At 61.2% G+C, this 57,671-nt stretch carries 46 protein-coding genes and 1 pseudogene (2 of these 47 only partly in view); 20 read left to right on the top strand and 27 right to left on the bottom strand.

Annotated features, from left to right (window positions below; all coding sequences use genetic code 11):
- Both uca and atzF read left to right on the top strand, forming a co-directional pair.
- Positions 1-1,580, top strand: partial view of an urea carboxylase gene (gene uca, locus HXS66_RS14110; protein WP_176503888.1) — the 3' portion only. It extends 2,242 nt beyond the left edge of the window; the window shows 1,580 of its 3,822 coding nt (coding positions 2,243-3,822); the start codon falls outside the window, past its left edge; it ends in the stop codon at positions 1,578-1,580.
- Positions 1,580-3,412, top strand: coding sequence for an allophanate hydrolase (atzF, locus tag HXS66_RS14105; protein WP_255303273.1), 1,833 nt, complete (start codon positions 1,580-1,582; stop codon positions 3,410-3,412). The genes uca and atzF overlap by 1 nt, the downstream gene beginning before the upstream one ends.
- A 221-nt stretch (positions 3,413-3,633) precedes the next feature.
- Here the strand turns inward: atzF and HXS66_RS14100 are convergent, their stop codons facing one another.
- Together HXS66_RS14100 and HXS66_RS14095 are read right to left on the bottom strand one after the other, a co-directional pair.
- Positions 3,634-4,317 (bottom strand): type 1 glutamine amidotransferase domain-containing protein, encoded by a 684-nt coding sequence (locus HXS66_RS14100; protein WP_077371308.1) that lies wholly within the window; start codon positions 4,315-4,317, stop codon positions 3,634-3,636.
- A gap of 238 nt (positions 4,318-4,555) precedes the next feature.
- Positions 4,556-5,260: an SDR family oxidoreductase gene (locus HXS66_RS14095; RefSeq protein WP_240704314.1), complete on the bottom strand. Its 705-nt coding sequence runs from the start codon at positions 5,258-5,260 to the stop codon at positions 4,556-4,558.
- 179 nt (positions 5,261-5,439) lie between these two features.
- On the opposite strand from HXS66_RS14095, the gene HXS66_RS14090 reads away from it, so the two are divergent.
- Together HXS66_RS14090 and HXS66_RS14085 are read left to right on the top strand one after the other, a co-directional pair.
- Positions 5,440-6,360, top strand: coding sequence for a LysR substrate-binding domain-containing protein (locus HXS66_RS14090; RefSeq protein WP_176503887.1), 921 nt, complete (start codon positions 5,440-5,442; stop codon positions 6,358-6,360).
- Positions 6,361-6,420: 60 nt separating this feature from the next.
- Positions 6,421-7,274 (top strand): annotated as a pseudogene (locus tag HXS66_RS14085) (IS5 family transposase).
- A 10-nt stretch (positions 7,275-7,284) separates the two neighbouring features.
- Here the strand turns inward: HXS66_RS14085 and HXS66_RS14080 are convergent.
- Positions 7,285-8,286: a hypothetical protein gene (locus tag HXS66_RS14080; RefSeq protein WP_176503886.1), complete on the bottom strand. Its 1,002-nt coding sequence runs from the start codon at positions 8,284-8,286 to the stop codon at positions 7,285-7,287.
- 382 nt (positions 8,287-8,668) lie between these two features.
- Positions 8,669-10,861: an OsmC domain/YcaO domain-containing protein gene (locus tag HXS66_RS14075; RefSeq protein ID WP_084208482.1), complete on the bottom strand. Its 2,193-nt coding sequence runs from the start codon at positions 10,859-10,861 to the stop codon at positions 8,669-8,671.
- A gap of 345 nt (positions 10,862-11,206) precedes the next feature.
- Between HXS66_RS14075 and HXS66_RS14070 the strand changes: the two genes are divergently transcribed.
- The 4 genes from HXS66_RS14070 to HXS66_RS14055 all read left to right on the top strand — a co-directional run bounded on the left by HXS66_RS14070 (position 11,207) and on the right by HXS66_RS14055 (position 15,212).
- Positions 11,207-11,446, top strand: a complete 240-nt coding sequence (locus HXS66_RS14070; RefSeq protein ID WP_077371300.1) for a hypothetical protein — start codon at positions 11,207-11,209, stop codon at positions 11,444-11,446.
- 10 nt (positions 11,447-11,456) lie between these two features.
- Entirely contained in the window at positions 11,457-12,983 is a 1,527-nt protein-coding gene (locus HXS66_RS14065; protein WP_176503885.1) for a sodium:solute symporter family protein, read from the top strand.
- Between the two features lie 92 nt (positions 12,984-13,075).
- Entirely contained in the window at positions 13,076-14,494 is a 1,419-nt protein-coding gene (locus HXS66_RS14060) for an amidase (protein WP_176503884.1), read from the top strand.
- Positions 14,495-14,627: 133 nt separating this feature from the next.
- Positions 14,628-15,212: an NAD(P)H-dependent oxidoreductase gene (locus HXS66_RS14055; protein ID WP_176503883.1), complete on the top strand. Its 585-nt coding sequence runs from the start codon at positions 14,628-14,630 to the stop codon at positions 15,210-15,212.
- A 143-nt stretch (positions 15,213-15,355) separates the two neighbouring features.
- Here the strand turns inward: HXS66_RS14055 and HXS66_RS14050 are convergent, their stop codons facing one another.
- The 3 genes from HXS66_RS14050 to HXS66_RS14040 form a co-directional block, all read right to left on the bottom strand.
- Positions 15,356-16,132, bottom strand: coding sequence for a response regulator transcription factor (locus tag HXS66_RS14050; RefSeq protein WP_255303272.1), 777 nt, complete (start codon positions 16,130-16,132; stop codon positions 15,356-15,358).
- 248 nt (positions 16,133-16,380) lie between these two features.
- Complete coding sequence (locus HXS66_RS14045) at positions 16,381-17,871, bottom strand: aldehyde dehydrogenase (protein ID WP_176503881.1); 1,491 nt, start codon at positions 17,869-17,871, stop codon at positions 16,381-16,383.
- Positions 17,872-17,927: 56 nt separating this feature from the next.
- Positions 17,928-19,178 (bottom strand): M20 family metallo-hydrolase, encoded by a 1,251-nt coding sequence (locus HXS66_RS14040; protein ID WP_308478420.1) that lies wholly within the window; start codon positions 19,176-19,178, stop codon positions 17,928-17,930.
- A 222-nt stretch (positions 19,179-19,400) separates the two neighbouring features.
- On the opposite strand from HXS66_RS14040, the gene HXS66_RS14035 reads away from it, so the two are divergent.
- From HXS66_RS14035 to aguA, 3 genes are all read left to right on the top strand, one after another.
- Entirely contained in the window at positions 19,401-20,849 is a 1,449-nt protein-coding gene (locus tag HXS66_RS14035; RefSeq protein WP_176503879.1) for an aminotransferase, read from the top strand.
- Between the two features lie 233 nt (positions 20,850-21,082).
- Positions 21,083-22,342 (top strand): Na+/H+ antiporter NhaC family protein, encoded by a 1,260-nt coding sequence (locus HXS66_RS14030; protein WP_255303271.1) that lies wholly within the window; start codon positions 21,083-21,085, stop codon positions 22,340-22,342.
- 10 nt (positions 22,343-22,352) lie between these two features.
- Complete coding sequence (aguA, locus tag HXS66_RS14025; RefSeq protein ID WP_176503877.1) at positions 22,353-23,480, top strand: agmatine deiminase; 1,128 nt, start codon at positions 22,353-22,355, stop codon at positions 23,478-23,480.
- A 131-nt stretch (positions 23,481-23,611) separates the two neighbouring features.
- Here the strand turns inward: aguA and HXS66_RS14020 are convergent, their stop codons facing one another.
- The 4 genes from HXS66_RS14020 to HXS66_RS14005 form a co-directional block, all read right to left on the bottom strand.
- Positions 23,612-25,690, bottom strand: a complete 2,079-nt coding sequence (locus HXS66_RS14020) for a TonB-dependent receptor domain-containing protein (protein ID WP_176503876.1) — start codon at positions 25,688-25,690, stop codon at positions 23,612-23,614.
- A gap of 74 nt (positions 25,691-25,764) precedes the next feature.
- Positions 25,765-27,282, bottom strand: coding sequence for a PepSY domain-containing protein (locus HXS66_RS14015; RefSeq protein WP_176503875.1), 1,518 nt, complete (start codon positions 27,280-27,282; stop codon positions 25,765-25,767).
- A gap of 111 nt (positions 27,283-27,393) precedes the next feature.
- Entirely contained in the window at positions 27,394-27,867 is a 474-nt protein-coding gene (locus tag HXS66_RS14010; protein WP_176503874.1) for a hypothetical protein, read from the bottom strand.
- A complete protein-coding gene (locus HXS66_RS14005) occupies positions 27,864-28,547 on the bottom strand; it encodes an SCO family protein (RefSeq protein ID WP_176503873.1) in 684 nt (227 codons plus the stop codon). The genes HXS66_RS14010 and HXS66_RS14005 overlap by 4 nt, the downstream gene beginning before the upstream one ends.
- Before the next feature lie 255 nt (positions 28,548-28,802).
- Here HXS66_RS14005 and HXS66_RS14000 point away from each other — a divergent pair, with 255 nt between their 5' ends.
- The gene (locus HXS66_RS14000; RefSeq protein ID WP_077371280.1) at positions 28,803-29,225 is read left to right on the top strand and encodes a VOC family protein; all 423 of its coding nucleotides are present in this window, start codon (positions 28,803-28,805) and stop codon (positions 29,223-29,225) included.
- Between the two features lie 66 nt (positions 29,226-29,291).
- Here the strand turns inward: HXS66_RS14000 and HXS66_RS13995 are convergent, their stop codons facing one another.
- The 9 genes from HXS66_RS13995 to HXS66_RS13955 all read right to left on the bottom strand — a co-directional run bounded on the left by HXS66_RS13995 (position 29,292) and on the right by HXS66_RS13955 (position 38,824).
- A complete protein-coding gene (locus tag HXS66_RS13995; protein ID WP_176503872.1) occupies positions 29,292-30,458 on the bottom strand; it encodes a hypothetical protein in 1,167 nt (388 codons plus the stop codon).
- A gap of 50 nt (positions 30,459-30,508) precedes the next feature.
- Positions 30,509-31,390: a type II secretion system F family protein gene (locus tag HXS66_RS13990; RefSeq protein WP_176503871.1), complete on the bottom strand. Its 882-nt coding sequence runs from the start codon at positions 31,388-31,390 to the stop codon at positions 30,509-30,511.
- Positions 31,387-32,250 carry a type II secretion system F family protein gene (locus tag HXS66_RS13985; protein WP_176503870.1) on the bottom strand — a complete coding sequence of 288 codons (864 nt, stop codon included), beginning with the start codon at positions 32,248-32,250 and terminating at the stop codon, positions 31,387-31,389. Before HXS66_RS13985 ends, HXS66_RS13990 begins: the two co-directional genes overlap by 4 nt.
- A gap of 1 nt (position 32,251) precedes the next feature.
- Entirely contained in the window at positions 32,252-33,688 is a 1,437-nt protein-coding gene (locus HXS66_RS13980) for a CpaF family protein (RefSeq protein ID WP_176503869.1), read from the bottom strand.
- The gene (locus HXS66_RS13975; RefSeq protein WP_084208468.1) at positions 33,685-34,452 is read right to left on the bottom strand and encodes a M48 family metallopeptidase; all 768 of its coding nucleotides are present in this window, start codon (positions 34,450-34,452) and stop codon (positions 33,685-33,687) included. The genes HXS66_RS13980 and HXS66_RS13975 overlap by 4 nt, the downstream gene beginning before the upstream one ends.
- Before the next feature lie 10 nt (positions 34,453-34,462).
- Complete coding sequence (locus HXS66_RS13970; RefSeq protein ID WP_176503868.1) at positions 34,463-36,442, bottom strand: pilus assembly protein N-terminal domain-containing protein; 1,980 nt, start codon at positions 36,440-36,442, stop codon at positions 34,463-34,465.
- 133 nt (positions 36,443-36,575) lie between these two features.
- Positions 36,576-37,322: an SAF domain-containing protein gene (locus HXS66_RS13965; protein ID WP_176494095.1), complete on the bottom strand. Its 747-nt coding sequence runs from the start codon at positions 37,320-37,322 to the stop codon at positions 36,576-36,578.
- Between the two features lie 80 nt (positions 37,323-37,402).
- On the bottom strand, positions 37,403-37,783 hold the full coding sequence (locus tag HXS66_RS13960; RefSeq protein WP_084208465.1) for a hypothetical protein: 381 nt from the start codon (positions 37,781-37,783) through the stop codon (positions 37,403-37,405).
- A 270-nt stretch (positions 37,784-38,053) separates the two neighbouring features.
- A complete protein-coding gene (locus HXS66_RS13955; protein WP_176503867.1) occupies positions 38,054-38,824 on the bottom strand; it encodes an extensin family protein in 771 nt (256 codons plus the stop codon).
- A 232-nt stretch (positions 38,825-39,056) separates the two neighbouring features.
- Here HXS66_RS13955 and HXS66_RS13950 point away from each other — a divergent pair, with 232 nt between their 5' ends.
- Positions 39,057-40,067, top strand: coding sequence for an LLM class flavin-dependent oxidoreductase (locus HXS66_RS13950; RefSeq protein ID WP_176503866.1), 1,011 nt, complete (start codon positions 39,057-39,059; stop codon positions 40,065-40,067).
- Between the two features lie 102 nt (positions 40,068-40,169).
- On the opposite strand, the gene HXS66_RS13945 is transcribed toward HXS66_RS13950, so the two are convergent.
- Positions 40,170-41,801, bottom strand: a complete 1,632-nt coding sequence (locus tag HXS66_RS13945) for a BCCT family transporter (protein ID WP_176503865.1) — start codon at positions 41,799-41,801, stop codon at positions 40,170-40,172.
- Positions 41,802-42,190: 389 nt separating this feature from the next.
- On the opposite strand from HXS66_RS13945, the gene HXS66_RS13940 reads away from it, so the two are divergent.
- Positions 42,191-42,622 (top strand): hypothetical protein, encoded by a 432-nt coding sequence (locus HXS66_RS13940; protein ID WP_254696508.1) that lies wholly within the window; start codon positions 42,191-42,193, stop codon positions 42,620-42,622.
- Positions 42,623-42,891: 269 nt separating this feature from the next.
- On the opposite strand, the gene HXS66_RS13935 is transcribed toward HXS66_RS13940, so the two are convergent.
- Together HXS66_RS13935 and HXS66_RS13930 are read right to left on the bottom strand one after the other, a co-directional pair.
- Positions 42,892-43,944, bottom strand: coding sequence for a capsular polysaccharide synthesis protein (locus tag HXS66_RS13935; protein WP_176503864.1), 1,053 nt, complete (start codon positions 43,942-43,944; stop codon positions 42,892-42,894).
- Positions 43,945-44,174: 230 nt separating this feature from the next.
- Positions 44,175-44,903 (bottom strand): HAD family phosphatase, encoded by a 729-nt coding sequence (locus HXS66_RS13930; RefSeq protein WP_176494099.1) that lies wholly within the window; start codon positions 44,901-44,903, stop codon positions 44,175-44,177.
- Positions 44,904-45,164: 261 nt separating this feature from the next.
- Here HXS66_RS13930 and HXS66_RS13925 point away from each other — a divergent pair, with 261 nt between their 5' ends.
- Entirely contained in the window at positions 45,165-45,956 is a 792-nt protein-coding gene (locus HXS66_RS13925) for an OBAP family protein (RefSeq protein ID WP_176503863.1), read from the top strand.
- Between the two features lie 197 nt (positions 45,957-46,153).
- On the opposite strand, the gene HXS66_RS13920 is transcribed toward HXS66_RS13925, so the two are convergent.
- Positions 46,154-46,348, bottom strand: a complete 195-nt coding sequence (locus HXS66_RS13920) for a DUF3008 family protein (RefSeq protein WP_077371330.1) — start codon at positions 46,346-46,348, stop codon at positions 46,154-46,156.
- Between the two features lie 275 nt (positions 46,349-46,623).
- Here HXS66_RS13920 and HXS66_RS13915 point away from each other — a divergent pair, with 275 nt between their 5' ends.
- Positions 46,624-48,072, top strand: coding sequence for an amidase (locus tag HXS66_RS13915; protein WP_176503862.1), 1,449 nt, complete (start codon positions 46,624-46,626; stop codon positions 48,070-48,072).
- Positions 48,073-48,275: 203 nt separating this feature from the next.
- Here HXS66_RS13915 and HXS66_RS13910 read toward each other — a convergent pair whose 3' ends face one another.
- Positions 48,276-50,108 carry a dipeptidase gene (locus tag HXS66_RS13910; RefSeq protein ID WP_255303268.1) on the bottom strand — a complete coding sequence of 611 codons (1,833 nt, stop codon included), beginning with the start codon at positions 50,106-50,108 and terminating at the stop codon, positions 48,276-48,278.
- Between the two features lie 267 nt (positions 50,109-50,375).
- A complete protein-coding gene (locus tag HXS66_RS13905; protein WP_084208457.1) occupies positions 50,376-51,266 on the bottom strand; it encodes a LysR family transcriptional regulator in 891 nt (296 codons plus the stop codon).
- Between the two features lie 134 nt (positions 51,267-51,400).
- On the opposite strand from HXS66_RS13905, the gene HXS66_RS13900 reads away from it, so the two are divergent.
- From HXS66_RS13900 to HXS66_RS13890, 3 genes are all read left to right on the top strand, one after another.
- Positions 51,401-52,516 (top strand): 4-oxalomesaconate tautomerase, encoded by a 1,116-nt coding sequence (locus HXS66_RS13900; protein ID WP_218015190.1) that lies wholly within the window; start codon positions 51,401-51,403, stop codon positions 52,514-52,516.
- A gap of 206 nt (positions 52,517-52,722) precedes the next feature.
- A complete protein-coding gene (locus HXS66_RS13895; RefSeq protein ID WP_077371246.1) occupies positions 52,723-53,856 on the top strand; it encodes a tripartite tricarboxylate transporter substrate binding protein in 1,134 nt (377 codons plus the stop codon).
- Positions 53,857-53,935: 79 nt separating this feature from the next.
- On the top strand, positions 53,936-55,915 hold the full coding sequence (locus HXS66_RS13890; protein ID WP_084208455.1) for a tripartite tricarboxylate transporter permease: 1,980 nt from the start codon (positions 53,936-53,938) through the stop codon (positions 55,913-55,915).
- Between the two features lie 132 nt (positions 55,916-56,047).
- Here HXS66_RS13890 and HXS66_RS13885 read toward each other — a convergent pair whose 3' ends face one another.
- Positions 56,048-57,166 (bottom strand): helix-turn-helix transcriptional regulator, encoded by a 1,119-nt coding sequence (locus tag HXS66_RS13885; RefSeq protein ID WP_176503861.1) that lies wholly within the window; start codon positions 57,164-57,166, stop codon positions 56,048-56,050.
- Positions 57,167-57,623: 457 nt separating this feature from the next.
- On the opposite strand from HXS66_RS13885, the gene HXS66_RS13880 reads away from it, so the two are divergent.
- On the top strand, positions 57,624-57,671 hold the beginning of the coding sequence (locus HXS66_RS13880) for a CNNM domain-containing protein (protein WP_176503860.1). Its footprint extends 1,065 nt past the window's final position; only the first 48 of its 1,113 coding nucleotides appear in the window; its start codon is at positions 57,624-57,626; its stop codon lies beyond the right edge, outside the window.

Genomic DNA, 57,671 nt, shown 5'->3' with positions numbered 1-57,671 from the left:
CGGACGGCCCGTCACTGGGCGGTTTCGTGTGTCCGGCCACCGTGGTGCGCGCGGAACGCTGGAAGCTGGGCCAGCTGGCCGCCGGCGATCGCATCCGTTTCGTCGCACTGACTCTGGATGAGGCCCGCGCCATTGAGGTGCAGCAGGACGCCGTACTCGCAGCCCTCGCCAGTGGCAAGCTCGACGCACTGAAGTCACCTCTGGCGGCGACCAGCAACACACTGAGCGCCATCGCTGAGCAACGTCCGCGTCCGGACGACTCCCCAGTACTCAAGCGCCTGAGCGCCGAGCAAGGCGGCGAGCAGATCGTCTATCGCCGCGCCGGGGATGACTTCCTGCTGATCGAATTCGGCCAGATGGAGCTGGATATCGCGCTGCGCTTCCGCGCCCACGCCTGGATGCTGTGGCTCAAGGAGCATCCGCTGCCCGGCCTGATGGAGATGACACCGGGCATCCGCTCGCTGCAGCTGCATTACGATCCGCGCAAGCTTGCCCTCGCCACACTGATGACGCACCTCGAACAGGCGGAAGTCGCGCTCAAGGATGTCGAGGACATCGAGATCGAGGCGCGCACCGTGCACCTGCCGCTGTCCTGGGATGACCCGGCGTGTCAGCAGGCCATCGACAAGTACCAACGCTCGGTGCGCCCGGACGCCCCCTGGTGCCCGAGCAATCTGGAATTCATTCGCCGCATCAATGGCCTCGCCGATGAGGCGGCGGTGCGCGAGACGGTGCTCAACGCCCGCTATCTGGTGATGGGCCTCGGCGATGTCTATCTCGGCGCGCCGGTGGCCACGCCGCTGGACCCGCGCCAGCGCCTGGTGACCACCAAGTACAACCCGGCACGCACCTGGACCGCCGAGAACTCGGTGGGTATCGGCGGCGCCTATCTGTGCGTCTATGGCATGGAAGGTCCGGGCGGCTATCAGTTCGTCGGCCGCACGCTGCAGATGTGGAATCGCTATCGCCGCACCGAACACTTCACCAGCCCGTGGCTGCTGCGCGTGTTCGATCAACTGCGCTTCCATCCGGTCAGCCATGAGGCGCTCGAGCAGATCCGTCGTGATCATCCTCAGGGACGCTACGACCTCAAGATCGAGAAGACCCGCTTCCGCCTCGCCGATTATCAGGCGCAGATCGCCGAGCATCAGGCCGAGACTGATGCCTTCCGTGAACGCCGTCAGGCCGCCTTCCAGCAGGAAATCGACGACTGGCATGCACGCGGCCAGTTCACCTTCGAGGATCAGGTCAACGAAGTGCAGGAAGCCGACAGCCTGAGCGATGACGAGCTGGGTATCGAGACGCCGGTCACCGGCAGCCTGTGGAAGCTGGAGGTCGCCGAGGGCGATCTCGTCGAGGCCGGCCAGGTGGTGGCGCTGGTCGAGTCGATGAAGATGGAAGTCGAGATTCGCACCCACACCGCAGGCCGTGTCGTTCGCCTACCGATCAAGGAAGGCAGCGGCGTCGCCCCCGGCCAGCCGCTGATCGTGCTGTCGACCGCCGTGGAAGCCACTGATCCAGCTGATGCCAGCGCACCAGACAACGCCCAATCGACCCTGTCCTCCGAGGAGACGCTGTGATGATGACCCATACCCCGCACAACCTGAGCATCACGGCGCTGAGCAAGGCCTATCAGGCCGGAGAGCTGACGCCACGCCAGCTGGTGAATGAACTGCTGGCAGCGCAGCCCGAACAAGACGCCGCCTGGATCACCCGCCTGAGCGCAGATCAGCTGGAACCCTATCTGGCGCGTCTGGACGACGTGGCGCCCGAGTCACTGCCGCTCTACGGCATCCCCTTCGCGATCAAGGACAACATCGATCTCGCCGGCGTGACCACTACCGCCGGTTGCCCGGAATTCGCCTACACGCCAGACGATGACGCCTTCGTGGTCAAGCAGCTGATCGCGGCCGGTGCCATCCCGATGGGCAAGACCAATCTGGATCAGTTCGCCACCGGTCTGGTCGGGGAGCGTGCACTGCCGGTGTATGGCACACCCGCCAATGCCTTCGACCCCGCCTATGTGCCGGGGGGCTCCAGCAGTGGCTCTGCCGTCGTCACTGCCCAGGGTCAGGTCAGCTTCGCGCTGGGCACGGACACGGCGGGCTCCGGGCGTGTGCCGGCCTGTTTCAACAATCTGGTGGGCGTGAAGCCGACCCTCGGCCTGCTCAGCGCGGGCGGTGTGGTGCCGGCCTGCGCCACCCTGGATACCATCTCGATCTTCGCACTCGGCTGCGATGACGCCGCGCGGGTGTTGTCCGTCACCGCACAGTTCGATGCCGACAACCGCTGGGCGCGCGAGCACGACTTCGCCGTGCATGGCCAGACCTACGGCCTCCTGCCGGATCTCGCCGGCCTGCGCATCGGCGTGCCGCCGCGTACCCAGTGGCATACCGACGCCGATTACAGCGGCTACATGGAAGCGGCGATGCGTCAGTGCAAGGCATCGGGGGCCGAGCTGATCGAGCTGGATTGCAGCCCGCTGCTGGCCGCCGCGCGCCTGCTGTATGAAGGCCCGTGGGTGGCGGAGCGCTATCACGCGGTGCGCGAGCTGATCGAGCGCAATCCCGAGGCACTGCATCCGGTGACGCGCGAGATCACCCTTGGCGGTGCCACGCCGCTGGCCGTGGATGCCTTCGATGCCCGCTATCAACTGGCCGAATATCGCCGTCAGGCCGATGCCCTGCTCGCGCAGGTGGACGTGATGCTGGCCCCGACCACGCCACGCCTGCCGACCAAGGCGGAGCTGGCCGAGGCGCCGATCGCGGTCAATTCGGAGCTGGGTACCTGGACCAACTTCATGAACCTGCTGGATCTGAGCGCACTGGCCGTACCGGTCGGCTTCAACAGCCAAGGCCTGCCCGGCGGTGTGACGCTGTTCGCGCCCGCCTTCGAAGACCTGCAACTGCTGAGCATCGCGCGGCTGCTCGAGAAGGAGTTCTCGCTGCCGCTGGGGGCCAGTGCCGTTGCCCGTCCTCAGGCTCGCCTCGCCGACAGCGATCTGCCGATGGCGAAGTATGGCCGGCTCGAGATCGCGGTCTGCGGTGCGCATCTCACTGGCATGCCGCTCAATCACCAGCTCACCCAGCGCGATGCCCGCCTGGTCGCCCGTACTCACAGCGCCCCCCGCTACCGCCTCTATCAACTGGATGACGCCACACCCGCCAAACCGGCCATGCTGCGCGCGCCAGAGGGCGGCACCAGCATCGCGCTGGAAGTCTGGTCACTGCCCATCGCCAGTGTCGGCAGCTTCCTCGCCGGCATCCCCTTCCCGCTGGGACTGGGCCAGATCGAACTCGAAGACGGCCGCTGGGTCTCAGGCTTCATCTGCTCGGTCTCCGCTGACAGTGGCGTGCCGATGACGGACATCAGCGAGTACGGCGGCTGGAAGGCGTGGGTGGAGCGCGGGTGATCCGCACTCGCTGACAACCTCTCGTCGAAGCTGGATGCCAGACACGCAAAAGCCGCTACCGGATGACCGGTAGCGGCTTTTTTCATGCACTCGTCAGATCAGGCAGCGCCCGAATCATGAAGCACCTGTTGCTCGAGGTGTCTGTCTCTCGAAGTGCTTGTGTCTCGCAGAACTTGTGTCTCGCAGTGCTTGTGTCTCGAAGTGCTTGTCGCTCAGGGCACTTATTGCTCGAGACTCTTGAGCAGCAGTTCCGCGACACCTTCAGACGACATCGGGTTCTGACCGGTGATGATCAGCCCATCCTGGATGGCGTAGGAGGTGAAGTCGTCCTTCTTCTCATAGATGCCGCCCTTCTGCTGCAGCGCCTCTTCCACCAGGAACGGCACGACGTCAGTGAGGCCGACACCGTCTTCTTCGCCGTTGGTGAAACCGGTGACATGCACGCCATCCACGAAGGGAGTGCCATCCGGCTTGCGGGCATTCAGCAGCACGGCCGGGGCGTGGCAGACAGAGCTGACCGGCTTGCCCGCCGCGTGGAACTGCTCGATCAGACGGATGGAATCGGCGTCGTTGGTCAGATCCCACAGCGGGCCGTGGCCACCCGGGTAGAAGATGGCATCGAAGTCCTCGACCTTCATGTCTGCCAGCACGGCGGTGGTGGCGAGGTCCTGCTGAGCGGCAGTGTCCTTGTCGAAGCGGCGAGTGGCATCCGTCTGGAAGTCCTCGCCCTGGCTTGCCGGGTCCAGCGGCGGCTGACCGCCCTTGGGCGACGCGAGTGTCACCTCGACACCGGCATCCTTCAGCAGGTAGTAGGGAGCCGCCAGCTCTTCCAGCCAGAAGCCTGTCTTCTTGCCCGTGTCACCCAGCGTATCGTGGGATGTCACTACCACCAGAACCTTGCTCATGATGCTCTCCTTTACGTGCGGGATAGCCCGCAACGGTCACTTCACGAATTTTGTCGGCGAGGTGATGCTCGCCCTGTGATGATCGGCACGTGATGCTCGCCCTGTGTGGAATCAAGCTTACGGCTCACGTCACCATCGTCATAATCGATAGTCCAGATAGCCACTATCGCTCATACAAATAGCTGTCCTGCGAAAGCGTGCTCAGCGAAGGCGGAAGCCGGCTTTCGAGCGAACCGGCTCACCAGGTCGGCACCAGGTGCACTTCGCGGATATTGGCACGCGGTGAGGCACTGATGGCGTAGAGCACGGCATCCGCCACATCCTGCGGGTCCAGCTTGTCCGGCTTGGGCTCATCGAAGAAGGCGGTGTTGACCATGCCCGGCGTGATGGTGGTGCAGCGGCCTTGCCATTCGGCCATTTCCATCGCCAGATTCTGGCCGAAACCGTAGGCGAACCACTTGCTGGCGCTGTAGATGGAGCCCGCATGATTGGCGCGCCCGGCCACGGAACTGGTGAGGATGAAGTGGCCCTTGCGCTCTCTCAGATGCGGCAGGGTCGCGTGGGCGGTCCACAGCAGCGCATTGATGTTGATGTCGACGACTCGCTTCCACTCCTCGGGATCGCCGTTCTCGGTGCCAGCCTGGCTGACGCCGGTACCGGCATTGGCGAACGCCACATCCAGATGGCCATGATGGGCGACGGCCTGTTCGACGACCTTGGCGAGCTGATCGTAGTCCGTCGCATCCGCGGCGATCGCCAGCACCTTGTCGCTGCCAAGTTCCTCGACAAGCGCATCGAGGCGCTCCTTGCGGCGGGCGGTCACGACGACCTTGTGCCCGGCCTTCACCAGAGTGCGTGCGGTGGCCTCACCGATACCGCTGGAGGCGCCGGTGATCAGAATGATCTTTTGCCCTTCGGCTTGCATCTGCTTCACATCACTCATGGATCGCTCCTGTGGGTCGCATTGATCTCTCGCCGTGTCCTTGAGACCACCCTACCGCCTGAGCCTCCCATCGTGATAATCGATAGTCCGGATAGCTGCTATCATCCAGACAAATAGTGCTCACTCGCCCGAGTGCAGCCGAGACACTCCGCGACACTCCGCCTGCTCTGGTAGTCATCATGAAGCTCAATTACGACCTCAACCTCCTGCGCACCTTTCATGCGCTGTATCTCGAGCAGAACGTCACGCGCGCCGGCGAGCGTCTGCACCTGAGTCAGCCCTCGGTGAGCGCGGCGCTGTCGAAACTGCGCGAACTGTTCAATGACCCACTGTTCATTCGCGACCGCCAGCGCATGCGCCCCACCGAGAAGGCCGACCACCTGTTCCCGACCATCGAGGCGGCGCTGACCGATCTCGACGGCCTGATCAACAGCGAGCGACACTTCGACCACACCACCGAGAGCCGTCACTTCGAGATCGCCGCCAACGACTACTTCGAGGTGCTGATCCTGCCGCAACTGGCGACGATCCTGCGTGAGCAGGCCCCCGGCATCACGCTGCAGGTACGCAGACTGTCACAGGACATGAGCGAGGCTGGCGTGATGAGCGGCACGACGGATCTCGCCTTCGGGCGTCAGGTCGACCCGCCCGAGAATCTGGTGGTGCGTGAGGTGATCACCGAAGGCATCGACTGCCTGGTGGGCAATGGCCATCCCTTGCTGGAGCGGCTGGATGGCGAGGGCCGCATGACCAAGGCGGATTTCGAGCACCACGCCCATGTGCTGGTTCAACCGCATGCCCGCCTGAAAAGCGGCATCTTCAAGCAGCTTGAGGGTCAGGGGCTGAAGCGCGAGGTGGCGCTGGCCGTCACCTACTTCATGGCCGTGCCTTCCCTGCTGGAACGCTCGCCGTTGATCGCGAGCCTGCCCACCGGACTGTGCCAGCATTTCTGTCGTCAGTTCGCCGTCACCCTCGTGCCGCCGCCCGTGGCCTTCGCCTCCTTCCCCTTCCATCTGAGCTGGCATCGCCGCTATCAGAAGGACCCGGCGCACCGCTGGATCAGGGAGCAGATCATCGCCTGTTGTGCTAGTAAAGATTAGGTTTTGTACGAAAAGTCATTTTTGCTAATGTGACCCATGCACATCCAGCATAGGTGCGCTATGACAGGACGCTTCGGAATCTCGGATAGCCAATGGCAGTTGATCGAAGACATTGCCTCACCGGCTCAATCGATGGGCAGGCCCAGGAAAGACGACAGACAGATGCTGAACGGCATCTTTTGGGCCCTCTGCTCTGGCGCCAAGTGGCGCGACCTTCCCGAACGTTATGGCTCTTGGAGTACTGTCTACGCCAAGTTCCGACAATGGCGTGATGACGGTCCCTTTGTGGCGGTCTTGTCGCGGCTTCAACTTCGGTTTCGTGAAGATGGCCTGATGGATTTCGAGATCTGGATGATCGACTCAACCGCCGTTCGTGCAACACGCGCCTCCGGTGGCGGAGGCAAAAAGGGGGATCTGAAGAACCCTTAGACCATGCGTTGGGCCGGAGTCGTGGCGGCATCACGACCAAAATCCATTAAATCTGCGATCGCCTTGGCTGGCCTATCGTCTTCACGCTGTCGGCGGGGCAAGAGTCGGATACGCGGTACTTCATGCCCACCCTGGAAAAGGTTCATCTACCAGGGAGTCTTGGTCGGCCACGAAAACGTTGCCGCTACATCGTGGCAGACAAGGGCTATGACAGTGACGAGTTGCGCCGTTACTGCGACCGTGCACGAATCAAGCCGGTCATCGCTAAACGAAAGATGAAGCGGAAACCCCGGTCAGGTCCCCCACGCGGTTTCGATAAACCCATGTACCGTCAGCGAAATATCGTGGAGCGCTCTTTCAGTTGGCTGAAAGAGTTCCGGCGTATTGCGACGCGATATGAGAAGTTGGCCCGTAGCTTTTATGCGATGGTATGCGTAGCTTGCATACGCCACTGTCTACGAGCCGACTTTTCGTACAGAACCTAAGATATAAAGTTTAGGTTTTATCTAACGGGAAATCTATAACATTACACCCATCGGATTGAGCTGCTATAACCCTATATCTTTGCAACCATTTATCAGATCCAATAATACCAAACGGTATCCACTTTATAGAGTCTATATATGCCTCAACCTCATAACTAGTAGCACCTGCTTCAATCAATTTTTCTAAGCTCTTCATAAAACTAACAAGGGTAGAAGAATTCATTTTGCAAAGAATCGCAGCTGGAATCTTTTCTAAGATATTCAGATCCACAATTTCGGATACAGATCTATCTTCAGTTAAATAATGTTCGGTTTGCCTTAAGAACTTAATACGATCTTCTATCATAACCCTCGGCGACTTGGACAACATTGAAAATAAAACTTCTTTTAGCTTCATGCACTTATTACTTACATCTATAACATGATTGTTATCAATTGTTATTTCACTTCTATCCCACCCCAAATAGTATTTTGCCCCATTAGACACTGATATGTATTTATAAAAATTATCTTTCCCGCTATTAGAAATTAAATTAAGTGTATCCTCTAGTAAAATTGTATTGTCCGTCTGGCCACCATCATGCTCTTCTCCAGCATAATTAAATTTTGATTTAAATGCATTTAATATTCCTTGAGATGGAATTCCAACTTGCTCAAAATCAAGCCCTGTGTCTACTATTACACTAGAGTCAAATGTGAATTTTGAAAATGGATTTGGTGTATTTATTTCTACTGCTACGTAGTTGGGATTAGAACCACTAGTCTCAAAAACTATGCAAGGCAACTCTTGAACATAAACTCTTGTCCCATTATTTCTTAAATTTTCTGCGTGAGCCTTAGCATGGTCTAGATCAGCATGCATACAGTCAGTAGTATATCTTTGAATCCAAGTAGTATGCCACGCGTTCCTACCTATATGAACAAAGTACAAGACACCAGAGTAGACATTAAGCCAGTTTTGTAGATCTTGCTCCGAGCAATAACTGAGATCTAGCTTTTGTAATGCAGTCATCCCTTTCTCCATAAAAATTGCCTACTTTGTAAATAACCACATCAACATCCAAACTATAACTATAATTATAACTAAAACACCTGCTGAACTATTAGCTAGATAGTGCATTACAGAATATTATATTTCCATATTAATCAGCTATACTAGAAATTACAATCTTTACCATTGCCCCAGAAGGACCCGGCGCACCGCTGGATCAGGGAGCAGATCATCGCGTGTTGTCAGCGTCTGGCAGAGGATCAGAAGGTGCTGTCCTGAGCCACTGGTACGCATACGCAAGCCCCCGGAAACGAAAACGGCCCCTCACCATCCAGTGAGGGGCCGTTCTTTTCATGCCACAGGTCATGCCACAGGTCATGCCACAGGATTCAGCAGGCGAGCATCAGGCCTGCTCGGCCGCCAAGGCAGCACGATGGGCGTGCAGCTTCTGGTAGCTTTCGATCAGACGCAGGTGGCGATCCAGCCCTTCCAGCTGCATGTTGGTGGGCTCCAGACCATGGAAGCGCACCTCACCCTGCACGGAGCCGACCACGGCAGCGATGGTGTCTTCACCGAACATGCGGCGGAAGTTGTAGAGGTAGTCCTCGAGCTCCAGCTCATCGTCGAGGGTGATCTCCAGCACCGCCTTCATGGCCTGATAATAGAGGCCGCGCACGACGGTGTTGTCGTTGTACTGCAGGAACATCTCGACACGATCCAGCGCATCCTCGTGCTGACCCAGCGCGAGATTGATCATCAGTTTCAGCTCGAGAATCGTCAGCTGACCCCAGATGGTGTTCTCGTCGAACTCGATGCCGATCAGCGTCTTGATGTCCATGTGCTCATCAAGCTGGCTCTCTTCGAGACGCTCGCCCAGGTCCGCCAGCTGATCGTCATCGAGACGATGCAGATTGAGGATGTCCTCGCGGTAATCCAGCGCCATGTTGGTGTTGTCCCACACCAGGTCCTCGACCGGATAGACCTCGGAATAGCCCGGCACCAGGATACGACACACCGGCGCGCCGAGGTCCTCGTGCACCGCCATGTACGATTCCTTGCCGATCTCATCGAGGATACCGAACAGGTTGGCGACCTCTTCTTCATTGCTGCCGGAGAAGTCCCACTCGACGAACTCGATGTCAGTCTTCGAGCTGAAGAAACGCCAGGAGACAAGGCCTGATGAGTCGATGAAGTGCTCGACGAAGTTGTTCGGCTCGGAGACGGCCAGCGAGTTGAAGGTGGGCGGCATGAAGTCGTTGAGACCCTCGAAGCTGCGGCCCTGCATCAGCTCGGTCAGGCTGCGCTCGATGGCAACCTCAAAGCTCGGATGCGCGCCGAAGGAGGCGAAGACACCGCCGGTCTTTGGGTTCATCAAGGTCACGCAGGCCACCGGGAACTGACCACCCAGCGAGGCGTCCTTGACCAGAATCGGGAAGCCCTGGGCTTCCAGTGCCTCGATGCCCTCGACGATTTCCGGGTACTTGGCCAGCACCTCCTGCGGCACGTCCGGCAGGGTCAGTTCCTGCTCGAGAATCTCGCGCTTCACGGCACGCTCGAAGATCTCGGACAGGCACTGCACCTGGGCTTCCGGCAAGGTGTTGCCGGCGCTCATGCCGTTGCTGAGGTACAGGTTCTCGATCAGGTTGGACGGGAAGTAGATCGTCTCGCCATCCGAGCGACGGGTGAACGGCAGAGACACGATGCCACGGTCCGCACGCCCAGAATTGGTGTCGATCAGATTGGAGCCACCCAGCTCGCCGTCCGGATTGAAGATCTCGAGGCAGTAATCGTCCAGCACGCCTTCCGGGATCTCATCGTTCGGGCCCGGCTGGAACCACTTCTCGTTCGGGTAATGCACGAACTCGCTGTCAGCGATGGCTTCGCCGAAGAACTGATCGTTGTAGAAGAAGTTGCAGCTCAGACGCTCGATGAACTCGCCCAGCGCCGAGCACAGCGCGCTCTCCTTGGTCGAGCCCTTGCCGTTGGTGAAGCACATCGGCGAGGCGGCATCACGAATGTGCAGTGACCAGACGTGGGGCACGATGTTGCGCCAGGAGGCGATCTCGATCTTCATGCCGAGATCATTCAGAAGGCCCGTCATGTTGGCGATGGTCTGCTCCAGCGGCAGGTCCTTGCCCTCGATCCAGGTGCTCTGCCCTTCCGGCGGCTCCGCCATCAGCAGGGCCTGGGCGTCCTCGTCGAGGTTGTCGACCGTCTCGATCTCGAAGCCCGGGCCGGTCTGGACGACCTTCTTCACCGTGCAACGCTCGATGGAGCGCAGGATGCCCTGGCGGTCCTTGTCGGACAGCTCTTCCGGCAACTCCACCTGGATCTTGAAGATCTGGTTGTAGCGGTTTTCCGGGTCGACGATGTTGTTCTGCGACAGACGGATGTTCTCGGTCGGGATGTTGCGCGCCACGCAGTACACCTTCACGAAGTAGGCCGCGCACAGCGCCGACGACGCCAGGAAGTAGTCGAACGGGCTCGGCGCCGACCCATCGCCCTTGTAGCGGATGGGCTGATCGGTGATGACCGTGAAGTCATCGAATTTCGCCTCGAGCCTCAGGTTGTCGAGAAAGTTGACCTTGATTTCCATGAACGATGCACCGCTGTGAAGAGTATGGGCGCCAGCACGCCGGAGGCGGCTACGCGATGGCCGCCATTATCCAGATTTTGGGGGCCTGCGTCGCGGGTGAGACGAAAAGCGGAAGACTTGCGCACTCCTGCTGTCGCCAGCCGCTGAGGGAGGCCGGCGGATCTTCTTCACTTCCTGAAACACCCGGTGCAATCGCCGCCACTTTCTTGACGGTACGGGGATTGTCACCTATTGGTTAATTTATGCGCATAAATACAATAATTGATGCATTGCCATGTTCCGCCCCCTGTCGTTGTCCACGACAGGTCACAACACCCCCCACCAACCACAATAAAGGGGAATGCAATGATGAAGCGCTTCACGACCCGCAAGGTCGCCATCTACGGCAGCATGCTGTTCGGGTTTTTCATGCTCGAGAGCCCGATGATCCTGATGGCCAACAAGATCGAGCCCATGGTGATGGGAATCCCGTTCTTCCTCGTCTGGAACCTGGTGTGGTGGGGCTTCCTGACCGCCGTGTTCCTGTACGCCTACCTGACCAACTGGGGTAGCGCCAAGGCCCCTTCCACCGGCGGCAAGCGCTGAGGAGCTCATCATGACGGGAAGTATCTTGATCATCGCGGCCTTCATGATCATCCCCTTGATCGTCGGGCTCGTGTCCGCGCGAAAGTCCCAGACGACAAGTGAAGATTTCTTCGTGCAAGGGCGGGCCATGGGCAGCATTGCCGTGTTCTTCACGGTGGCGGCCACCTGGTGGAGCGCCTTTGCCTTCCTCGGTTCCAACGCCACCTTCTATACCAGTGGCCCCATCTATCTCACGGCGCTGGCGTGGAACCTGCTCTTCGGCTTCATGTACTACTGGGTGGGCAAGCGTGTCTGGTATCTCGGCAAGCGCTTCGACTACCTGACGCCGTCAGACCTGATGGGCGACTTCTACAACAGTGAAGCGCTGAGAATCCTCGTCGCCGTCATCACGCTGATCTTCACCGTGCCGTATCTGCAGATCCAGCTGACCGGTGGCGCGTATCTGATCGAGGTCGCCTCCGGTGGCGTCGTGCCCTTCTGGCTGGCCGCGCTGCTGTTCTACTTCATCATCATCGTCTATGTGTGGGTCGGCGGGATCCGCGCCATCGCCTGGACGGATGTGATCTACGGAGCGCTGCTGTTCTTCGGCATGATGTATGCGGGCTATTACATCGCCGGCCAGGCAGGTGGCCCGACCAGCATGTTCGCGCAGCTTGCCAGCGACTCGCCCGCGCACCTGACCCTGCCGGGGCCGAATGGCAACATGGGCTACTCCATGTGGTTCTCGCTATTCGTGATCGTGGCCATCGGCGCCTTCATGGGCCCCCAGATCTGGCTGCGCATGTATTCGGTGAAAAGCGGCAAGCTGTTCGGCTTGATGCCCTTCCTGCTGGGGCTCGCCGCCTTCGCCTACTTCGGCTCGGTACTGACGGGCTATACCGGGGTACTGCTGGAGCCGGGCCTGGAGAATGCTGACCAGATTCTGCCCGTCATGCTGATGAACTATGCGCCGTACCTGCTGGCCTCGCTGATCATGGCGGCTGGCGCGGCAGCGGCGATGTCCACGGCCAACTCCCAGATCCATGCGGTATCGACCGTTGTCACCATGGATATCTACAAGCGCTACGTGAACCCGCAGGCGAATCAGGAACGCATCGTCCATATCGGGCGCCTGTCCCTGGTGGGCTTCTCTCTCGCGGCCTACATCCTGGCCCTGACCGTTCCGGGACTGCTGGTCACCATCGGCATCGCGGCACTGGCGGGCACCGCTCAGCTGATCGTGCCGACACTGGGCGCCATCACCTGGCGCAAGGCCCACCCGCAAGCGGCCTTCTGGGGCCTGAGCCTGGGCATCGTGATCGTCCTGTGGCTGTCCTACGGCGCCAGTGTCAGCAACCCGCTTGGCCTGCATGCCGGTATCTGGGGCCTGATCCTCAATGCGTCAGCCTTCGTGATCCTCAGCCTGGCCTTGCAGCGCAAGGATGCCGAGGTGGTGGAACGCTTCGCCCAGGCGCGTCGGGATTACACCGCCGAGTATCACCCGGAGCAGCTGGAAGACGCCGAGGCTGGTCCATCTCGGGTGATCGAAGCCCGCTGACCAGAACAAAGGGCCTGCATCACGCAGGCCCTTTTCGTTTCCGAGCGCATTCAGCTACTCGATTGCTTGCTATCCAATGGACAGGATCGGCCATGAACCCAGTCTCTACTCCCACGCAATTATCTGAATTGACAGCGATTGATGCCCTGGCACTGTTTCGACGAGGCGAGCTCTCCCCCGTCGAGCTGACCCGGGACTGCCTGGAACGTATCGACACGCTCAACCCCAAGATCAATGCCTTCGTGCACATCGCCCATTATGGGGCAATGAAGGCGGCGAAAGACGCCGAAACCCGCTGGATGAAGGGCACACCCTGCGGCCCACTGGATGGCGTGCCGACCACCTTGAAGGACCTCACGCTGTCGCGCGGCATGCCGACCCGGTACGGCTCCTCCACCACATCCCCGGACGGAGGCAGTGATGTCGATGCCCCGGTGGCTGCGAGTCTGCGCAAGGCAGGCGCCGTGTTTCTCGGCAAGACAGCCTCACCGGAGTACGGCTGGAAGGGAGTGACGGACAACCCGCTGCACGGCGTGACACGCAATCCCTGGAATACCGCGCTGACCTCCGGTGGATCCTCGGGTGGAGCTGGAGCAGCGGCCGCGCTCAACCTGGGCATGCTTCATCAGGGCAGTGATGCAGGTGGGTCGATCCGCATTCCCTGCAGCTTTACCGGCACCTTCGGCCTGAAACCCACGTTTGGCTGGATTCCCCAGTGGCCGACCAGTGCCATGTCGACCCTCTCACACCTGGGACCAATGACGCGCACGGCCTCCGATAGCCTCCTGATGCTCGAGAGCATGGCGCAGCCCGATAGCCGAGATGGTCTGCTTGGCGATCCGGACAGCCTCAGAATGGACACCCGAACGCCAGTCTCGCTGCAAGGCTGGAAGATCGCCTACAGCCCGACCCTGGGTTACGTGGAAGTCGCGCCAGACATACGCAAGCGAGTGGATAACGCCGTCGCTCAGCTGTCCCGACTGGGCGCGGAGGTCATCGAGATAGATCCGGGCTTCTCCTGCCCGCTGGAGACGTTCAATACCCTGTGGTTCGCGGGTGCCACCCAGGTGCTCGAGAAGATGACCGACAGCCAGCGAGATCAGATGGACCCGGGCTTGCTGGACATTGCAGCGCGCGGGAGCAACATTTCCTTATCGCAATATCTGGCGGCAAGACGAGAGCGAACTGCGCTTTGCGCACACATGCAATCCTTCCACGAGCAATGGGACCTGCTGATCACTCCTACACTGCCCATCTCACCTTTCACTGCCGGCCACAACGTACCGCCGGAGGGGAGATATCACGACTGGATGGAATGGACCCCCTTCAGCTACCCCTTCAACCTCACTCAACAACCCGCTGCCTCCCTCCCCTGTGGGCTGGATGACCAGGGACTGCCTGTCGGCCTGCACATTGTCGGAGGAAAATTCCAGGACATGAAGGTGATGCATGCCGCCAGGTTGCTGGAGCGCGTCATGCCCAGACTGGACTACGCCGGTTTGAATTCATGACATAAAGGGTAAAGCGCCAAGATTGTTGCACCTACAGCAAAGGTGTTTTACAGCAGCGCCGCTTTATCAATGACTTGCGAACGCTCATGCTGCGCTCCATTGCTGAAAAGCCAACAGTTCTGGAGTTCATTGCATGAAGATACTATTGATCAACGGCGGCAAGGCCTTTGCCCATTCCAATGGCGAGCTCAATGCGACCCTGCATGAGCTGGCACGCGGTGAGCTGGCCGAGCTGGGCCATGAGGTGCGCGAAACCGTCATCGTGGAAGGCTTTGACGCCAAGGCGGAGGTGGAGAAACAGCTGTGGGCAGACCTGATCATCTATCAGACCCCGGGTTGGTGGATGGGCCTGCCGTGGACCGTGAAGCAGTATCTCGATGATGTCCTGACAGAAGGCCATGGTGCCTTGTATGCCAGCGATGGCCGTCACCGCACCAACCCGACCCAGGGCTACGGCACGGGTGGCTTGATGCAGGGCCGCAGCTACATGCTGTCACTGACCTGGAATGCGCCCCTCGAAGCCTTTGATGAAGCGGGCAACTTCTTCGAAGGCAAAGGCATCGATGCCGTCTACTATCCCGTGCACAAGGCGATGGAATTCCTGGGCATGTCGGCACTTCCGACCTATCTGGCCACTGATGTGATCAAGAATCCCGATCTGGAGGCTTACACGCGGGCCTATCGTGAGCATCTGCGCGAGCATATCGGCCGCGCCTGAAGGCTCGGGGCCAGCACAACTGAACGGATGACGCTTTGTTCAGGCTCTCGAAAACACGAAAGGCTGCCATGGGCAGCCTTTCGTCGTTGAGTAGTCGTCATTCAGCCATCAAGTAGAGGTAATCCGACGCTTGAGTACACCGATCAAGGCCCGACCTGGGTCAGTGCCTCGCTCTGGCGTGAGACTAGCGAGACGTGATCCAGAAACAGGCGGAACATCTGGGCCTGGCTCGAGACGGCCAGACGCTGATAGATATGCTTGCGATGTACCTTGACGGTGCCATCGCTGATGGCGAGTTCACGCGCGGCAGATTTGGTGGAATGGCCGGCCAGCAACAACTTGACGATGTCCTGCTCACGCTGCGTCAGAAGACCATCACCAAAGCTATCGAAGGCGGCCTCTACCGGCTCATGATGCTCCAGGCGATCCACGAAACTGACGCCCTGCCACTTCCAATACTCACGCGCGAGGGGTTCGATGATCGGCTGCAGGTTCTTGAGCGCCAGCAGTGATTTTCGAGTCAGCGGCAGAGAGGTCTCATGCAATCCCAGCGAAAACACCATCACGATGTCGCCGGGCAGTTGTATGAAGATGCCAATTTCATCCTTGAGTCCCAACGCGCCGTAATAATGCTTGTAGTACTCACTGTCCTCGAAGCAATCAGGCGCCAGCTCACTCAGGCGGTAGACGCCGGGACGACACCTTTGCTGGGTCGAGGTATAGAAGGGATCCAATATGTATGCATCACCAATATAACGCTCTACCCCCTGCTGCCGGCGCTCAGGAGGATAGTTGTCGTAGATCAGGATGGGTGCGCACCCTTGCTTGTAGGTGCTGACCAGTATCGTGTCAAAAGGCAGAACGTCGTGGAAGACGTCCTGCAGCAAGCGAGGGAATTCAGCCGAAGATGCCGATGTCATCAGCTTCGCCAGCACGCAATGCCAACTCGATATTTCTGGAGCGCACAACAAGTCTTTGTGAATCATGAGCCGACCCTGGTGACGTATCGAGACATCCTAGCATAGCCAACGAAGGTATAACGCTGGCGCATCCGGAGCGATCACGCCCCGAACGCCAATGAAAGCGCCAGGCAGGAGCCTGGCGCTTTCATTGCAAGACGCTTGTTCGTGTCAGAACGTCCGGCACGGCTAATTCCCGCTACCACCATTCAGGTAATAGCCAACCAGATGGACTTCGTCTCGGTATATTCACCGAGTGTCTGCAGTGACTTGTCGCGGCCATTGCCGGATTGCTTCACACCACCAAAGGGCATCGTCATGTCCGGCCCTGCCCAGTTGTTGATGTAGACCTGTCCAGACTGCAGGCGGCGCGCGACACGAATCACTCGGTTGACGTCCTGACTCCAGAGTCCTGCTGCCAGCCCATAGTCAGAGTCATTGGCGATCGCAATCGCTTCTTCCTCATCATCAAACCCCATGACGGCGAGAACCGGGCCAAAGATTTCCTCGTTGGATATAGCCATGTCTACCGTCACGCCAGTGAAGATGGTCGGCGCTATGAAACAGCCCTCAACCTGGCGATTGTCGTCCGTGAAGATCGCCTCACGTCTTGCCCCTTGCTGCTCACCGATCGCGATGTAGCTGGCAATCTTGTCGTACTGTTCCTGATCGACGATGGCGCCCATGAAGCTTTGCGGGTCCAACGGGTCCCCCGGCTGCATGCTCCTGGCAGCTTCACACAGCGCACGAACGAATGGCTCGCGAATACGGTTATGCACCAACAGGCGAGAACCTGCGATGCAAACCTCTCCCTGATTATGGAAGATGGCCGCAGCGGCCTGACGTGCGACGCCTGGGATGTCAGCACAGTCCTCAAACACGATATTCGGGCTCTTGCCACCACATTCGAGGAAGGTGCGTTTCAGGTTCGATTGCCCCGCATATTGCGTCAACAATTTGCCTACCTGAGTCGAGCCTGTGAAGGCGAGTGCGTCCACCTGCATCGAGAGCGCCAGGGCCTTGCCGACATCCGCTCCAAATCCCGGCAGTACCTGGAAGACACCACGGGGAATATCCGTCGTCGCGACCAGTTGCGCCAGACGCAGCGCCGAGAGCGATGACTTCTCGGAAGGTTTGAGGATGACACTGTTGCCGGTGGCCAGCGCCGGCGCGATCTTCCAGATCGTCATCATAAGCGGGAAGTTCCACGGCACGATGGAGACGACCACACCGAGTGGCTCGCGCACGATAAGCCCCAGTGCCTCTTCCCCGGTCGGCGCGACCTGCCCGTAAAGCTTGTCCAGCGACTCTGCGGTATAGCGCAGGCACTCAATGGCAGACGCCACGTCCCCCAGTGCACTGGTGATCGGCTTGCCCATGTCGAGCGTATCGAGCAGTGCGAGCTCCTGCTGATGCTCGGCGATGAGTTCTGCCAGATGCAGTAAGGTGCGCTTGCGGGCTGCCGGTGCTCGCCGCGACCAGTCGCCCGCGTCGAAGGCAGCTCTGGCATGACCCACGGCGCGTTCTGCCTCGGGCGCCTCGCAGCAAGCCACCTCTGCCAGGAGATCACCTGTCGCAGGATTGAGAGAGGGAAAAGTCTTGCCACTGGCGGCGTGAGTGAATTCACCATTGAGATAGGCGCGAGTTTCATAGGACAGCTGGCTGGCACGTTGCTGCCATTGGGCGTGGGTCAGGGACATGGTGTGACTCCGATGCGAGACTGGCGATGGGCGTGAGAAAGAGGACGACGCAGGAATCAGCAATCGGCACGTGCCAGAAGCGATTCCAGTAATACCTGACAGCCAAGCGCGCAGTCTTCAGGCGAGGCATATTCCGCCTCGTTGTGACTGATGCCGTCGAGACACGGCACGAAGATCATCGCCGTCGGTACCACGCGCGAGACATAGACGGCATCATGTCCGGCGCCGCTCATCATTTCGCGTGACGGCACATCCTGATTGGCGACGGACTGTCTGACGATCTCGATACAGGTCGCGTCGAAATCGACGACTTCCGATTTCCAGATTCGCTCATGCTCTGCACGGACACCATATTCCTCCGACACCTTCTCAAGCATCTTCATGAATGTGGCTTCCAGTGTTTCAAGCTCGGCTTCTTTCACGTGGCGCAGGTCCACCGTCATGCTGACTTCGCCCGGAATGACGTTGCGCGAGGCGGAGGGAATATTCAGGGTGCCCACCGTGACACGCGCATTCCCCGTCGGATCTGTCTGCACATGCTGGTGGATCTGATCAATTAGACGCGCCGCCGCCATCATCGCATCGCGGCGATAGCGCATCGGTGTCGGCCCTGCATGCGCCGCGACACCAGACAGCGTGACATCAAACCAGCGAATGCCCTGCACGCCGGTGACGACACCCAGGGACTTGCCTTCCTGCTCAAGCACCGGGCCCTGCTCGATATGCAGCTCGAAATAGCTGTCTAGCCTTGGGCCGGTCTTAAGATCTGGCGTGCGCAGCCCGGTGCTCGCCAGGGCTTCGCCATAAGTGATGCCATCGCCGTCTTCCCGCGCCAAGGTATAGGCGGGATCGAAGACACCCGCATAGGTGCCGGAGGCCACCATAGCCGGGGAAAAGCGACTGCCTTCTTCATTGCCCCACACGATCAATTCCAACGGACGGCGCGTGACGATGCCCTGCGCGTCCAATGCTCGAAAGACCTCAAGTCCTGCCAGCACGCCGAGAATCCCATCAAAACGTCCGCCCTTTGGCTGCGTGTCCAGATGACTGCCGGTCGAGACCGGATCTAGCCCCAGCTCGCTGCCCTCGCGACGAATGAACAGGTTGCCCACCTCATCTACCCGCGTGCTGCAACCGAGCACTTCACACCACTCAATCAGCAGACGCCTTCCTTGAGTGTCCTCGTCACTGAATGCCAATCGACATGAGCCGCCCTTGGCTGTCGCTCCGATCTCGGCCATGGCCATCAGGCTATCCCAGAGACGTTGCTTATCAATCCTGAGCGATGTCTTTGCCGCTGCCTGCATTCTCATATCCTCTTGTTGTTGTGTTCGTGACGCGAAGGGCGAGCAAGGGGACTGTTCTAGGGCTCCCGTCGCTCGCCGAGTAGGCAGTCACCATAGAAAGTCGCCCCCCCGCTGCGAAATACCCCCATTGGGATATACCGAGTCGCCATGCGAACTGGCTAGTCTGGGCAACAGGCTTCCACGACACGCCTCGACAACTCCCAACAACAAGAGACAAGACCGATGACCACTCACACTCTGGATCACACTTCACGTACCGATGTGCCTTCCGATCACCCTGCACATGGCCTGAGCGCCGATGCACAAGCGGTCTGGGAACAGGACAAGAATCATTTCATCCACCCGTTCACCGACTTCTCGACGTTCCACGAGCAAGGCTGCGACATCATCAGCGACAGCGACGGTATCTATGTGTCAGATATCGAGGGCAATCGCTTCATCGATGGAATCGCCGGACTGTGGTGCGTGAACGTGGGCCATGGCCGCAAGGAGATCGGCGACGCGATGGCAGAACAGGCCACCCGCATGGCCTACTTCTCCACCTTCAACAACCTGACCAACATTCCGGCAGCGGAATTATCGGCCAAGCTTGCAAGCCTGGCACCGGCGCACCTCAACCATGTCTTCTATACCTGCGGCGGTTCCACCGCGAATGATGTCGCCATTCGTCTGGTGCATTACTACTTCAACCGTATCGGCAAGCCGCAGAAGAAGACCATCATCTCGCGCAGGAATGCCTATCACGGCACCACCTACATGGCGGCGACCCTGACAGGTATCGAAAGCAATAACTGGATGTTCGATACGTTGGAGTCACACGTCAGTCATCTCAGCGAAGCCAATTGCTATCGTCGCCCTGAGGGCATGAGTGAAGCTGAGTATTGCGATCACCTTGTGGAGGAGTTCTCGACCAGAATCGACACACTGGGCGCTGACAATATCGCGGCCTTCATCATGGAACCCATCATGGGCGCCGGCGGTGTTCTCGTCGCTCCCGAGGGTTACCACACTCGCATGCAGGCACTCTGTCGCCAGCACGACATCCTGTTGATCGTCGATGAAGTCGTGACAGCCTTCGGTCGTCTCGGCCACTTCTTCAGCAGTGAAAAGGTCTTCGGGCTCAGCCCGGACATCATCACCTGCGCCAAGGGACTTTCCTCGGGGTATGTTCCGCTGGGCGCCACGCTGATTTCCGATTCTCTCTATGAGGTGCTGGGCACGCCCCAGGGGAAAGGCGGTGTACTGAGCACCGGCTTCACCTATTCAGGCCATCCGGTGAGCTGTGCCGCCGCGCTAAAGAACATCGAGATCATGGAAAGAGAAGCGCTGTGCGAGAACATCCAGCGAGTCGGCCCCTATCTTGAGGCACAGTTGAAAACCCTCCAGCATCACGCTACCGTTGGCGACGTTCGTGGCAGTAACTTCATGATGTGCTTGGAAAATGTAGCGAATAAAGCCACCGGCCAGCTGCTGCCGCTGGAAGCACGTGTCGGAGATAGAGTCGCTGCAGAAGCCCAGAAGCGTGGCTTGATCATTCGCCCTGTCGGGCACCTCAACATCATCTCTCCGCCTTTGATCTGGGATGAAGCCGTGATCGACCAGATAGTGGCTATCCTCGATGCCTCCTTCACAGCCGTCACCGAATCACTCACGCAGGACGGGTACCTGTAAGCGCTCCAAATGATGAACTGATGCCGCGAGTTGATAGACGGGCACCTGCCTCCTCGCGACGATTTCCGCTGGCACCCGACCTCTCCCATTGCCAGCGGTAGTGCCCGTCACATCGACCAAAAAATTATAAAGACAAAAGGTATGACATGGAGAACTTCGGATATCTGAGCCTGATCCCCACTGGCATCGTGCTCCTCATGGCGCTCATCACGCGCAGAACAATTGAATCTCTCATGACGGGAGCTATCGTCGGCTTGCTGATGATTGATCCCTACAATGCCATTTCTGATGGCGCGGATACCATGCTGACTGTACTGGCCAATGACACGGTCACCTGGATCATTCTGGTGTGCGGACTATTTGGCAGTTTCATCGCCTTGTTGGTAAAGACAGGCGGTGTACTCAGCTTCGGAGCAGCGCTTGGCAGCAGAATCCGGACCAAGAATCAAAGCTTGCTGGCGACCTGGGTACTGGGTCTGGTGATCTTCGTCGATGACTATCTGAATGCGCTGACCATCAGCGCCTCGATGAAGAAGATTACCGATAGATTCAACATCTCACGCGAAAAGCTCGCTTACATCGTCGATTCTACCGCAGCACCTGTCTGTGTGTTGGTGCCCTTTTCTACCTGGGCAGTCTTCTTTTCGGGCCTGCTGGAAGAAAATGGTATCCCGGGCAATGGCATATCCATGTATATCGAAGCCATCCCTTACATGTTCTACGCCTGGGTGGCGGCAGCTATCGTACCGATGGTCGCCATGGGCTGGATTCCCGATATCGGCCCGATGAAAACCGCCGAACTGCGTGCCGCCTCTGGGCAGACCATCCCCGATGACAGCACTGACACGACACTGGAAGTCGAAGATACCGGCAAGACACCGCCGCACCTGCTCAACTTCCTGTTGCCGATGTTCGCGCTGGTCTTCTTCACCTGGTATTTCGATACTGACATCCTGCGTGGCGTGATAGTGGCACTGCTGGTGCTGTTCGTGATGATCCTTGCCCAGCGACTGCTCAGCTTCAATGACACCTTCGACACGGCACTGGAAGGCTTCAAGTCGATGCTGTTGCCACTCGGCACGCTGGTGGCCGGTTTCTTCTTGAAGGAAGTCAATGACACCCTGGGGCTGACCACCTTCGTCATCACGCACGTGCAGCCCATCATGACGCCGGGCCTGCTGCCGATGGTCATCTTCCTGACCATGGCGTTTCTGGCCTTCGCCACCGCCTCCTTCTGGGGCCTGTTTGCCGTCGCAATGCCTATCGTGTTGCCGCTTGCCGTGAGCATGGACGCCAACATGCCGCTGGTCGTCGGCGCACTGATCTCCGCCAGCGCCTTCGGCAGTCACGCCTGTTTCTATGGAGATTCCACCGTGCTCTCGGCACAGGGCAGTGGCTGCTCTCCCATGTTGCATGCCTTGACCCAACTGCCTTATGTCTTGATCGCGGCATCGATATCCGCGCTCATCTTCCTTGCTGCCGGCTACCTGTGAGACGAACATCATGACCAGCCCCTCCCCCTATCATTCTCCTGATGTCTTCACTCCGGGCTCACCTGCTGCCAAGGGCTTCTTCATGCCTGCCGAATATGCCAGACATGATGCCTGCTGGATGCTATGGCCACAGCGACCGGACACCTGGCGTTACGGTGCCAAGCCCGCCCAACAGGCTTTCGTGGATGTCGCCACGGCCATCGCCGGCAGCGAGACCGTCATCGTCGGCGTCAATGACGAACAATACGAGAATGCGCGCAACGAGCTGCCTGCCAATGTGCGCGTGGTCGAGATTTCCAGCAATGACGCCTGGATGCGTGATGTAGGTCCGACCTTCCTGACACATCCGGATGGCCGTATTGCCATGATCGATTGGGAGTTCAATGCCTGGGGCGGCTTGAACGGTGGGCTCTATTTCCCCTGGGACAAGGACCGCAGAATTCGCACCAAGATCTCGCAGATTCTGGATGTTCCGCGCTTTGATGCCTCGATCATGCTGGAAGGTGGCGCTATTCATGTCGACGGTGAAGGCACGCTGATCACGACGGAGGAATGCCTGCTCAATGCAAATCGCAACCCTGACCTGAGCCGCGAGCAGATCGAGCAGATCCTCAAGGACCATCTCGGTGTCACCACCATCATCTGGCTGCCAAATGGCTGTCACTTGGATGAGACGGATGGCCACGTGGATAACCTGTGCTGCTTCGTCGGGCCCGCTGAAGTCGCCCTCAACTGGAGCGATGACCCCAAGGACCCACAGCATGCAATCTCCAGGGCGGCACTTGAGGTTCTCGAGAACTCCAGGGATGCCAGGGGGCGTGCCTTCAAAGTGCACCTGCTACCGCAGCCCGGCCCACTATATATTGAGGAAGATGAAGCCAATGGGCTGGATCGACTGGGCAGCTCGCATCCTAGACGCCCGGGCGATCGCATGGCAGGGTCCTACGTAAATTTCTACATCGCAAATGGCGCTGTTGTCATGCCCTTGCTGGACCCGGCACTCGATGAGGTCGCACGCGAGAAACTGCAAGCCATCTTCCCGACCCGCAAGATACTTGGCGTGAAGGCGCGCGAGATACTGCTAGGTGGCGGCAATATCCACTGCATCACTCAACAGCAACCCAGCCGTCTGGCGTAGCATCACAGACGCCTATCATCGGCAATACAAGAAGCCCGCCATCGGTCATGTTTGACGACCGATGGCGGGCTTCTCGCACTCTTGCGGATAACGACCAGCGTCCAGCGCTCACTGTTGCAGTGACACTGACCTCAGAAACTCCAGCGGGCATGCGTCCAGAAGATCCGCCCGGGCTCATTGACGCGCACGTCGCCTTGCAGCGGGTCATCGTAGAAGCGATTGACGTGGTAGGCGTAGGCCTTGTCGAACAGGTTGGCGATACCGGCGCTCAGCTCGATGGCGTCAGTGACACGATAGCCCCCTTCCAGCCCGACGATGCCGAAACCTGCCGTCTTCTGTTCGCTGTCGGAGATGCGTGATTGGCGTGCTGCCGCATCGAGACGTGCACCGGCCCACCAGGCATCGGCGTCATAGCGTGTCGCCAGATAGCCATTGAACGGTGCCACCTGGGACAACGGCGTGCCATCGCTCAGGTTGGTGCCGTGGGTGGCGGCAACGCCTGCCGAATGCCGCCAGCCATGCTGCTGCCAGCTGGCCTCCAGCTCGAGACCATAGATCTCGGCTTCGACATTGTCATAGGTGGTCAGCGAGTCCCCTTCGCGCAACTCGATCCAGTCATGCACCCGGTTGTAGTAGGTGTCCGCCGAATAGCGCCAGGCGCCCTGCCTGACCGCCACGCCAAGTTCGAGCTGCTGATGGATCTCGGGCTCAAGCTCGGGATTGCCCAGCCAACCGTCAGTCTCGGACTGGCGGTTGTAATAACGCTCGGTGGCGGTGGGGAAGCGCACGCTGCGACTGAGCGCCGCGTAGCCTTTCACCGCTTCATTGACGCGATGCTCCAGGCGCGCCAGCGCACTGAATTCGCCATTCCGCTGACTGGCCTCGACATCCTCTCCGTACTGATCCCGCCAGGCGGAGATGGCCGAGGCATTGCTGCCCACCACCTCATCGGCATCTCGCGCATCGCTGAGGGAGACGTCATAGCGCGCACCAGTCACCAGACGATTGTCGGCATCCAGCGGGGTATCCAGCTCGGCAAATACGCCACCGCGCGTGCGCACGACATCCGGCCAGGTCTGACTGTCCGAGAGGCTGTCCAGCGACATGCCCATCCGGGAGTCGGCGTTGCTTTCCAGACGCTCGGCGTCAGCGCCCAATGTCAGTGTCGCGTCACGCCCGGCGACGGTCAGCGGGATATCACCCTGGGTACTGGCATACCAGGTCTCGGTGGTCGCGCTGGAGAACATGGCCATGTCGCTCATGTCCATGTCCATGTCTGAGCTCATGTCCATGCTCGATCTGGAATCATCAACGTCACGCAGGGTGACGTTGTCCATGTCATGCACGACGCGGGCATGGTTGATCTGCGATTCGGTATGCAAGAAAGGCCCGACGTTGTCGATGGTCAGCTTGAGGTACTGGCGGTCCATGTCACTGCGTGGCGCATCCATGGTGGGATAGAGCGCATCGTCGATCCTGACGACAGCGATCCCCGCCTCGATGGCGACATCCTCGGTGGCGAAGGCGCCGACACGAATACTGCCGTTGTCGCTGCGATAGGCACCAGACTGGGTATCGCCGTTGCCATCCTCGTAGTTGTTGCGCTCGGAATGCTCGACGTCCAGCGCAGCCCAGACATCGCCCTGCTTGGCGGTCAGCGACAGCGTCTCGCTGGTGGCATCGTCATTGCTGCGCCAGCCGGCCCCCAAGGTGCCATGCACGCCGTCATCGTCGGTGCGTGATGGCGTGTGACGCGTCACCTCGACGGTGCCTGCGGCAAAGCTGGGACCACGACTGACGCTCTGCGCGCCCTTGTAGAGGGTGAGATCCGACTGACTGCCGGTGGTCGCATAGCCCAGCGTGGTGTCCATGCCCCCGGGGCAGGCCGGATAGAGCGGCGCCCCATCGACCTCCTGAATCAGGCGTTCACCGCCCTGCGCCCGAAAGATGGCCGAGACACCATGACTGCCCAGACGAGAGCCACTGACGCCGTTGACCTCACGCAACTGCTCACCAATATCCAGATTGCCCTTGGCATCCCCCTGGCTTGACTCGACGATGGGGCTGGCCATGGGTGCCTCGGCCTCGACATGCACCAGAGGCAGTTGCGAGACGGAGCTCTCCTCGGCGTGGACGCCAAATGAGGCGCTGCTCGCCAATACCGCCGCGACCGTCACTGGCAGACCCCGACGACTGGGCAGACCGCTCATGGCCTGCGCGAGCGGAGAAGACGGAAGTGATGGGAAGACGGTTGAGGGAAGTGATGGGAAAACGGATGACGGCTTCATGCGCTGGCCTCCGCCGCATCGTGGTGACGAGAGGCACTGACACGAATCCACAGCCAATCGAGCAGGCCCATCACGATCAGCGAGAGGCCGACCAGCGGGAAGATCACCCCGATGATCATCATCAGACCCCAGACACCGGCGATACGCTTGCGCTCCCTGGGCAGCGGCGGGATACCGATACCGCCCACCGGACGACGCTTCCACCACATCACGCCTGCCCCGACACTCATCATCACCATCGCGAGACACGCCATCAGCAGAATCAGCTGATTGATCAGGCCGTACTGCTGCCCCAGATGCACATTGATGCCCCACTCCAGCGCCCGTCCCAACGGCCCGTAGTCGGCGTAATGCATGTCGAGCAGCACATCGCCGGAGTAGCGATCCACATGCACGACCTGCTGGCGCTCCAGCGCATCCGGATACACGGAGCCGGTATAGACGCCCTGAGCGGTGCTCGGCAGATTGATGGCATAGCCCGGCGCCAGGCCCTCGCGAGCGAAGATGCGTTCTGCCTCGTCGAGACCGATATCGGCGTGGGCAATCGCGGCAGCGCTCAGTGGCACAGCCGCTTTCACCGGCGCGGAACTTGCGCCAGAGCCGCCGTGACCGGCGTGCTCACCCTCGTCGACAATGGGATCAGCGGTGTCACCCGGCAAGGAAGATAACGGGATAACGGCTTGTTCAAGCGACCAGCTGGTCAATTCCTGATCCACCAGGCGGGCATCCGACATCGGCGTGTTCACGCGCACGCCATCGGGGTACCCATAGTTATGCCCATTGGCCAACTCGTTGACCTTGGCCCCCCAGACCATCGACCACGGCATGCCGGTCACGGCGAGAAACACGATGAAGCCGGCCGCGATGATGCCACACACGGCGTGCAGGTCCCGCCACCACAGCCGGCGGGCCGGCGTGGTCCGCAGCGTGACCACCCCCCCTTTCTGGCCCCGCGGCCACCACAGATATAGCCCGCTGAACACGAGCAGGATCGACCACCCGGCAGCGATCTCCAGCGCCGCGTTACCGATCGGCCCCGTGATCGCGAGGCTATGCAGACGACGTACCGTCCACATGATGCTGTCGCGGTAGGCCATCTGCCCCTGGACTTCGCCGCTGTAAGGATTGACGTAGACGGCCTGCTTGCCACTGCCATCGGCTGCCACGATATCGACTTCCGTGGTCAGGTCACGGGCGGGAGATGGCACGACGCGCACCGGCGTGCCCGGAAGACTCGCGAGCGCCTGATCCACCTGCTCGCTCAACGGCAGGCTTGTCACTGCCGGATTCTGAGCACTCTGCGTGACGGGCGTGTTGACCTTCATCAGGTCGGAATGGACGAATTGATCGATGCCATCGCGGAACAGGTACAGGCCTCCCGTCACGGAAAGCAGTACCAGAAACGGCAGCACCAACAGGCCGGCATAGAAATGCCAGCGCCATACTGCCCGGTAGATATCGCTGAACCCCCGCCCGGTGCGGCTGGCGGTTCCAGTGTCTGTTGCGGTCTTCATTGCACAAATTACCCATCAGCAGGCGCCCCACGTGCGACGGATCCAGGGTCCGTCGGTCAACGCGGGGTCACCGAACATGGTCTGGAGCCGTCACGACGGCCCCGGAAGCGTTCACGCAAACACTGATGGGAAAGGAGGTGCCCGCCCGGGAGGACGTAGATGGACACCGATCTCCCGTCGGGAGACCGGCAATGGGCGAGGCGTGGCGTCTCGCCCGAGGACTGCCAGCATCAGTACCAGCACGGCGGCGATCAATGCCAGCGTGAAGGCGGCCATGCTGGCCAATGGGCAATCCGAGGCGGCAGAACTGTGGGTGATCTGCGCCTGGGAGCCACTCTCGCGTGCCGCGCGAGTGATCCAGTCGCTATCCCCGCTGACCCAATGCCCGGCGCCGGGGCTCTCGAAGACAGCGTGATCATTCACCATCACCACACGTGGCGCCGCCAGTGGCATCACCAGCATCGCGGCCAGCGCCAGCAACATCACGAAGACCGCGTGGCCATTGGCCGCCGTCAGGCGTGACAGTGCACGGTGGAAGGAGACGGACTCATTGCGAGTCTGGCGCGAGCATGGAGCCGACATCATGAGGCCGACTCCGCTGGCACATCATGCCCCGCGCCCTGATCTATCGAGTCGTGCACCGAGTCATGCACCGAGTCGAGCAGCTGTTCGATGCGATCGGCCAGCTGGGCCGGCGTCTGACTGAGCGGCAAGGTATCGCGCAGTCGGCCCTGATCATCGAGGACGAGAATCGCCACGCTGTGGTCGATCATGTAGTCGTCAGCAGGATGAACGGCTGGACCGTGCTCGCGCACATGAAACTGGAGGCCCAATCGCTGCGTCAGGGTCTTGAGGCTCTGCTCATCGTCCGGGGCCGTGCGAAGGCCTGTCACCGGCAGGTGGAAGGCGGAAAGATAGCGCGAGAGAACAGGCAGGGTGTCGCGGGCGGGGTCCAGGGTCAGGAACAGCGGGTGCAACCTGTGTTGATCCTGAAGGTCCAGGCGCTGCCAGACCATCTGCAGACGCGCCAGAGACAGCGGGCAGATATCCGGGCAATGGGTGAAGCCGGGGATCAACAGGCTCAGATGCCCGGATTCATCACCGGCCAGCGTGCCGGGAGTCAAGGTGCCGCGCGTTGAAGACAGTTCCAGCGTCGTCGGCCAGGCCTCGCGCGGTTGATGGGAGGCATTGAACCCCATCACCAGCACGATCAACATGATAGCGAGAGCACTGAGCCCCATGAGGGCCAGTTTGCGCAGCGACATGAAAGCCCCGGAAGCATGGCGATGAGCGTCACCGCACGATGCGGTGCGCCTGGACGATGGGTCCTGACTCTGTCAGTTGCACGGATGCTAACGGTTCAGTCGCGAGATGCGACAAATGCGACAAGTTGCCACGCCACGCTCGGTGCACGCTGCGATAGCGACAAGCCATCATGACCATCATCAGATTCAAAGTGCGCCGCCCACGGACTGCCACGACACTAGGCTCATTCCCTCCCTCTTGTCATGAGGTCCCCCATGATTCAACGCCTGTCCCTGCACCCAGCCATTCTGGAGGTGCGCGATCTGGAAGCCGCCTGCCGCTTCTTCCAGGAGACTCTCGCCCTGCCCACATTGCTGCGCAACGCGACCAGCGCGACGCTCGAGCTGCATCACGCACCCGATGGGCAGACCAGTGTCCTGTTGTTGCAGTTGAGCGCAGAGCAACCGGATAGCCGCAAATTGACCCTGGAGGTGGATCGCGATGACTTCCCTCACGTCAGGTACCTGCTGCAGGCCCACGGTGCACACTTGATGGAAAGCCACGGCAGCAGCGCCCCGGGCTGTGCCTGGCAGGTCCTGGACTGTGTGTTGCCTGATGGGCATCGCCTGCGCGTGGTCAGCATCAACCCCGAGCGCTGCGCGCCGGTGATCAGCCGAGGTGTCAAGAACGCGCAGTGAAAGACGCGCAGTGAAAGACGCGCAGTGAAAGACACGAAATAAAAGACACGCCGATGGCTCATGCCGCTAGCGCCCTTCTCCATCCGGCGAGGTTCTGAACCAGACATTGCCTGCGCTGCCTGGTGACCGCAACTGGAAGGGCGCTGCCAGTCCTTCGAGCGCATTGTCGGAGGGATTCTCCGCAGAGGGCACGCTTTCCGCCAGCTGGAAGCCCCCTTCCGCGGAGCATTCAAGCGTGCCGGGGAGCAGGTTCGTCACCTCCTGCAGCAAGGGCTCGATCAGTCCCAGGTCAGTGGTAGCTCGCAATTGATCGAACAACGAACGTACCAGTGCGGTCACCAGGTCACCGTCCTCCTGAAGCTGTGTGCCCACGGGACAGTACAAGGTTCCCACCTCCACTTCTGGAACACAGACTCCCAGCAGACTGCAGGTGGGCAGGGCATTCACCGTGCCCAGGGTCGCATCCACCAACGCATCCACCGGGCCGAGGTAGTTGGTGAGAATGTCATCCTGCGCGACGGTCCCGGGGGGTGGCGTGCACAGGTCGAGCACCCCGGTGCTCAACAGACAGCTGGTATCCGCCGGCGGATTCTGTTGCTCTTCCAGCGTGAACGTCTCGCAAGGCGTCCCCGCGATCACCTTCTGCGATATCCAGCGCGACTGCACGTCCCTGCCGCTGAAAGGACATTGCTGGGGTGTTCCGCGATAGAGAAATCCCGGCAAGGCGGCAGGTTCGCCAGGGCCGATGGCATAGACAGGTCCGCCCTGCAGCGCATGCAGATAGCTGACACTGCCGGCATTCACGTCACCGGCGATATCACGGCTGTCGGTCGCTTCATCACTGGCGGACTTGAGACAAGGGTCACCACTGCAGTTGGCAGTGGCGTAATAGAGTGGCTCACGACTGGAGAAGCGGTCATCCCGTATCCCGATCAAGGCGCGACTGACCACGGGAGGCTGGCTGCGATCGAAATACAGAATGCGCGGGGCGTCATGTTCATCGACATCGAAGACCTCACCCAGCGCGCGCCCGTTGGCATCCTCGACCACCAGCTCGCGTGACTGCTGGGTCATGTAATGCTTGAAGAGGGCATCCCGTATCGCCGCCAGCCCGACCAGCGAGCCGATGATCAGGATCGAGGTGATCAGGATCAGCTCGATGGTGATGATGAAACCGCCCTGTCTGCCAGGCGAACGGCATGCGTGAGTGACCGACCTCTTATCTGCCGCCATGTGCTTTCCCCCGAGATGATTGTGCTTGCGAGGCTGTCGGCCTCGCCGCATTACCACAGCTCTCTCATCAGGATCAGAACCTCCTGAACGCGCAGGCTGGCCGGAAAGATCACCAGCACGAAGAACAAGGGGCCGCCGACGAGCAACATCGGAAACAGCGCCTTGACGCTGCGTTGCTGCATCGCCTTGCGCTGGCGCTCGCTCTGTTGGCGCGCCAGCTGGGCGGCAAAGGCTTCCAGCACATCGTGCAAGGGGTTGCCCATCCGGTTGCCCGCCACCAACAACATGGCGAACTGGTGCAATTCGCGGCTGCCAGTGCGCCTGGAAATTCGCGAGGCGGCTTCCTTGAGCGACAACCCGCCTTCCAGTTCCGCACTGAACAGCTCGAGCTCGAAGGCCAGCGGATGGGCCGGCGGCAGTGCCTGACGAGCAGCCTCCCGCAACGATGCGGCCAGCGACAGGCCATGGCGCTGATACGCCAGCGAGACGGCCAGCAGATGGCCCAGCGCCGCGGCGATGCGTGTCTGGCGTTCACGCCGACGCTGCCCCAGCCACAGATGCGGCAGGAGGATTCCCATCAGCAGGCCCGCCAGAGCGCCAAGCCCCGTACCCATAACGCGCAGAACCAGCAAGCCCAGCAGAACGGGCAACATCAGCTGGAATACCCACCACCAGATCACGCGACGCGACTCCAGCCCGGCCTGACGCATGCGCCGACGTGGCGTGAGTGAGCGGCCTTGTCGGATGTCGTCGGGATTGCGCAACAGCTCCTGCAGCACCTGCGCGATGCCGCTCTGCTCCAGACGAACCTTGAAGGTGCTCTGCAGGGCCAGATACAGCGCCAGCAGCGCGCCCAGCACACACAGGATGATGATGTCCGGCAGGTAGGCGTCGGGGAGCGACCATGACGGCAGCGAGGCAAGGCCATTCATGGCTGCTTCCTCATCATGTGACGCAGCCAGGCAAAGCCCAGAATCTGGCAGCACACGGCGCCCAGCAACAGCACGCTGCCCAGCGGGTGCTCCAGCAGCAATCTCAGCCAGTCCGGCTCCTTCCAGAGAATGAAGGGCACGATGGCGTAGGGAAGCAAGGCGATCACCAGCAGGGAGTAGCGCGCACCGGACAGTTCGGTACGCAGCTGACGGCGCATCTGGTAACGCTCATGCAGCGTGGGCAGCAGGGAGGGCAGCAGGCTTGCGAAGCTCATGCCACGCCGCTCGGCGCTGATCATCGCCGCCGTGAACAGTCTGACGCTCTCGCAGGGGTAGAGGCGCAGCATCCGCTCGCAGGCCTCGTTCAGTGACAGTCCCATGTCCAGCCGATAGACAAGCTGCATCAGTTCGCGGCGTGAGGCCTTGAGGGACGATGCCCCCGCCAGGCGCAGCCCGTTGCGCAGGTTGTCTCCCAACTTCAGGCTCGCTTCCAGCATGTCCAGCGCCTGGATCAGATCCCCCTCGAAGCGGAAGATGCGCCGACTGGCGAATTCATGCAGCAGGAAGCCGACCAGCAACAGGCTCGTCATCAATGCCAGTGAGGCAAGCAACAGGTTGCCGGGGAACCAGCCGAGGAAGATCACGAAGATCATCACGCTGCTTCCCCACACGCCCGCCACGAACAGCACCGGCCGCATGCTGATGTCCAGCAACGCCAGCAGACGCTCGAGACGTGGCATCTCTCGGCGGTGCATCAGCCCGAGCGTGGTATCCGCGCCCATGAAACGCTGCGCCTTGATCATGCTGATGATCAACCACAGGGCAGACAGCGCGATGCAGACCAGCAGCAGGATCAACATGTCAGTTCCCCTGCGGTGACGGGCCCTGGCACCAGCCATCCCTGACACCGCTTGCCAGGGGGGGCCCGCGCGATGCCAGATGCGCGAGGAAGGCATCCAGCACCTCCGGGTCGGCCTGATAGGCGTCTTCATCACATGCCTCACCGGCCGGCATGCCTGCACGACGCTGCAACAGCTCACGAGGACGCGCCTCACCCAGCCAGGCCAGGCTGGCAAGCTGACGGTGGCCGTCGGCATCGCGCTCGAGATGCACGATCAGCGCCCCGCTCAGACGCACCATCTCCTCGATCACCTGACGGTCCGGGTGAGCACTGCTCATCAAGGCCAGTGCCAGCATGCGCACCGGCACATCCAGCGCGCCATTGGCATGCAGGGTGGTCAGGCTGCCGTCATGCCCCACCGTCATGGCCTGCAGCATCTCGAAGACTTCACCACCACGTGCCTCGCCGACGATGATGCGGTCCGCGCGCATCCTCAATGCCGCGCGCAGAAGCTCCCCCAGCCCCTGTGGGCGCGGCGTGTCTCCAGCGACGGGATAGCTTTCCAACCTGACGACATGCGGATGCTGCAGATCCAGCTCGGCGCACTCCTCCACGCTCACCAGCCGCTCGCGCGCATTGATGTAACCGGCCAGATGGTTGAGCAAGGAGGTCTTGCCGGCCCCGGCACCGCCACTGATGACGATGTTGAGCCGAGCGATCACGGCCGCTTCCAGCAACGCCAGCAGGCCCGGACTCAAAAATCCGCTGTCCACGAGCCTCGCCCCGGTGAGATGGTGCCGGCGGAACCGGCGAATCGAGACGAGGATGCCATCGGGGGTCAGGGGTGCGCAGACCGCATGCAGACGACTGCCATCGGCCAGACGTGCATCCACGATGGGGTTTGAGGCATCCAGGTGCTTGCCGAGCGGCGCGATCAGGCGCGCGACGAAGCGCTGCAGATGCGCCTCGTCGTCGAAACTGAGTGAGGTGGCCTCCAGTCGCCCGCCGCGATCCACCCAGATCTCATCAGCGCCATTGACGAGGATGTCACTGACGCTCTCATCGCTCATCAACTCGGTGAGCGGGCCGAAACCACAGAGATCATTGGTCAGACTGGCCAGCAGTCGCTCGCGACTGGGCCCATCGAGCTGGATCTGGTACTCCTCGCAGAGCACGGTGAGCGAGGAGGCCAGACGCTGCTGAACCCGCTCCATGGCAGTCTGGTGATCCCCCTCCAGCTCACCCTGGCGCGTCGCAAGACGACGATAACGCACGGCCTGTCCCTGCTCATCGGCCAGACGCGTGACCAGTACGCGCTTGAGACGATCCATGATCTCAGGCGCGATCAGGGCACGTGTTTCAGCAACTGAGACCTCCTCCACTTCGCTCACCGCGAGGCGTTCAGCATCCTGTGAGGACGCTCGGCCACGTCGCATGCGTGACAGCGCGCCGTTCATGAGGAAATCCTCATCCCACCAGCCGCTGCCTTCAGGGCATCGCCCCGACAGTGCCCTGCCGTCGCCAGGCGCAGCAGATGGGCACGTGCCGGTTGATGGTCCTGCCTGCGGGCCAGACTGGCATCGAACTGACGGCAGGCGTTCGCCAGATGCCCCTGTGCCTCATTGATCAAGCCGCGGTGATACTCCACCCGCCAGGCAGGCGCCCCGAGACGCGAGGCCAGCGTCAACTGCTGCTCGGCATCGTCATAGCGCCCCTCGACATAGCCCACCGCCGCCAGCCCTTCATAGAGACCGGCATAATTCGGGTGCAGCAACATGCCACGTTCAAGCACGTTGCGCGCCAGAGTCGTGTTGCCCTCTTCCAGCGCCAACTGACTGCGCAGCACGAAGGCCTCCGGCGGGTGCGAGGGCCCGATGCTCATCTGATCGAGGAAGAACTGGGCCTTGTCTCCACGTCCCGCCGCATGACTCAGCAAGGCATTGAAGTACAGGACTTCGGGATTGCGCGGGTACTCGACGTGCAGCCGCTCCGCTTCCCGCAGCAGGCGCTGGCAATCCACCATCGGGCTTGCCACATCCTCAAGCTCCAGACAGGTTCGGCCCTGCACCATCAACTGCTGATAGCGCTCGTTGAGGTACTCGAGGCGATCTCCGGCATCCGGGCGAGACTCCCGCATGCTGTCGATGGAGCCACAGCCAGCCAACCACCCCACCATCACGCCCAGTACCCCAAGACGACACACGGATTCACGAATGTTCATGACGGACTCCTCAACGCGAAGATGGCAGACGACTCAGCGGCATGTCGGCAAGACGGCTGGCACCATCCGGGAAACTCCACTGGGCGACTTCATTGATCGGCTCCCGTATCAAGGTGGGGGTCACGATGATGACCAGCTCCTTGTCGACATCGGAACGATTGAAGGAGCGTGTCATCCAGCCGAGCAGCGGGACGTCACTGGCGCCGGGCACGCGGTCTTCCTGGCCACTCATGTCACGTGAGACCAGTCCGCCCAGAATCAGCGGCTGCCCGTCGCGCAGGCGCGTGGTGGTGCGCAGGCTGCGCACGTTGAAGGCGGTACTGTTGAGTTCGGAGCCGGTGCTGTCGGCAATCTGCTGAGTCAGCAGGGTGTCCGGCGTCGAGATGGTGGGCAGCACATCCAGCGTGATGCGATCATTTTCATCGACCAGGGCACGCACGCTGAGCTGGACCCCGAACGACTTGAAGTCAGTCCCGCTGAACACCCCGTTGGTGTTGGCGCCCAGGGTGTCATCCTGGCCCACGCCGGAGGGCGCGAAGGCGGAGGGAACCGGAATCTCGCCGCCGACCTGGAAGACCGAGCTCTCGCCGGCCAGTACCGTCAAGGTCGGGCGTGACAGCGTGCGCGAGATGCCTTCGTTCTCCATCAGGCTGAACAGCAGGTCAAAGGCGATGTCACTGCCGCCGATCTGCAGGTTGTTGATCAGGGTGCCATCCAGAATCTGCAGGGCATTCTCGAGCCCAGAGGCACCGGCGGCGCCGGTCTCGCCCAGCGCCAGCGGACCACTGGCGTTGTAGCCGTTGGTCATGATGCTCAGGTCCGGACGCCAGGCCTTCATGCGCGAGCGATTGACTTCATGCATCTGGATTGCCACCCGTACCTGCGGCACGTCACGGACCTCGATCATCGAGATGAGGCGCCCTCCCGCGATGGAAAGCACCTTGGAGCGGGCGATGTTGTTGCGGATGTTGTTGCTCAGGCTGCCGCCACCACCGACACCACTGCTGGAGGTGATCGAGCCTCCGAAGCCCCCGGCGCGAGCGTTGTCCCCCATCAGCGCCCCGGACTCATCCGCCAGCACATCGATCCCCGCATCACCACCGGCCAGCGGACTGCCCCCGACGACGCGCGCCGCGACGTTCAGAATCCGCGTCAACGCCACCTGATCACGCACCTCCCCTTCCAGCAGGAAGGTATCGAAGAGATCATTGGGCATCTCACCGAATTGCAGCCGCCTGACCGTGACCTCCTCTCCCCCCAGCGACGCGATGGCCTCCTTGAGCTTGTCGGCAATCGGCTTGGGCTTCTGGGTCACCTTGATGAGGTTGATGACCGGGCTTGCCATGCTGGTGCTCATGCCCATCGTCGGTGCTCCCGCTGGCATTCCCGCGGCAGCAGGCTGGATGCCACCCCGCTGACCGGAGAGCAGGTAATCCATCGCGGCCTGCTGGGCGGCTTGGCGATAGTCTGCCGTGGGCACCTTGCCGCGCATCACCAGTACAGGCCTGTCCGGGGCGGAATGAATGGAGATGGAGGGGTGAATCTCGCGCAGCGCACTGCCCAGGACACTCAGATCCGGGCTCACGCTGAACAGAAAGGATTCGTTGCTGCCATCGGCGTACCACACCATCACCGTGGTACGACCGACTTCCTTGCCCAGCATCAGGACTTCACGGCCGCCGATCACCTCGACCTCGATGATGCTCTGCTTGCCGACGGCAATGCGTTCGATGTCCTTGCCGAAGGCCAATCGCGCGTGCGTCCACTGCACCAGGGTGCGCGAACGGGAACTGCCGCTGCTGTAGGCCGTATCCACATTGATGAGTCCGGCGGCGGGGAGATCACTGCCGGCCAAGGCCGGCTTTCCCACGGCAAGGGGAGCATTGTCCACCTCGGCCGCAATGACGAGGTGACTTGTGCCGGCACTGAAAAGTGCCAGGCACAACAGGAGACGAGGGGTCTCGGGAAGAAGAGTGGAAAGCTTGTTCATGGGCGCTCCGGGGTATGGCTGATCTCGAGGATCACGCCGAGACCGCTGATCCAAGAAAGACGTTTTCGGTATTCCTTTCACGAATCGTCGGCCATCAGATGAGGAAAAGGCCCTGTCTCCACCAGCGGAAATCCTACAGCGTTATGTCCACGCTTCGACGCTGCAATCCCTGGAAGATCTCGATTTGACGCGTCTGAACGGCAGGTGCGATTGGCAAGCGATGTTTGACCTCCTTGCCATGCAATACCAATGACACTCTTTCCTGGGCGCCCAGACTTGCAAGCCGGAAGATATCCTCAGGAAGAGCCGCGATGACCAGGCCGGATGTCTGACTGGAAGACTTGCCGATGGCCTGGGGTGACAGCGATGACAGGGGGCCACTCTCCACCGGAGAAGGCTGCGGATTGTTCATGGTACCCATCAGGCGAACCTGCTGTGCGATGACACGGACTCGCCCGTTCAGGCTACCGATGACATCGAAGGTATCACTGGGTTTTATCTGTGAGACGGGGAAGGAATGACTCGCCATGGGGAGCGAGAAAAGTACTCTGTCCTCAGGAATGTAGTGCGAGAGACTTTGACGTTTCACCGGCTGGAGATCCTGGGGCTGGATGACATCCCCCGGCAGACGATTGCGCGTCATGACCTTGCCGATTGCCATGCTCATGTCCTGCAACCCTCCTGCCACATCCTTCATCATCTTGAGTTCCAGCATCTGAGGGGTGACGATCTGACCCCGAGCGATGAGATCGTTGGCCACCAGCACCTCTTCAGCCCCCACACGCTCGTACTGACGATACCCCAACAGGCTTGCCATCGAGGTGGATATCAGGAAAACGACCATGGCGATCGTCGTGCTGCCATTGAGACGAATGTTCATGGCATCCTCCGATATTCAGTTATGGCATGGCGGGTGGGCCGGGCATCCTGACGCTGATACCCGACCCGTGACGATGTCGATTACGGAGTGAAGCTGCTGGCACTTGCCGCATCATCCGCAGCGCCACCCGTACTTGGCCCGGAGCCATTTGCAGCGCCGGACTCGGTGAAGTCGACCGCCACGAAATCAAAGGTGACTTCGTCACCGGCATTGGTATCGGTACTGTCAATGAAGCCCGAACCTTCCAGGAATGCCGTACCTTCCGCGTTGACCAGACCATCAAATGCATAGGATTGATCCAGCTGGCCGATAGCTTCTGCCACATCCTCCATTTCCGCCGTCAATGAATCTCGCATGGTGACAAGTCCTACCACCATACCGATGACCATCACCGAGAGAATCAACACCAACTCGGTCGTCATCACGAAACCTGCCTGGGACTTCTTGGTTGTCTTTTTCATCTGAGAATCTCCAGTGAGGATATCTGCGTCAGCGTCGCTTTCCTGTCCGACAATTCGTGGCCACCGTCAGACTGTCATCTGCATCGTCTGCCTACGCCATGAAGACTAATGGATTCAGAGAGTTTCAACTGCAAACCAATGTGTCGCGCCATGTCACACCGGAAATGGCGTAGACATCAGGCATGAAAAAGGCACTGTGCGAGTCGCATCAGTGCCTTTTTCGATCAATGTTGGTCGGCTTGGAAAGCGCCGCTCAGACGCCGTGAGGAATCACCGGCAGAATCGCCAGCCCCGTGTGCCGAGATGGAAATGATCACGATGTGCCGCGTTGTAATCTGGCCCCAGCACGGTGCCGAAGCTCTCGCAGGCAGCGTCCTGCACGGCGCGCAGGAAACGCCCCGGGGCACCCTCATCCTCTGGTGCCGTCCAGTCGCGTGGCAGGCGGACCTGACGCCCATCCGCCAGCGTGAAGCCTGAGACATCCAGCGCATCTGCGGTGGCATGCTCACTGCGACGTGCGTTCTCCCGCCCATAGATATTGCGACAGGCATAGCTCCCCAGATGGGTCACCTGCGTCACCCTACTCCCCATCACCTCCTGCGCCGCCGTCTGCAGGCCATGGCGCTCGAAACGCAACCAGCTCACGGCCAATGGACAGCTGGCGATGAAGGACTGGTTGAAGCGAACGCCCTGTCCCTTGCCCGTGTCCCCGGGCACGGCATGCATGCGCACACTGTTGATGAGCCCACAGCCACTGTCACTGGGGCGATCTGGCAGAAAGGTCACCCGTTGCGGGGCTTCCCGCTCGACAAAGGCGCGACAGGCGGCCGGGTCATCGTCGAGTCGTGAGAGCTTCCAGCCGGTCAGCATGCCGGGCGGGTCACCCAGCTGCAGAGGCGTCCACGGCAGATGATGCGCGGGTATCCAGCGTGACAGCACGAGGATGTCCCGCTGCAGCGCGACGCCCAGCAGGATGACTGCCAGGCACATCAGCGTGACCCACCGGCCCTTGCGTCCTGCCTTGCGTTGCGGTCTGTCCATGACATGTCTCCTCTTCGTGGCTCGAGTCCCTCGTCGCCGTGCTCGGCTCCCGGCATGCCCGAGACATCTCCCATGCATGCCATATCAGAAACAGTGAAATGAAGGATGAGGCGCTGCCAGACACTCGCCTGTCCACTATGCTGGGCGCAATCCAGCAGAGCGGTCAGACGCACCCTGATGGGCCGCGATTCTCTGGCTGCCTCTGCACGGCAACGCGATTTCAGGAGCGAACATGACGACAGCATCCACCTCACGACTGGGCAGGATACCGCTCTCGGTGCTGGACCTTGCCCCCATCCGAGACACCGGCAGTGTTGCCGAAACCTTCCACAATAGCGTCAGCCTCGCCCAGCATGTCGAAGCGCTGGGCTTTCATCGCCTGTGGCTGGCAGAGCATCACAACATCGATGGGATCGCCAGTGCCGCGACATCAGTGCTGATCGGCCATGTCGCCGGCAAGACATCACGTCTGAGAGTCGGCTCCGGCGGCATCATGCTGCCCAACCATCCCCCTCTGGTGGTGGCCGAGCAGTTCGGTACCCTGGCCACGCTCTATCCTGACCGCATCGACCTGGGACTCGGGCGAGCGCCGGGCTCCGATGGCATCACCATGCAGGCGATGCGCCGCGATCCTTCCGCCGGCGTGCACGACTTCCCTCAGCGGCTGGCCGAGCTTGAGCAGTACCTGGGCGAGGCTTCCCCCGCTCAGCGCGTCAAGGCCATGCCGGGTCAGGGCACTCATGTGCCCCTGTGGCTGTTGGGGTCGAGTGATTTCAGTGCACGCCTGGCGGCCGAGAAGGGATTGCCCTTCGCCTTCGCCGGCCAGTTCGCGCCCGGCTACATGCTGGAGGCCATCCGGCTCTATCGTGAGAACTTCACGCCCTCCGCGGTGCTGGACGCGCCCTACGTGATGCTCGGCCTGCCGTTGATCGCCGCCGAGAGCGATGAACGCGCCCACTTCCTGGCCAGCACCCAGCAACAGAAGTTCCTGAACCTGATCCGCGGTGAGAGCACGCGCGCCTTGCCACCCCGCGAGACGCTGGACTGGTCAGCGCGGGAGGAAGCCATGGTCGGCCAGAATCTGGCAGCCGCCATCATCGGTGGGCCTGAGCGCATTCGCCGCGAACTCGAGCACTTGCTGGAAGTGACGCAGGCGGACGAATTGATGTTCAACTCGGACTTCTATGACCATGCAGACCGTCTGAAGAGCTACGAGATACTCGCCGAGGTCGCCAGGCGTTGACCGAAAGGGGATTTCCCCACCACGCCCCACCCTCCTGCCCCACGCAAGACGCCGCCCACATGACATGTGAGCGGCGTCTTGCTGTCAGAGCACAGGCTCGGCTCAATGGTGATCGCGCGGGTTCACTCGGCGATTCTTGACGTCCGGTGCACGACGGATGCGGTCTTCCTCGGCCAGGCTATCAGCCTCGAAGACATCCGCACCGACCGGTGTCTCGCCATGACGGCGATAGAGCTGGCTGAGCATCTGGCGGCGGTCTGCACGCAGCTCCTTCACCAGCACCACGATCATTCCGTAAAGAATGAAGGTGAAGGGCAACGCCGAGAGGACAGAGGCCGACTGCAGGCCCTTGAGACCGCCCGTCGAGATCAGCGTCAGACAGATGGCCGCGATCAGCACGCCCCAGACCACACGCTTGTAGAGCGGCGGGTTGATCGAGCCGGCGTCCGTCATCTGCGCCACGATATAGGAAGCGGAATCCGCCGACGTCACCAGGAACACGAAGATCAGCAATATCGCGACAACGGACAGCACATTGCTGAAGGGCATCAGATCGAACATCTCGAACAGCGCGGACGTGATGTTGGCATCCGTTGCGGCAGCCAGTCCGACATCCCCACTCAGCTCCATGTTGAGCGCCGCGCCACCGAAGACACCGATCCACAGACAGGCCAGCAGCGGCGGCACGATCAGCACGCCCACCACATATTCCTTGATGGTACGTCCCCGCGAGACACGCGCCACGAAGGTGCCGACGAAGGGTGACCAGGCGATGACCCATGCCCAGTAGAAGACGGTCCAGGAACTGTTCCAGTCATTGCCGTCATAGGGCGACATGCGCAGACTCATGCCGATGAAGTTCTGCAGATAATCGCCGATCCCCAGCGTGATCGTCTTGAGGATATCCAGCGTCGGCCCGGTGAACAGCACATAGAGCATCAGCGCGATGCAGATGCTCATGTTGAGGTTGGACAGCCGCTTGATGCCCTTGTCGAGCCCGGACCAGGTCGAGGCCATGTAGGCACAGAACATCACCCCCATGATGATGAACTGCCACTGCCAGCTCTCCTCCACTCCGAAGACGAAGTGCAGACCACCATTCATCTGCAACACACCAAGCCCCAGCGACGTCGCGACCCCCATCACGGTGGCCACCACCGCGAAGACATCCAGAACTGGCCCGTAGCGGCGCACCTTGGGGTGCTTGGCCGTCACGGACGACAGCACCGAGGAGACCAGCCCCGCCTGCCCTTTCCTGAACTGGAAATAGGCGATGATCAGCCCGACGACCGAGAAGGCGGCCCACTGATGGACGCCCCAGTTGAAGAAGGCATATTGGATGGCGTAGCGCGCGGACTCAGGCGTCTCCCCCGGCATGTCACCGAAGGGAGGCTTCAGATAGTGCTGCATGGGCTCTGCCATGCCGTAGAACACCAGCCCGACCCCGAACCCCGCCGCCAACAGCATGCTGACCCAGGAAAAGAAGCTGTAGGAAGGCCGGCAATCCTGCGGCCCGAGACGGATCTTGCCGTATTTGCTCAGCGCGAGGCTGACCAGAAAGATCACGAAACCAAAGACGGAAATCAGATAGAACCAGCCGAACATGCTGGTCACGGCGCCAAGCGCCTGATCAGCCAATTCACCGAAACGGGTGGGGAATCCTGCCCCCAACGCGACCAGACCCAGAATGATGATGACTGACGCGCTGAATACGCGCTTTCCTCCAGATGTCATATATCGCTACTCCCTGTTAGCTGTGACAGCGGTGAGGTGGATCGCGCACCAGCGAGAAACGAGTAGCGCTATCGCCAACGAATATTCGCAGTGCCTTGTAGACATGACTCTGATTCCCCAGAACTTCAAGGGCCAGCGACGGAAAACTTGCGTCTGGCCGGCGCTGGGTGCGCCAAGGGGCAGGCAGATGACGGGTATCATCCTGATATCGGAAAGCGGTGTGAGAATTCATGGCAGGCGAAGCTTGCCAGATGATTCATGACAGGCAGCTCATGACAGGCGGTTTTTGGCAGGCGGCTCCTGACAGGCATTGGCGAGCACGCCGAAAGACTTCTACATTACTTGTACACAAGTGATAGAAACATGACCTGCCACGGAGAGAATCCCCGATGCCTGTTCAAGCCTCCACCTCGCGCCACACGGCGAATACCGAGACTGCCACCCTCCCTACAACGCCCCCTGACACGCTGCATGTCAGCTCACCCGCCGAGCGGCAGGCTGAGGCCAGCATGACGCTCGATTCCCTGTCGCGCGCCCTGCAACAGGGCATGGTGCCGGTCGTCGAGGTCATGTCATTGGATGGCATCTACAAGGTGCGCATTCACCACTGCCACGGCATTTCCGATCTGACTCGCCTTGATGGCAAGGCCCTGTGGTTCAAGGGCACGGGAGAGATACGCGACCTCATGAGATCGCGGGGCATCAGTCACGGCGTGCTGACCTGGGCGGATCAGTGGGGGGATGAGATGATCGGCATGGTGTCGCGCTCCCTCACTCAGGAGGAATTGCTGGCCTGGGGAACGCGGATCTGCTTTCGCTAGCGATGACACGCCCAACGCCTCGCAGGCTCTGTGGGGCTCTCCGGCAAGCACGCCCTTCTGCCACCAGCTCCTGCTGCCAGCTCCCACTGCTACGTCCCACGACAAGACAGGCCCCCGGAGAGACTCCGGGGGCCTGTCTTGTCGTCTTGCTTTCTTGCGTCACTCTCGCGTCACTCTTGCATCACCCTCGCGTCACCCTCCCGCCGACGCCGCTGACCTCATCTGTCGACACCCAGGGATAGACACCTAGGGATGGACACTGGCCAGGCTCAGACCTCGGCCGCTTCTGGCGCAGTCTCGGGATGCCTTTCCAGCAGCGCCAGCAGGTGGGCCTTGCGTGCCTTGAACAACTCACGGTACTCATAGTCTCGCTTGTAGGTCTGCTTGGAGACCACGGCCGTCTCGAACACCTCGAACGGTGCACCATTGCTGGCGAAGCGATTGTCCAGCGCCATGAACGCCTCGATCAGAGAGGGCGTGTAGTGCTGACGCAGGCTCTCGTTGAAGAAGTAGCCCACCGAGAAATACGGCATGAAACCGTGGCGCTCGGCGTCCCGAACGAAATCGGCATACAGCAGCGTGGGATGCTGACGTCCAATCCCCAGCTTCGCGTGATTCTTGGCACGATTGGACACGAACACGGCCGTCTGGCGTGGCTGGAACAGATGCTCCACGAACAGTGCCAGAACCCGCGTGACCACCGGGGACCCTTGCCGGGCAGCGATGAACCAGGCTTCCACGGGCCGGCTGGGTGCCTTGTGCTGACGGAAGGTGAAGACGCCATGTCTGGCGGTGGCGCCGGGCAACCATGTCGCGAGCGGCGCCAGGCAGAACGTCGTGGCATCCGCCCAGATGCCACCGAAGCGACTCAACAGATAGAGTCTGAGAACATCCGTCTTCATCGCCATCGACAGCCTGACGGTGGATAGCTCGAACGCCGCCATGAGGTCCACGCCCAGCACCTGCTCGAGATTGTCAGCGTTCAACAGGCGCACTTCGTGGTCCGGATTCTGTCTCTGCCAGGATGCCACGCTCAACTGCACCACTTCCGGCGCCTCTTGTAGCGGGGCATGCCAATACATCCAGATGATCTTCTCGACGCCCTGCTGCTCTTCGCACGTCTGGTGTCCGCTCGCCTGGCATTCGCACGCGGCGCGCAGATGCTCAAGCGCCACAGAGGCTTGCTGATGCCGAGGGGTGCCGGGCTCAAGCTGGTCAATGCCGTAATGGGCGTCGTAGCGACGACTGAACCAGGGGACACGCTTGCGCAGCCAATAGCCCTTGTTTTCAAAGGTATCACTGGCAATGAAGGCGTTGATCATCACGATTTCCGAAAGACGAAGAGGTAGCTCCAGAAGCCACGAGGGAGCGATGAATGGACAGGACTGCCGGCATCTCGACACGCGACGATGTCAGGCACAGCGGCTTGCGGCGCTGTGGCGACACCCTTGTGACGCTTTTTCGATGACGGCACTCCCGCGATGTTACAACAGCCAGCCAGTGCCGTCCTGCGGGTTCATGATGTCAGTCGTTCACCTCGGACGGCATCGTGTCATGCCGGCTCCTGCACCTGGTGGCCGGCCTCCCGGCAGCGTTCGGGGAATTCCTCCCAATGCTTGATGAGCTGCCAGGCGCCGGTATCCCGCAGCACCTCGGCGTGGCCCGGCGGAATGTGGCTGGCCCCCAGATGCCCCACGACCTTGAGACCCGCAGCCACGGCTGCCTGCATTCCCGTGCGGCTATCCTCCACCACCAGGCATTCCTCGGCGGAACGACCCAGCGTCTTGAGGGCGAGCAGATAGAGGTCGGGCGCCGGCTTGGGGTTGATGACGTCATCGGAGGTGAAGATCGGCAGTTCGCGGTCGCCATTGGCCGCGGCGATCTCGTCCAGAATGCCACGCAGTCCCGAGCTCTCGAGGTTGATCTTCATGCGTGAGGCGGAGCTGTTGGACACCACCGCCAGGGGCAGGCGCTGATCGCGAATCCACTCGAGCGTCTTCACCACGCCCGGCATGGCCTCGAGGCCGTTGGCGAGACGCTGATCCACCTCCAGACGAACCTGCTCCAGGGCATCGGCCGGCAGGCGATGCTGACTGCGGCCTTCCAGGTCCACCAGGATGTCACGCGTCATCATCCCCAGGCAGCGATCCAGCTCATGCTCGATCTGCTCGCTCGTGCCGAGATCCGGCAGCCACAGCGGCAGCTTCTCCTTGAGCACGCCGTCGGCAATGATCTCGCTATCGACCAGGACTCCGTCACAATCAAATATCAGCTGTTTCATTCAATCTCCAGGCAATCAAAGGGAGGTGCATGGCATCGGCCTGTCACTCAGGGGGCTTGTCAGGGCAACGATGACGCCATGACAGTCATCATTTCCCTCATTCATGAGGGCGGAGGCGACACAAGGCAATCCTTGAGCACGAATTGCCGTGTTTCGAACGTCACCATCGCGCATCCCTTGACCTCGCCAAGCAAGATGCACTGCAATGAGAAGGTGTGACAGGGATTCTCACTTACTCGAGACGACCACGCAGGAGGAAGTATGCATCATCGTACGTCCACCCCATGCCATCACGCCTCACACTCCACGCGCGGCTTCGGCACTGGCCTGCTCGCTGGCGCGGCCGCGGCGACCGCCTTCTTTCTGGGACGCCGTCTGAACAGTGCTCGCAAGGTCAGCAGTGGCCATCCGCTCAAGCACCAGGTGCTGGACGCGGCCTCGCAGGTCATGCAGCGCAAGTACCCGATGGAAGCGATGAGCACCTACCTCAACGGCTTTCACCATTACGCCGATGACATGGGCCGCCAGGTGGAAGCCAGTCATTTTTGCATCCACCTGGAACATGATCTCCACCAGTGCGTCATCTTCGATTCCAACCGCAGCGACGCACGTCTGATCGGGATCGAGTACATCATCAGCGCCGAACGTTACGAGCGTCTCCCCGAAGAAGAGAAGCCGCTCTGGCACAGCCATCACTATGAGGTGAAGTCGGGCATCCTGGTGGCTCCGGGCATCCCGGAACTGGCCGAGCGCAGTTACTTCGAGGATCTGGTCACGACCTACGGCAAGACCTTCCACACCTGGCAGATCGACCGCGACGACTTCCCCTACGGGATTCCGCAACTGATGATGGCCTTCACCCGTGACGGCCAGATCGACGAGGAGCTGATGAAGCGCCGCGATGATCGCTTGGGCATCAGCACCGAGGAGCGCCGCAGCAAGCGTGCGGATATCGCGATGCCCAAGGTCAGTCCGAAGGCCAATGGCGGCCCGACACCGCCTGACAGCGAGTCGCATCAGCCGCCTCACGAGAGCCTGGACGACCAGCGCTGACCCTCTCTCGACAGCGAATGACGCGACTCATGACAGCACTCATGACAGCACTCATGACAGCACTCATGACAGCACGCCCGGCAATTGCCGGGCGCCCTGTCATCTGAGCAAACCACTCGGGGTGGCTTCTTCTCGGCACCACCTCGATCGTGGCGGTCGTGCTGGCGGTCGTGCTGGTTGTCGCTCTGGTTGTCGTGCTAATCGTCGCTCTGGTTGTCGTGCCGCGGTTTTCCCTCACGTGAGGTGGAGGCCATCTTCTCGAGTTCCTCCTCGCTCATGGAGTCGTACATCGAACGCGCAGCGCCCTCCAGCTCGCTCGCCTTCTGCTCTCCCCGGCGCGCGGCCAACGCCGCTCCTGCTGCCATCTGCTGTGCTCTGGACTTGGCTGGCATGACTCTCCTCCCATCACTCTGGATGAATTTCATGCGCCATGATCGGCGCCAACGAGCCTGACGCGGTGACTCGCTGTCATGCTCATTCACCGCCATGCGGCTCTCCCGCGAGCTTTTCAAGCCTCGACAAGCCTTGAGTTTCGCCCCGCTGACCCAAGGCCATGAACAACAGGCCACGTCTTGTCAGCGATGCGCCAGCCACAGCGTACCGCTCGTCCATGCAAGCGCCATATGCCATCCATCGATGGGCCCCGTTCACCCGCAGGAGAGCCGCCATGCCCGACGCCGAATTCCCCCACGACCTGACGCCACATTCCGCCCAGGATGACCTGACCACCCTGGACGCCGAGCAGCTGTCGCGCGGCTATCGACGTGGCGAGTTCGACCCGCTGCAAGTGACACAGGCAGTGCTCGCCCGTATCGAGCGACTCAATCCGGCGGTCAACGCCTACGTGCATGTCGCGCATGACACGGCGCTGGAGGCGGCGCATCACGCCAGACAGCGCTGGCAGGCGGGCCAGCCCCTGAGCCCGCTCGATGGCATCCCGACCTCGCTGAAGGATCTCACCGATGTCGCCGGCATGCCGGCGCGCGAGGGCTCGCTCACCACGGTAGCCACGCCCTGTCAGCAGGACGCCCCTCCGGTGCGGCGCCTGCGCGAGGCAGGCGCGATTCTGCTGGGCAAGACCAATACCCCCGAGTTCGGCTGGAAGGCCGTCACCGACAATCGCGTGCATGGCGCCACCGGCAATGCCTGGAATACCGCGCTGACCCCGGGCGGCTCTTCGGGGGGTGCGGCCACCGCCGCCGCCCTGAACCTGGGAGTCCTGCATCAAGGCGGAGATTCCGGCGGGTCAATTCGCATTCCCGCCGCCTTCAGTGGTGTCTTCGGCTTCAAGCCCACCTTCGGCTGGACAGCCCAGTGGCCTCCCGCCCAGGCCGCTTCCCTGTCCAGTATCGGGCCGCTCACCCGCAGCCCACGCGACGCCGCCGCCATGCTCAATGTCATCGGCCGTCATGATGCACAAGACCCCTACGCCACCCGCGGACAACCCGAGGATTGGGGCGTGGAGATCGGCACGCCACTGACAGGCCTGCGAATCGCCTACTCCCCGCGCCTCGGGCAGGCCGATGTCGACCCCGAGATCGCCAGTCGGGTAGCACGCGCCGCAGAGCGTCTGGCGGGGCTTGGCGCCGAGATCGTGGAGGTCGATCCCCCCATCGACTCAAGCCTCGAGATGTTTCGCAAGATCTGGTTCACCGCGTCGCTAGGGGTCTGGAAAGGCTGTGATGCCCGCCAGCGCGAACAGCTCGACCCCGGCCTGGTCGAGAATGCCATGCGTGCCCGCGACTGGACCTCGCTTGAGTTGTTCGAGGCCTTCGAGGCCCGGCACCGGCTCACCCAACAGCTTGAGCGCTTCCATCAGGACTACCCTCTGCTGCTGACGCCAAGCGTCGCCGTCCTCCCCTTCGCACTGAATCATCAGGTGCCGCCCGCCAGCCAATGGCACGACTGGGAGGAATGGACGCCGTTCTCGTACCCCTTCAATCTGAGCGGCCAACCCGCCGCCTCGGTCCCCTGCGGATTCACCTCGCAGGGGCTGCCGGTCGGCTTTCAGCTGGCAGGCGCCAGGCACTCTGACGTCCATCTCCTGAAAGCGGCCACCGCCTATATGGACGCCTACCCGACCGCGCACCCCGCCGAGCCCTACCGCCCGAGGTGAGATCGCGCGGCCACACTGGGTGACCGGCGACCTTCACAGACGCCAACGCCCGCCACTGCCCCTTCATCAGGGGCGGTGGCGGGCGTTGGCATGTGATGCCTGTCACCCAGGCAAGAGGCAATTTCCGGGGCTATTCAAAAGTCTATTTCAATACGCCATGCAAAAGGCGATTCACATGACGGCGGCCCCGCGAACTCACCCGATTACTTGAGCGAATCCTGATTGCCGATGCGGGCCATCATCTCGGTGAACATCTGGATGTCCAGCAGCAGATTGTCGACACGCTTGAACTCTTCAGAGGTATGTCCGGTATAGGTCTCGCCCGGCATCGACGGCCCGAAGTTGATCGCATTGGGCAGCAGCTTGGCGGTCGTGCTCCCCGCCGAGGAACGCGGTTCGGCATCGAGTCCCGTGGTATCGCCGAAGATGTTGAGCAGCGTCTGGAGCCAGGCACCGCTGGGGTCACGCAGCATCCAGTCGCGAATCTCGACGTTCAGCGCCACGTCCATGCCCTGCTCCCTGGCATAGGCTGTGAGCTTTTCCTTGATCACCTGGCTGAGTTCCTCAGGCGACTTCTCGCCCGCCGGAGCCCGCACGTTGACCGCGACACGCAGCGCGTCGTCCTCCTTCTCCAGATAGGTCGGCGTCACCTTGAGCGGCCCCATGAAATCATGGGAGTAGGCAATGCCCAGCAGCTTGCCGTGATAATCCAGCCCGTAATTGTCATTCAGGTAGTGCACGGCATCTTCATAGGCACTGTCCTGGAAATCGATACCGGAGGTGGCCAGCAGTCCCGCCAGTCGTGTCACCGGATTCACGCCATTGGCCGGTGCCGATGAGTGGGCCGACTTGCCCGTCACCGTGACGATGACGTCCTCGCCCTTCACTTCACTGGCGACGCTGAAATCCTTGCCGTGCTCGTTGACGTAACGGCTGCCAAGCGCTTCCAGCTTGTGGTTGAGCGCCTTGGCGCCCGCGGCATCACTGGCGTGCAGGGTAGCGACGGAGCGCTCGGGAATCTGGTTGGTCGCAAGTCCCCCCTTGAAGGAAGTGATCGCCGGCAGGGCATCCGCCGCCTGCCCCGTCTGTGTCTCGCGTGCCAGCGGGAAGCGCGCATCGATGGTGCCGAAGCCATTCTCGGCAGTGATTGCCGGATAGCCGCTGTCCAGCACGATGTTGTATTCGGGCAGCGCGTTGTGCGCCTTGTAATAGGCGAAGCCCTCACCGCCGGTCTCTTCCGTCGTCTCGATCATCAGGCGAATGGTGCGCTTGACCGGCACCGCGTTCTCCTTGAGAGACTTCATGGCATACAGCGCCGCGGCGATGGAGGCCTTGTCATCCTCGGTGCCACGCCCGTACAGCTTGCCATCGATCTCGGTGACCTCGAACGGATCCAGGTGGGTGCCATCCTCAAGCGTCCAGCCCTCCTGGTCCGCCGGCACCACATCCCCGTGGGTGAGAATGCCGAACACATCCTCCCCCGTCCCCTTGAGCTCCACCTCGAAGACACGGTCATCCACGTTGCGGAACGTCAAGCCGAATGCCTCGGCCTTGTCCTTGATCAACTCCCCGAAACGCGAGATCTCGGGGTTTTCATGCTGGGGTTTCTCACCGACCTTGAAGGTCGGGATCGCGACCATTTCCTTGAGCAGCTCCTGGACGTCATCGCCATACTGCAGTCGGTTGTAGACCCCCAGCAGGCGATAGACGTTGACGAAGTCATCCCCCTCCAGCGGCTCGCCGGCCAGATAGTGGTCAATGGCGCCGGAAACCGCGCTGTCTTCCTGATTGCGTTCCGCGACCTGCTTGAGGAAACCGTTGAAGTCTGCCGCCAGTGTCTCCTGCCCCTGCTCGACCAGACTGGCCAGCTGCTCATGCTTGAGCGTGTGCTCGCCCTGCGGCGCGCGCTTGCCAGTGTCATCGGCTGCCATCGGCTCATCTGCGCTGACAGGCAGCGCGCTGCCAAGTCCGAGCGCCAGGCCCAGCGCAAGGGCTGTCTGACGGGAGGTGGCGTGAGTGGCTATTCGGGTACTCATGGGCATGTGCATCCTTGTGTTGGGCAGGTATCCACGTCATCAATGGCCTGACGGCACGAGGTGGGAGCAAGCCCCTCACCGACCTGCGCCATCAGGCGGATCCCGCGACATCGAGACGCTGTCATCGGCCACGCCGTCGAACATGCTGGCCGTGACCTGGCCCTTTAGTGAAACACAAAAAACTTATACATAAACACCTCATATATTGAACCGAGGCTGGCCAGCCCCTGCACGCCTGACACTCATGGGCCCTTCCCTTGCGTGTGGTCAGTTCCAGCGCTTGAGCAGAATCTCGATGAACAGCTCCGCGATCGGTGACAGCGACTCACCGCGACGCCGCAACAGGCCAATGGTGCGGTCAATGCGTGGCTCGGGCAGCTCACGCTGACACAGCACCTCGTGCTCCGGCCCGGGCATCGCCATCGACGGCAGGATGGCGACGCCAAGCCCGCTCTCGACCAGCCCCAGCGAGGTCGAGAGATGCTGGACCTCGTAGAAGCCGTCCAGATGCAATCCGGCGGACAGCAGGGTGTTGTCGAGCAGAATGCGGTTGCCGCTATCGCGGGAGACGGTGATCAGGCGCACATCATCCAGATCGCTCCACTCGACGCGCTTTTTCTGTGCAAGCGGATGGTCGCGACGCAGTGCCAACACGAAGGGATCACGATAGATGGAGGTGAAATCTACTGCCGGATGGTGGGCACTGACCATGTTGATACCAAAGTCTGCCTCCCCCGAGACCACCCTTTCGACCCCTTCATTGGCACTGACATCCAGGATGCGAATCCGGATGCCGGGGTAGGCGGTATTGAACTCGCGCACCACGCTGGGCAGGAAGTAGAAGGCTGCCGTGGGCAGACAGGCGATGGTCAGCACCCCCTTGCGGTGGGTGGCCAGCTCGCGAACGCCCACCAGAGAGGATTCGTAATCTTCGAGCAACTTGCGGGCTTTTGGCAGGAAATCACGTCCAATTGGCGTCAAGCGGCTTCTCCGCGTCGTACGCTCCAGCACTTTTGCACCGAGCACTTCCTCCAGTTTCTGGATACGGCGCGACAGGGCCGGCTGCGAGATGTGCAGTCGCTCCGCCGCTTCATTGAAGGAATGATTCTCGGCCACTTCGACAAATGCCGACAGATCCAGAAACTCCAATCTATGCATGCAACTATCCTATTGATTCATTATTCGGATTAATGCGCGTAATGGTGACAGTATAGTTTTTATTTGCATTTGATGCATAGATCATCGGCTGTGATGCTTCAGAAAGGCGCAAACAGACAGGAGCGCGTTCCAACATGATGCATTCACTTCCTTGCATGATCCTACGTGGCGGTACCTCTCGGGGCCCCTTCCTGCGTCTGGACCACCTCCCCGCCGATGACGACGGCCGTCGCGAAGTCCTGCGCCAGGTCATGGGCTCCGGCCACGCATTGCAGATCGATGGGCTGGGCGGCGGCAATTCGTTGACCAGCAAGGTCGCCCTTGTCGGCCCCTCCACGCATCCTGAAGCGGATATCGACTATCTGTTCGCCCAGGTCGATGTGGAAGGCGACAAGGTCGATTTCTCGCCGAACTGCGGCAACATGCTGGCCGCGGTCGGCCCCTATGCCATCGAGACCGGCATGATCCCGGCAAAGGGTGACCTGACCCGTCTGCGGATTCACAACCTCAACACCCGCACCCTGATCGACAGCCAGGTCCCGACACCCGATGGTCGCGTCGCCTACCAGGGCGACACGCGCATCAGTGGTGTGCCCGGCGCCGGCAGCGCCATCAAGCTGGGCTTTCTGGGCGCTGTCGGTGCCAAGACCGGCAAGCTGCTGCCCAGCGGTCAGGTCATCGACGTGATCGAGGGCGTGGAGGTGACCTGCCTCGACTCCGCCACGCCGGTGGTACTGATCGAAGCGGCAAGTCTGGGCTGGGCAGGCAACGAAGCGCCCGCCGAGATGGACGCCAACCGTGACGCGATGGCACGCCTCGAGAAGATTCGCCTCAAGGCGGGGGAATTGATGGGCATGGGCGACGTCAGTGACTCGGTGCTGCCCAAGCCGGTGCTTCTCTCCGCTCCGCGCACCGAGGGCGGTACCCTGTGCGCACGCTACTTCGTGCCGCATCGCTGCCATGGCGCGCTGGCCGTCACGGGGGCCATCACGCTGGCCGTCGCGACCAGTCTCCCGGGCACTCTGGCCAACCGCGTGGCGCTGGCCGCCGGCACGCTGACACCGGGGACTCTGGCGGAGAAGGTGAAGCTCGAGCACCCGGCCGGGTTCCTGGACGTCGAGGTCGAACACGCCGATGGCGACCCGATGACCCCCAGCCGTGTGTCCCTGCTGCGCACGGCACGCAAGATCATGAATGGCGAGGTGTTCTTGAACCTCCCGGACTCGCTGGAAATGCCTGAACGCGCCTGAGCGCAGTCCGCGCGCGTGCAGGATCGCCAGGCTGTCACGACCGCATGTACCTCTGCGCCGACAGCGCCTCGACAAGCGTGACGAAAGTACTGCAGAAGATTGATTTACAATGCATTTGATTGAAATGAAATGACCTCTCTGCGCCGCCATGCAGTTAGCGCATCACTGATTGACAACGCATTCCAACAATAATCAGGAGTCAGACCATGTCCCTCATCGTGTCTACGCCCAAACGCCATGCCCTCAAGCGCCATGCCCGCACCACCGCCCTGGCCGTCATGCTGCCCGTCATGGGCCTGCTGCCGCTGTCTTCCGCCGTGCACGCCGCGGCGGAAGTCCCTGACACCCTGACCTGGACCGTGCCCTTCGGGGTCGGGGGCGGCACCGATGTCTGGGCACGCTTCATGTCCAACTGGGTGACCAGGGACCTGCCGGGCAACCCGGCTGTCGTCATCGACAACGTGCCGGGGGGCGGTTCCATCACCGGCGTCAACCTGTTCAGCAAGCGTGCCGGCGATGATGGCGACGAGATGGTCGTCACCTCGGCCTCTACCCAGTATCCGGCCATGCTGCGCGACCGTCGCGTGCGTTACGACTATGCCGACTGGGAACCGATCCTCGCCGCCCCGACAGGCGGTGTCGTCTATGCCTCAAGCTCGCTGGGCAAGGACAGCGCCAGTGCGCTCAAGGCCCTCGCCTCCCAGACGGTGAAGTTCGCCGGCCAGAACCCGACCGGGCTCGAGATGCCGGTGCTGATGGCGTTCGATCTGCTCGACTTCCAGGTTGATCCGGTCTTCGGCATGAAGAGCCGTGGTGAAGGTCGCCTGGCCTTCGAGCGTGGCGAAGTCGCCCTCGATTTCCAGACCACCTCCGCCTACAGGAGCAACGTCACGCCGCTGGTCGACGCCGGCCAGGCCGTGCCGCTGTTCAGCCTCGGCGTGATGGATGACGAAGGCCACATCGAGCGCGACCCGTCCTTCCCGGACCTGCCGACCTTCTCCGAGCTGTATCTGGCGCAGGAAGGCCATTCACGCGATGACGAGGCCTATCAGATCTTCCACAAGTTCTTCGCCTCCGGTTACGCCATGCAGAAGATGCTGCTGGTGCCGAAGGGTGTCGATCCAGCACTGCTGGAGCAATACCGTCAGGCGGCACGTGACATGGCCAAGGACCCCGAGTTCCTCAAGGAAGCGGCGGTGAAGGTCGGTCCTTATGGCCTGATGGTCGGCAAGGCGGCAGCGGCGCAGTTGCAAGACGCCATGCAACTGAGCGAAACCCAGCACGAATGGGTCAAGCACTGGCTGATGGAACGACACGGTATTCGCCTGCAATCTCGTTGAAGCCCGCTGACGCTCTCCAGCGCCATGACGCTGGAGAGCGCAAGAAGCACCAGAGAAGAACAAGAGGTTGAGCAACGCCATGATCGACACCCTCCTGTCCAGCATTGGACACGTCTTCACGCTGACGCATCTGCTGTTCATGATGATCGGCATCTTCGTCGGCCTGCTGGTCGGCATCATCCCCGGCCTGGGCGGCATCGCCGGCATGGCGCTACTGCTGCCCTTCCTCTACGGGCTCGACCCCGGTTATGCACTGGGCATGCTGATGGGCATGGTCGCGGTCATCCCGACCGGCGATACCTTCGCCTCGGTGCTGATGGGCATTCCCGGCTCCAGCGCGTCACAGGCCACGGTGCTGGATGGCTTCCCGCTGGCCAAGAAAGGCCAGGCGGCGCGCGCGCTGACCAGTGCCTTCCTGTCCTCCCTGTGTGGGGGCGTGATCGGCGCCATCATTCTGACCGGCTTCATCCTCGTCGCGCGACCGCTGGTGCTGGCCTTCTCGTCAGCAGAGCTGTTCGTGTTGACGCTGCTGGGTCTGACGATGGTGGCGGTGCTGTCCGGCAAGAACCTGTTCAAGGGCACGGCGGCCTGTGGTCTTGGCCTGCTGGTCGGTGCCATCGGCGCCGCACCGGCGACCGGCGAGTACCGCATGAATCTGGATATCGATTATCTGTACGACGGGGTGCCGCTGATCGTGCTGGGCCTGGGCATCTTCGCCCTGCCGGAGATCGTCGAGCTGCTGCTGGGACGTGGCAGCATCGCCAAGGACGGCAACACGGACCTGGGCAAGGGCTGGTCTGCCGGCATCAAGGATGTGGTCAAGAACAGGTGGCTGGTCGCGCGCTGCGCCGGGATCGGCAGCCTGATCGGCACCATTCCGGGTCTGGCGGGTTCCGTGGTCGACTGGATCACCTACGGTTTCGCGGTCAAGACCGCCAAGGACCCGAGCCAGTTCGGCAAGGGTGACATCCGCGGCGTCATCGCGCCGGAGTCCGCCAACAATGCCTGTGCCTGTGGCGCCATGGTGCCGACCCTGCTGTTCGGGGTGCCAGGCTCCGGGACGGCCGCCGTCTTCCTGGGGGGCCTGTTGCTGCTGGGTCTGGAACCGGGCGTGTCGATGATCACCACCAATCTGGACATGACCTACACCATCATCTGGTCTTTGGCGCTGGCCAATATCCTGGGCGCGGGCCTGTGTCTGATGCTGGCGCGTCCGGTCGCGCAGCTGACACGTGTGCCCTTCGCCATTCTGGCGCCGGCCATCACCGTGCTGATCCTGTTCGCTGCCTATCAGGCCAGTCGCTCGCTGGGTGACTGGGCCGCGCTGGGCATGATCGGCATGCTGGGCGTGCTGTTCAAGACGGCAGGCTGGTCGCGTCCGGCCTTCCTGATCGGCTTCGTGCTGGCACCGGGTGCCGAGAACTACTTCTACCAGAGCATGCAGTTCCACGGCGCCGAAGCCTTCCTGCGTCCGGGCGTGCTGATCATCCTCGGCCTGATCCTGCTGGCCTTCTTCCTGCCGGTGATCCGCAAGGCGATCATGCGTCGTCGCCAGACCCATGAAGTGGTCGAGACCGCGCCGTCCCCGGAAGAGGATGTGCTGGAATCACGCGGTTTCGGTGGCGTCGACTTCCTGCTGCTGGGCCTGATGGGGCTCGCCGGCCTCTGGGCGCTCTACGACGTCAAGGATTTGATGCCACTCGGCAAGGCCTTCCCGACCCTGGCCGCCTTCATCACGCTGGTCTCGGTGATTGCCGTGGTCTTCAACGGCTGGCGTCGCGGCATGATTCGCGTCCAGCAACCGGCCTTCAAGGCAGTGGGTGTGGTACTCGGCTTCTTCGTGCTGATCGGCGTCAGCGCGCTGCTGGGCTTCGTCTCCACCGCCGTGCTGTTCTGCCTGGGCTTCCAGCTCATCGTCGCACGCAAGTCAGCGGCGTTCGCGGGACTCTTCGCCCTGGGCGTCGCGGTCTTCCTGCTCGGGATGCAGGCGGCCATGAATCTGCACTATCCGACGGGATTGCTGGATGACGTGGTACTGCCGATGATCCCCTTCCTGTAAGGCCTCTCGCGCCGCAGACAGCCACGCAACGCAGCGCAAGAGATACCAGGCAACGACAAGAGAACGGGCACCCTGAGGGTGCCCGTTCTCTTTTCACGCCCGACCATGACGGAGGCTGACGGTCAGCAGTGCTCAGTCAGCCCGCTGCGGCCGAGCCCGCACAGCCTGGGGCGAGAGGCCGAAATGACGCCGGTAGGCCGTCGCGAAGTTGCAGGCATGCGCATAGCCGACACGATGCGCCACCTGCTGCACACTCATGCCCTGCAACAAGGCCTGACGTGCGCGCTGCATGCGACATTCGCGCTGATACTGGCTCAGCGAGCAACCATAGGTCTCGCGAAACTTCTGGCGCAGACTCGACGCGCTCATGCAGGCAAGCCGCGCCAGTTCCGGCAAGGCATGCTGACGCTCCGGCGCCATCTTCAGCCGCTGACGCACCGCCTCGAGATGCCGACACGTACTGCTGGATGTCTCCGGGTACCCCGGCGTCAGCCTCTCGTGAGCCCGTTTCTCTCGTCGATTGGCGTTCGGGGCTCGGCCGTCAGCGCCCCTGTCACGAGCGACCCGATCCTCGGACACCTGACCGGTATGACACTGCCGCGCATGCCGGCGGCGCAAGGCACCTCCCAGCAATTGCAGGCCCAGCCCTTGCCATTCCAGCAGACAACATGTCTCACGAGTGTGCTCTGCACCGTCGAGGCGCTGCGCCAGACATTCCGCCAGCTGCTGACGAAGGCCTGACCCCGGCCGCCACCGGCGAGGCTGAGCCGGCCAGGGGGGCGAATGCAGATCCCACTCGGCAAAGCGCTGCAGGATGTTGTCGGACTGCTGACGTTCATCCTCGATATGCAGCACCACACACCGCAGCCGCCCGGGGAAGTACCCGACGTTCAGAGCATGCGGGGAGCCCACCATCGGAGCGCGAAAGACGCCGCCTTCTCCCCGGGTGACATCGATCTGGACTCGCGCCTCTTCCGCGACCTTCTCGCTTGCACTCGACAGGGGCTCAGGACACGGGCACGTGGCAGTTGGCGTCGCTGCCATGCCCGACAGCCTCAGCGTGCCTTCCAGTATCAGACAGACATAGAGTCCTTCATGGAAGGGATGCAGTTCCTGATAGCCGTCACGGATCGTCAGATCACACAGCACCAGACGCCCTCCGGGCCAGACCGGAATCTCCTGAACCCAGCCGGTGCTGTGTGCATAGCGGACGGACTGCCAGTCCTCCCTCCGCACACCGCACGGAGGCAAGGAGGAAGCATCCTGCTGTCTCAAGCCCTGCTGTCTCAAGCCCTGCTGTCTCAAGCCCTGCTGCATGAAAGCGCCATTCCCTGGAGTCATGGATAGGTAGGAGTTGCCTCTGGGCGTGCGAGCGACGTGCCATGGCATCGAAGAAATCGAGGAATTGACTGCCTCACACCTTTATTTATGCAAATTCCCTTGATAAGAGCTGCTTTAAAATACAACAGATCTCAAAAGCAAAACAATCTCATTAATGTTTCGCGCTGCGGCTCTCCCCTAACCTTCTCCACTCGCCTTCTCCACTCGCCTTCTCCACTCGCCTTCTCCGTCTCCCCCTTTCCCGATAGTGCCTCCGACGCCCGCATGCGCGTCGCGATGACAAGCGCCAGGCAATCAACGCCAAAGGTTTGACAGTCACCGGGCATCTGTCACTAATGGTGGCCTATCCACCCAAGGAGCACGCTGCATGTTTCTGCTGATTCTCTTTGCCGCCATCGCCATCGGCATCTCGTTC

The sequence above is a fragment of the Cobetia sp. 5-11-6-3 genome (genome assembly GCF_013374055.1).
GTDB lineage: Bacteria > Pseudomonadota > Gammaproteobacteria > Pseudomonadales > Halomonadaceae > Cobetia > Cobetia marina.
This window is presented reverse-complemented; position numbering and strand designations above follow the sequence as displayed.

What these genes read in the sequence shown, in the direction of transcription:
- aguA (WP_176503877.1), top strand. Translation starts at nt 22,353, where the DNA reads ATGACCAGCCCCTCCCCCTATCATTCTCCTGATGTCTTCACTCCGGGC.
- HXS66_RS14005 (WP_176503873.1), bottom strand. Translation starts at nt 28,547, where the DNA reads ATGTCGCTGCGCAAACTGGCCCTCATGGGGCTCAGTGCTCTCGCTATC.
- HXS66_RS13935 (WP_176503864.1), bottom strand. Translation starts at nt 43,944, where the DNA reads ATGATCAACGCCTTCATTGCCAGTGATACCTTTGAAAACAAGGGCTAT.
- HXS66_RS13975 (WP_084208468.1), bottom strand. Translation starts at nt 34,452, where the DNA reads ATGAACATTCGTGAATCCGTGTGTCGTCTTGGGGTACTGGGCGTGATG.
- HXS66_RS13985 (WP_176503870.1), bottom strand. Translation starts at nt 32,250, where the DNA reads ATGTTGATCCTGCTGCTGGTCTGCATCGCGCTGTCTGCCCTGTGGTTG.
- HXS66_RS13905 (WP_084208457.1), bottom strand. Translation starts at nt 51,266, where the DNA reads ATGCATAGATTGGAGTTTCTGGATCTGTCGGCATTTGTCGAAGTGGCC.
- HXS66_RS13950 (WP_176503866.1), top strand. Translation starts at nt 39,057, where the DNA reads ATGACGACAGCATCCACCTCACGACTGGGCAGGATACCGCTCTCGGTG.
- HXS66_RS14050 (WP_255303272.1), bottom strand. Translation starts at nt 16,132, where the DNA reads ATGACATCGGCATCTTCGGCTGAATTCCCTCGCTTGCTGCAGGACGTC.
- HXS66_RS13955 (WP_176503867.1), bottom strand. Translation starts at nt 38,824, where the DNA reads ATGGACAGACCGCAACGCAAGGCAGGACGCAAGGGCCGGTGGGTCACG.
- HXS66_RS14100 (WP_077371308.1), bottom strand. Translation starts at nt 4,317, where the DNA reads ATGAGCAAGGTTCTGGTGGTAGTGACATCCCACGATACGCTGGGTGAC.
- HXS66_RS14030 (WP_255303271.1), top strand. Translation starts at nt 21,083, where the DNA reads ATGACGGGAGCTATCGTCGGCTTGCTGATGATTGATCCCTACAATGCC.
- HXS66_RS14065 (WP_176503885.1), top strand. Translation starts at nt 11,457, where the DNA reads ATGACGGGAAGTATCTTGATCATCGCGGCCTTCATGATCATCCCCTTG.
- HXS66_RS14015 (WP_176503875.1), bottom strand. Translation starts at nt 27,282, where the DNA reads ATGAAGACCGCAACAGACACTGGAACCGCCAGCCGCACCGGGCGGGGG.
- HXS66_RS14020 (WP_176503876.1), bottom strand. Translation starts at nt 25,690, where the DNA reads ATGAGCGGTCTGCCCAGTCGTCGGGGTCTGCCAGTGACGGTCGCGGCG.
- HXS66_RS13965 (WP_176494095.1), bottom strand. Translation starts at nt 37,322, where the DNA reads ATGAACATTCGTCTCAATGGCAGCACGACGATCGCCATGGTCGTTTTC.
- atzF (WP_255303273.1), top strand. Translation starts at nt 1,580, where the DNA reads ATGATGACCCATACCCCGCACAACCTGAGCATCACGGCGCTGAGCAAG.
- HXS66_RS13920 (WP_077371330.1), bottom strand. Translation starts at nt 46,348, where the DNA reads ATGCCAGCCAAGTCCAGAGCACAGCAGATGGCAGCAGGAGCGGCGTTG.
- HXS66_RS13915 (WP_176503862.1), top strand. Translation starts at nt 46,624, where the DNA reads ATGCCCGACGCCGAATTCCCCCACGACCTGACGCCACATTCCGCCCAG.
- HXS66_RS14060 (WP_176503884.1), top strand. Translation starts at nt 13,076, where the DNA reads ATGAACCCAGTCTCTACTCCCACGCAATTATCTGAATTGACAGCGATT.
- HXS66_RS14000 (WP_077371280.1), top strand. Translation starts at nt 28,803, where the DNA reads ATGATTCAACGCCTGTCCCTGCACCCAGCCATTCTGGAGGTGCGCGAT.
- HXS66_RS13890 (WP_084208455.1), top strand. Translation starts at nt 53,936, where the DNA reads ATGATCGACACCCTCCTGTCCAGCATTGGACACGTCTTCACGCTGACG.
- HXS66_RS14070 (WP_077371300.1), top strand. Translation starts at nt 11,207, where the DNA reads ATGATGAAGCGCTTCACGACCCGCAAGGTCGCCATCTACGGCAGCATG.
- HXS66_RS13930 (WP_176494099.1), bottom strand. Translation starts at nt 44,903, where the DNA reads ATGAAACAGCTGATATTTGATTGTGACGGAGTCCTGGTCGATAGCGAG.
- HXS66_RS13895 (WP_077371246.1), top strand. Translation starts at nt 52,723, where the DNA reads ATGTCCCTCATCGTGTCTACGCCCAAACGCCATGCCCTCAAGCGCCAT.
- HXS66_RS13940 (WP_254696508.1), top strand. Translation starts at nt 42,191, where the DNA reads ATGCCTGTTCAAGCCTCCACCTCGCGCCACACGGCGAATACCGAGACT.
- HXS66_RS14080 (WP_176503886.1), bottom strand. Translation starts at nt 8,286, where the DNA reads ATGACTGCATTACAAAAGCTAGATCTCAGTTATTGCTCGGAGCAAGAT.
- HXS66_RS13995 (WP_176503872.1), bottom strand. Translation starts at nt 30,458, where the DNA reads ATGGCGGCAGATAAGAGGTCGGTCACTCACGCATGCCGTTCGCCTGGC.
- HXS66_RS13960 (WP_084208465.1), bottom strand. Translation starts at nt 37,783, where the DNA reads ATGAAAAAGACAACCAAGAAGTCCCAGGCAGGTTTCGTGATGACGACC.
- HXS66_RS14090 (WP_176503887.1), top strand. Translation starts at nt 5,440, where the DNA reads ATGAAGCTCAATTACGACCTCAACCTCCTGCGCACCTTTCATGCGCTG.
- HXS66_RS14040 (WP_308478420.1), bottom strand. Translation starts at nt 19,178, where the DNA reads ATGCAGGCAGCGGCAAAGACATCGCTCAGGATTGATAAGCAACGTCTC.
- HXS66_RS13980 (WP_176503869.1), bottom strand. Translation starts at nt 33,688, where the DNA reads ATGAACGGCGCGCTGTCACGCATGCGACGTGGCCGAGCGTCCTCACAG.
- HXS66_RS13945 (WP_176503865.1), bottom strand. Translation starts at nt 41,801, where the DNA reads ATGACATCTGGAGGAAAGCGCGTATTCAGCGCGTCAGTCATCATCATT.
- HXS66_RS13925 (WP_176503863.1), top strand. Translation starts at nt 45,165, where the DNA reads ATGCATCATCGTACGTCCACCCCATGCCATCACGCCTCACACTCCACG.
- HXS66_RS14055 (WP_176503883.1), top strand. Translation starts at nt 14,628, where the DNA reads ATGAAGATACTATTGATCAACGGCGGCAAGGCCTTTGCCCATTCCAAT.
- HXS66_RS13910 (WP_255303268.1), bottom strand. Translation starts at nt 50,108, where the DNA reads ATGAGTACCCGAATAGCCACTCACGCCACCTCCCGTCAGACAGCCCTT.
- HXS66_RS14095 (WP_240704314.1), bottom strand. Translation starts at nt 5,260, where the DNA reads ATGAGTGATGTGAAGCAGATGCAAGCCGAAGGGCAAAAGATCATTCTG.
- HXS66_RS14035 (WP_176503879.1), top strand. Translation starts at nt 19,401, where the DNA reads ATGACCACTCACACTCTGGATCACACTTCACGTACCGATGTGCCTTCC.
- HXS66_RS13970 (WP_176503868.1), bottom strand. Translation starts at nt 36,442, where the DNA reads ATGAACAAGCTTTCCACTCTTCTTCCCGAGACCCCTCGTCTCCTGTTG.
- HXS66_RS14045 (WP_176503881.1), bottom strand. Translation starts at nt 17,871, where the DNA reads ATGTCCCTGACCCACGCCCAATGGCAGCAACGTGCCAGCCAGCTGTCC.
- HXS66_RS14075 (WP_084208482.1), bottom strand. Translation starts at nt 10,861, where the DNA reads ATGGAAATCAAGGTCAACTTTCTCGACAACCTGAGGCTCGAGGCGAAA.
- HXS66_RS13900 (WP_218015190.1), top strand. Translation starts at nt 51,401, where the DNA reads ATGATGCATTCACTTCCTTGCATGATCCTACGTGGCGGTACCTCTCGG.
- HXS66_RS14010 (WP_176503874.1), bottom strand. Translation starts at nt 27,867, where the DNA reads ATGATGTCGGCTCCATGCTCGCGCCAGACTCGCAATGAGTCCGTCTCC.
- HXS66_RS13990 (WP_176503871.1), bottom strand. Translation starts at nt 31,390, where the DNA reads ATGAATGGCCTTGCCTCGCTGCCGTCATGGTCGCTCCCCGACGCCTAC.